Origin of the sequence: Candidatus Hamiltonella defensa 5AT (Acyrthosiphon pisum) (genome assembly GCF_000021705.1) — a bacterium.
In the GTDB taxonomy this organism is placed as follows: domain Bacteria; phylum Pseudomonadota; class Gammaproteobacteria; order Enterobacterales; family Enterobacteriaceae; genus Hamiltonella; species Hamiltonella defendens.
Genome location: NC_012751.1, coordinates 1,813,377 through 1,871,047, shown reverse-complemented (window position 1 = coordinate 1,871,047; position 57,671 = coordinate 1,813,377). Strand labels below are relative to the sequence as shown.

Genomic DNA, 57,671 nt, shown 5'->3' with positions numbered 1-57,671 from the left:
CTGTTGAAGAAAATGCGTTATGTTTCCTTCACAGGCGCGGGCGCAAACCAAAATATGAAAAAGCTCAAAAAAAGATTCCCAATCATGCCAGCTCGGTAAGGATAAAAAAGAATCTTCTCCCATGATAAAAGCCAAAGGTGTGCTATCACCATATGCCTGACGTATTTGATTGGCTGTATCCAAAGTATAAGAAGGGCTGTTTTTTCGCAACTCACGATCATCAAGGCTAAATAAGGGCTGATCTTGTATGGCTAGTGCTAACATGTCCCAGCGTTGCTGTACGGTCGCGATAGGCTGTGATCGATGAGGGGGAATATGATTCGGCAATAAATAAACTTTTTTTAAACCAGTTTGTCTGGCTAATTCAGAGACAGCGTTTAAGTGGCCTAAATGAATAGGATCAAAAGTACCGCCAAACCAAGCACAGAGAGGCGGACTTCCATGTTGATCTTTGGATTTAAGGCTCATCAAAAAAACATTCAGTAAAACTCTGAGGATAGAGGCTAAGCACAGGCTGCCCACATAACAACAAAGAAAGGGTCTCTAGTTCGGACCATATCGAAAGTGCATAATCCTGCTTTAAAGATATCTCTATTTGATAAAACAAATGCACCCCTTGTTTTAATACGTTCAGTGAAAGACGTTGCAGCGCCTGAGTAAAATAAGTACGACGGCTTTGCCAAACTTGATGCTGCTGAAACAAGGTTATTAGGGGCACTTCTGCCATGGCACGTTTTAAAGTCACCAATAACAACAGATCGGGCTGTAATATTCTCAGTAAAATAACAGGCTCATGTTCTTCTTGTTGCAATTTTTTTAAAATCAGTAAGGCGCGTTCCGTCTTTCCCTCCAGCAGGGCATTTGACCACTGGTATGGCGTAAAATGTGCAAAATTATTTAACAGAGGCTCAATTTTCGGCAAGCTGAGTTGCTCGTTGGGATAGACTAACGAAAGAAGGGTTAACAGCTGTGAAAGCGCCAGAATATTCCCTTCATAACATTCACAAAGCCGCTCAATACAAGGTAAATCTATATCAAAACATAAACTTTTACTTCGCGTTTTGATCCAGGCCGGCAGCCTTTGGTGATTGGGTTTTTCACAATTGATTTTGCACGCATAAGGCGCTAACGCCTTATACCAAGGGCTGTTTTCTTGTGCCTTGGTCAGCTTATGAAACCTCATCATCAGTAAAATATTTTGATGTAACAACTGAACTAATTGCCCCAATCTGTCTTTCATTGAAGCAGGTAACAGTTTGTGTGGAAAAATCACCAAAAGCGTTTGCCGAGAAGAAAAAAGGCTCAATTCCTGAAAAATACGAAAGATATTCTCCCATTCTGTATCCCCTTCTATCGTCACGGTAAAATGCTCTGTAAAATTCCTCCGAAGGGCCGCTTCACGAATATGATCCTGGCTTTCCTGTAGCAGCAAGGGCTCATCACCATAGAGCAAATAACAGGCACTCAAATTCATTTTTAGGTGTTCCTGTAATTGCTCAGCATCAATCAACTTCATTTCACTGTCACTTTAGGTTTAATATCTGTCAGAGGTTTTTTTGAATCTTTTAAAAGATCTTCATGAACTTTAGTGAATTGTCGAATTAATTTTTTTGCCGCTTGTTTCATCATTTCTTTAGTCAGAATTTCATTCTCGGCTTCTTTAGGTAACGTCATTAAAGGGTTATCTAGAAAAGAGCGAAATACCGTCACTTGTATCGGATAAATACCGCTACCTGGTATCAGTATTTCAGCTGATACGGTCAGTGAGAGCTGATTTTCAGCCTTAACCCCATCTTGAAAAACAGACACCGGATTTGTTCTTTGTGATGAGCCTGCGATCCTTAAAGTAGGGAGATCAGTGCGTTGGCTATCATCCAAAATGATCACCCGATTCAGGCGTAATTCTTGACGAATAAATTGGGTCAAAGGGCCATAGGGATCACTGCTATTCAGGATGATGGTTTTGAATTCTTTGGGTACCTCAGTGATTTCTCTCAAATGAAAACCACAGCCCATGGTGGTGAGTATCATCAATCCTATCGTCCCTGCAAAAAGAAGAGATACCAAAGAGTGTTTCTTTTTAATTTTATTTTTATTCATTGTTGACCACTAAATTTAAGAGTTTATTGGGAACGTAAATGACATGACACGGGGTGATGCCCTTGAGATGTTTTATGACAGTAGGCTCTTGCAATGCAGATTCATAAACCTCTTGCTGCGTTGAATTCATAGGAACTGTAATTTTAGCGCGCATTTTTCCATTTATCTGAATCACGACTAACGTTTCATCTTCTATCAAGGCGTTTTGATCGACCACAGGCCATAAGCTGTCGTCAATATTGAGCGGATGTGTCTCATCAGGAGATTGATGAAGATGTTGCCATAGAATAAACGAAATGTGCGGTGTAAAGGGGTACAGCATTTTTATCACCGAAATGCAGGCTTCTTGTATCAGAGCGCGATCTTGCTCTGTATTTGTGGGCGCTCGATAAAGTTGATTCATCAGCTCCATAATGGCCGCAATGGCCGTGTTAAATGTCTGACGACGTCCAATATCATCGGTTACCTTTGCAATGGTTTTATGCAAATTTCGTCTCAAATTTTTTTGGGTTGAATTTAAGTTCTCTTTTTTAAGAGGCTGAGTAGGGCCTTGAATAACATGATCAAAAACGAATCGCCAAAGACGTTTTAGAAAACGATAAGCCCCTTCCAAGCCCGATTCTTGCCATTCCAAAGTCATTTCAGGGGCAGACGCAAACATCATAAATAAACGGACAGTGTCAGCACCGTATTTCTCCACGATGGCTTGAGGATCAATACCGTTATTTTTAGATTTAGACATTTTACTCATGCCGGCATGAATGAGATCACGGCCCTGTGCATCAAACGCGTTCAAAAATTGGCCTTTGTTGTCGCGTTCTACAGTCACCTCCGTAGGAGAAACCCAAACACGTTCGCCATTCTGGGCGTTGTAATAAAAAGCGTCAGCTAAAACCATGCCTTGGCACAACAAACGTTTTGCAGGTTCTTTCGAATCCACCAACCCTTGGTCACGCATTAATTTATGGAAAAATCGAAAATAAAGCAGATGCATGATCGCATGTTCAATTCCACCCACATACTGATCGACCGGCAGCCAATAATTCGCGGCGGCTTTCTCGATCATGCCTTGATCGTATTTTGGACAAGCATAGCGCGCGTAATACCAGGAAGATTCGATAAAGGTATCAAAGGTATCTGTTTCACGTATCCCAAGCTGGCCAGCGACACTCGTTTTCGCCCAGTCTTGATCCGCTTTGAGTGGATTAATCATGTCTTTTATTAACGTTTTCTCTGGCAGAATGACTGGCAACTGATCTTCGGGTGTTCCGATAATACGCCCGTCTTCGAGTGTGATCATGGGAATGGGCGCGCCCCAGTAACGCTGTCGAGACACTCCCCAGTCACGCAAACGATAATTGACTTTTCTCTGACCTGTTCCTAAATCCACTAATTTATCGATAATCCGATCACAACTCTCTTGGTATGAAAGACCGTTAAATTCACCTGAATGACATAACCGGCCTTTTTCTATTAAAGGTTTTTTTTGTACGTCCGGTTCTGTACCATCTTCTAACAAAATGACCGCTTTTATCGGCAAATGATATTGAGTGGCAAATTCCCAATCCCGCTGATCGTGCCCTGGAACTCCCATGACTGCGCCAGTTCCGTATTCCATCAATACAAAATTGGCCACCCAAATAGGGATTTTTTTTCCCGTTAATGGATGCAGGGCAAAAAAACCAGTATCAATGCCTTTTTTTTCTATGGTCGCTGTCTCTGCTTCTGCCATCTTAATGTGACGGCATTCCTCAATAAACGTGGCTAAAGCTGGAACATTTTTGGCGATCTCAGCAGAGAAAAAATGATCTGGTGCTATGGCGATGAAAGCCACTCCCATCAAAGTATCTGGACGCGTGCTATAAACAGTCAAATCTGTTTTCTCATCATGATCGAGTGGGAATCGAATCTCTACACCTTCTGAACGCCCAATCCAATGGCGTTGCATCGTTTTGACCTGCTCAGGCCAGTGCTCTAATTCATCCAAATCATCTAATAGTTGATCTGCATAGGCGGTGATTTTAATAAACCATTGCGGTATTGATTTACGCTCTACTTTACTGTCACAACGCCAGCATCTCCCATCTATCACTTGCTCATTCGCTAACACAGTGAAATCTTGTGGACACCAATTGACATCAGAGGTTTTTTTGTACACCAACCCTTTTTCATAAAGTTGAGTGAAAAACCATTGTTCCCAACGATAATATTCGGGCTTGCAACTCGTGAGTTCGCGGCTCCAATCGTACGCAAAACCCAGAGATTGCAACTGTTTTTTCATATATTGAATATTGGCTTTCGTCCAATCAATAGGCGAAGTTTTATTTTTTATAGCGGCGCCCTCCGCGGGTAAACCAAAAGCGTCCCAACCCATGGGCTGCAGCACATTTTTCCCCAGCATTCTTTGGTAACGCGCAATCACATCTGTAATGGTATAGTTTCGTACATGCCCCATGTGTAACCGGCCAGAAGGATAAGGCCACATCGCGAGACAATAATACTTTTCTTTTTTGGGATCTTCTTTAACGGTAAAAGTCTGTGTTTGTTCCCAATGCCGCTGAACATGAGATTCAATATCTTGATGACGATAAATATCTTGCATAATCAATCAGTATTGTCCTAAATATAAAAATGAAAGATGAGGTGTCAGATTTATGCACTTTTTAGTATCACTTTTTCTTGAAAACTCGTATCACTCACGCCAAAAAGTAGGAGTAAACAAAACCAGCAAAGTAAATACCTCCAGGCGTCCAAATAACATGGTGAGCACTAATATCCACTTAGCTTCAGCATTGATGCCTGTAAAATTGTCCCGTAGGACACCCAAACCAGGCCCTAAGTTATTTAAAGTCGCGGTCACTGCAGAAAAAGCAGAAAATTCATCAACGCCGGTCGCAATAATCGCCAACATGCTACAAATAAAAACAGCCACATAAGCAGAAAAAAAACCCCATACTCCTTCCAATACCCTATCAGGTAATACCTTATTACCCAATTTGATGGTGTACACAGCATTAGGGTGAACCAATTTTTTTAATTCGCGCGATCCCTGCAGATATAATAGCAAAATACGAATCACTTTTAATCCACCACCTGTTGATCCCGCGCATCCACCAATAAAAGAACTACATAACAGTAACATGGGTAAAAATAATGGCCACTGAGCAATACTATGTGTACTAAAACCAGCGGTGGTGGCCATCGAAATCACTTGAAAAAAAGCCTGATTCAATGCGGTTAAACCCGTTTGATACACATTATGAATCCATAGTACGAAGGTGCAGAGTATAACGAGTATAAATTGAAGAAAAATGAATGTGCGAAATTCAGGATCATGGCAATAGACTTTGAGACTACGACCACTCAATAGCCCAAAATGCAGGCCGAAATTACAAGCAGAAATTAAAAGAAAAATAGCAATAATGGTATTAATAACAGGATTATCGAAATATCCAATGCTGGCATCATGCGTAGAGAATCCTCCAATCGCAATCGTAGAAAAGCTGTGGCAAATCGCATCAAATATCGACATCCCTGCACCCCAAAGACAAAAAGCACAGGCCATGGTTAATACAACGTAGATCAACCATAATGTTTTAGCGGTTTCAGCAATTCTAGGGCGCATTTTATTCTCTTTGAGTGGCCCTGGCATTTCGGCACGATATAGCTGCATGCCTCCTACTCCTAAAATAGGTAAAATGGCCACCGCCAGTACGATAATCCCCATGCCACCTAACCATTGCAACATTTGTCGATAAAACAATATCGCTTTTGGCAGGGTATCTAAGCCAACCAGAGTAGTCGCTCCTGTTGTCGTTAACCCAGAAAAGGATTCAAAAAAAGCATCTGTCACAGAAAGATTAGGGCGTTCCGAAAATAAAAAAGGTAATGCGCCCACGCTGCCTAACACCGTCCAAAAAAGCACGACAATCAAAAAACCTTCACGAGCTTTTAATTCACTTTTGTGCCTGCGGTTTGGAAACCAAAGAAAAAAACCGATGGTGAGGGCGACAAAAAAAGTTTGAGTGAAGGCTTTCCCTGCTCCATCACGATAAAACAAAGCGACCAGACCGGGAATAAACATGGTTCCAGAAAATAAAATGACCAGCAACCCAACAATGCGGGTTATCGCACGAAAATGCATTCCAGCAGCTTTCCTTATTTTAAAAGCGGATTGAGGTATTTGAACTTTTGAGAGGGGCATAAAATCAATACTGACTTAATTTTTTCGTTCAATGGCCCTATATCCAATGTCTTTTCGAAAAAAACACCCTTCCCATTGAAGCTTTTTTGTAAGTTGATATGCCCTTTCTCTTGCCTTAGAAATATCATTACCTAATGCTGTTAAACAAAGCACTCTTCCACCAGAGGTGACGATATGATGGTTTTCATTGAATCGAGTGCCTGAATGAAATATTTTTTCATCTGATCTTTCTTTATAAGGCAACCCCGAAATCATATGACCTTGTTGGTATTCTCCAGGGTAACCCTGCGAGGCCAACACGACACCTAATGCGCAGCGTTCATCCCAAATGACATTTTTTCCGTTCAGTTGCTTTTTTGTCGCGGCTAAACAAAGTTCTACTAAATCCGAGCGCATACGCAACATAATGGGTTGCGTTTCTGGATCTCCAAAACGGCAATTAAATTCAATGACTTTAGGTTCCTTATTTTTACAAACCATTAATCCGGCATAAAGAAAACCAGTATATTCATGCCCCTCAGCCGCCATACCTTTTACGGTGGGGAGAATAATTTTTTGCATGACTTTTTCATACATTTCATCAGTGATAACGGGTGCTGGCGAATAAGCGCCCATGCCACCTGTATTGGGGCCTTGATCGCCGTCATAAGCTTTTTTGTGATCCTGACTGGTTGCCATGGGCAACACATTTTCTCCGTCAACCATGACGATAAAGCTGGCTTCTTCACCTTCAAGAAATTCTTCAATCACAATCCGATGCCCGGCATCTCCAAAAGCATGACCAGATAGCATATCTTTGATGGTACTTTCCGCTTCTTTCTGAGACATCGCCACCACAACGCCTTTTCCCGCCGCTAATCCATCCGCTTTAATGACAATAGGGGTGCCTTTGGCTTGAACATAATGTAATGCTGCTTCTTGATCCGTAAAAGCTTGATGTTCTGCCGTCGGAATGTTGTGTCGGTTTAAAAAATTTTTAGTAAAAATCTTTGACCCTTCCAATTGAGCGGCGGCTTGAGTAGGGCCAAAAATCACTTGGCCCGCCGAACGAAAAGCGTCAACAATACCGATCACTAAAGGAGCCTCTGGCCCTACGATGGTTAAGCCGATGTGTTGAGTTTGAGCAAAATTTAATAATTCTGAAATATCACAGGTATCAATCAGCACATTTTCTAACATGGGCTCTAAAAAAGTGCCGGCATTGCCAGGAGCGACGTAAACTTTATTCACTAAAGGAGACTGAGCCGCTTTCCAACTGAGCGCATGTTCTCTGCCCCCATTGCCGACAATTAAGACGTTTATTTTCTTCATACAAAATTCCGTGAATATTTTTGAGTGTTATGGGTTGCTTTTTAGAATAAGGCTCAGATGCTTTTTATGTATTCAATCAAGTTAATGGCGAAAATGGCGCATATTTGTCAAAATCATCGCCAGATTTTTTTGATCAGCACGGGCGATAACGTGAGCATCGTTGATGGAACCACCAGGTTGGATGATACAGGTGACGCCTAAAGCTGCAGCTTCATCAACACTGTCAGGAAAAGGTAAAAAAGCATCAGAGGCCATAGAAGAGCCCTCTAGGGTTAACCCTGCATCCACTGCCTTCATACCTGCAATTTTAGCCGAATAAACACGGCTCATTTGTCCGGCGCCAATCCCAATCGTTCTATTTTTTGTTGCGTAAACGATGGCATTTGATTTGACATATTTGACTACTTTCCAAGCAAATAGAGCATCTTCTTGCTCTTTTTTTGTGGGTTGACGTGTTGAAACAATTTTTAAATCAGACGGCGCAATCATACCTAAATCATTTTCTTGTACCAGTAGCCCACCCTGAACGCTTTTAAAATGTAAACTGGGAAGGGGTTTATCTTGGATTTCAGCAATCAGAACACGAACGTTAGGTTTTTTTGCTAATGCAAATTTCGCCTCTTCTATGGCCGGTGCAATAATGACTTCGACAAATTGGCGATGAATAATGGCATCAACGGTATTGAGATCTAAAGTTCGATTAAAAGCGATAATACCGCCAAACGCTGAAAGGGAATCACTGGCATAGGCTTTTTCATAAGCTAAAAAAATAGAATCATCGTCTATGGCAACGGCACAAGGATTGGCGTGTTTTACGATAACACAAGCAGGTTTAGTAAATTCTTTCACACATTCAAGCGCCGTATCAGCATCATTGATATTGTTGTATGAAAGAGGTTTCCCCTGTAATTGCTGCGCATTTGAGATACCCCTTTTTATTGATTTTTTTTCTACATAAAAAGCAGCTTTTTGGTGATTATTTTCACCATAACGCATGTCTTGTTTCTTAATGTATTGAAGATGGAGATTATCTGGAAAAGAAAAATGTTTTTGGTTTTGAAAAAAGGGTTGAGAGGAATTTAATGAATCAAAATAATGGCTTATCATACTGTCATAGGAAGCGGTATGTTGAAATGCTTTAGTCGCTAAAGAAAAACGAGTTGAATGACTTAACGTTTTTTTATTTTTATTTAATTCATCTATGATCGATGAGTAATCAGAGAAATGAACAATCACCGCTACATCTTGATGATTTTTTGCAGCGGAGCGAATCATTGTTGGTCCGCCAATATCAATATTCTCAATCGCATGTTCTAAGGAGCAATCAGTTTCAGCAATAGCTTGGGAAAAGGGATATAAATTGACAACGACCATATCAATAGGCTCAATCCCATGCTCTTCTAGAATAGACTCATCTTGGCCACGTCGAGCCAAAATCCCTCCATGTATTTTGGGATGCAGCGTTTTAAGACGCCCTCCCATTATTTCTGGAAACCCGGTATAACTAGAAACGCGTTGAATTTTGATATCTTTTTTAGAAAGCAATTCTGCAGTGCCTCCAGTAGAAATCAATTGTATTCCAAGCGCAGACAATGCTGTGGCAAAATCAACGATACCCGTTTTATCAGACACACTGATTAGCGCGCGGCAAATTGGGCGTTGTATTAAAGAATTTAAAGACATGAATTTTATTCCTTGAGCGTATCACTAAAATTTGTTCACAAAATGATATACCGAATTAAAAAAAAAGGGGGCTCTAATCTTTTTATTAAATTAATTAGCATGATAGATGTGTATTGTAATGGAAGAAAGGGATGTAAAGGAGTTGACGGGAGAGAATAAGTGAGTAGAATGCGCGGTCATGTTGTGATTAGGAAGCAGCTCTTTAAAAATTTATCAGATAATGTGTGTGTGCACTGAAGTGAGAGGGAATGATATTAACGTTATGATGTTGAGCAAACAGAGATGTTTGTGAGACGAAGAGAATAAGAAGTAAGAATTGAAGAGTTTGATCATGGCTCAGATTGAACGCTGGTGGCAGGCCTAACACATGCAAGTCGAGCGGCATCGAGTGATCGCAGTTTACTGAGTTCATGTCGGCGAGCGGCGGACGGGTGAGTAAAGTCTGGGAATCTGGCCGAAGGAGGGGGATAACTGCTGGAAACGGCAGCTAATACCGCATGAAGTCGCGAGACCAAAGCGGGGGACCTTCGGGCCTCACGCCTTCGGATGAGCCCAGATGAGATTAGCTGGTAGGTAAGGTAAAGGCTTACCTAGGCGACGATCTCTAGCGGGTCTGAGAGGATAGCCCGCCACACTGGAACTGAGACACGGTCCAGACTCCTACGGGAGGCAGCAGTGGGGAATATTGCACAATGGGCGAAAGCCTGATGCAGCCATGCCACGTGTGTGAAGAAGGCCTTCGGGTTGTAAAGCACTTTCAGCGAGGAGGAAGCGATAAATGCGAATACCATTTATTTTTGACGTTACTCGCAGAAGAAGCACCGGCTAACTCCGTGCCAGCAGCCGCGGTAATACGGAGGGTGCGAGCGTTAATCGGAATAACTGGGCGTAAAGGGCATGTAGGCGGTGAGTTAAGTCAGATGTGAAATCCCCGAGCTCAACTTGGGAATGGCATTTGAAACTGGGTCGCTAGAGTTTTCTAGAGGGGGGTAGAATTCCAGGTGTAGCGGTGAAATGCGTAGATATCTGGAGGAATACCGGTGGCGAAGGCGGCCCCCTGGAGAAAGACTGACGCTGAGGTGCGAAAGCGTGGGGAGCAAACAGGATTAGATACCCTGGTAGTCCACGCTGTAAACGATGTCGATTTGGAGGTTGCGGTCTTGAACTGTGGCGTCCGGAGCTAACGCGTTAAATCGACCGCCTGGGGAGTACGGCCGCAAGGTTAAAACTCAAATGAATTGACGGGGGCCCGCACAAGCGGTGGAGCATGTGGTTTAATTCGATGCAACGCGAAGAACCTTACCTACTCTTGACATCCACGGAATTGTGCAGAGATGCGCAAGTGCCTTCGGGAACCGTGAGACAGGTGCTGCATGGCTGTCGTCAGCTCGTGTTGTGAAATGTTGGGTTAAGTCCCGCAACGAGCGCAACCCTCGTCCTTTGTTGCCAGCGCGTAGAGGCGGGAACTCAAAGGAGACTGCCGGTGATAAACCGTAGGAAGGTGGGGACGACGTCAAGTCATCATGGCCCTTACGAGTAGGGCTACACACGTGCTACAATGGCGTATACAAAGGGATGCGAACCTGCGAGGGAAAGCGGAACTCAGAAAGTACGTCGTAGTCCGGATTGGAGTCTGCAACTCGACTCCATGAAGTCGGAATCGCTAGTAATCGTAGATCAGAATGCTACGGTGAATACGTTCCCGGGCCTTGTACACACCGCCCGTCACACCATGGGAGTGGGTTGCAAAAGAAGTAGGTAGCTTAACCGCAAGGAGGGCGCTTACCACTTTGTGATTCATGACTGGGGTGAAGTCGTAACAAGGTAACCGTAGGGGAACCTGCGGTTGGATCACCTCCTTAACTATAAACTCTCACTATCAGTGTCCACTCACATTATCTGATAAATCATGAAAAAAGACGCTGTCCCCTTCGTCTAGAGGCCTAGGACACCGCCCTTTCACGGCGGTAACAGGGGTTCGAACCCCCTAGGGGACGCCACAGAGATGTGTTCAAAACTATCTTAAAAACAGCTTCAGTGTTTTCAAGAAATTGCTCTTTAAAAATAAGGGATAAGCAAGAGATTGTAAGTCAGAAACAATTTCGGGTTGTAAGGTTAAGTAATGAAGCGTACAGGGAGGATGCCTAGGCAGTCAGAGGCGAAGAAGGGCGTGTTAATCTGCGAAAAGCGACGGTAAGCTGATAAAAAGCGTGTTAGCCGTTGATACCCGAATGGGGCAACCCAGTGCAGAATATGCACTATCGTAATATGAATAAATAGTATTGCGAGGCAAACCAGGGGAATTGAAACATCTCAGTACCCTGAGGAAAAGAAATCAACCGAGATTCCCTAAGTAGCGGCGAGCGAAAGGGGAGGAGCCCGGAGTCACCATCTTTGCGCAATTAGGGGAATCGTTTGGGAAGACGAGCCATAGAGGGTGATGGCCCCGTACCTGAAAATTGCAGCAGAGTGAGCTCGAAGAGTAGGACGGGACACGTGATATCCTGTTTGAAGATGGGGGGACCATCCTCCAAGGCTAAATACTCCTGACTGACCGATAGTGAACCAGTACCGTGAGGGAAAGGCGAAAAGAACCCCGGGAGGGGAGTGAAATAGACCCTGAAACCCTGTACGTACAAGCAGTGGGAGCTTCGAAGCAATGAGAAGTGACTGCGTACCTTTTGTATAATGGGTCAGCGACTTATATTTTGTAGCAAGGTTAACCGAATAGGGGAGCCGAAGGGAAACCGAGTCTTAACTGGGCGATGAGTTGCAAGGTATAGACCCGAAACCTAGTGATCTAGCCATGTGCAGGTTGAAGATGTGTTAATCCACATTGGAGGACCGAACCGACTTATGTTGAAAAATGAGCGGATGACATGTGGCTGGGGGTGAAAGGCCAATCAAACTAGGAGATAGCTGGTTCTCCCCGAAAGCTATTTAGGTAGCGCCTCGTGGGTTTATCTTCGGGGGTAGAGCGCTGTTTTGGCTAGGGGGCCATCCCGGCTTACCAACCCAATGCAAACTGTGAATACCGAAGAATATGACCACGGGAGACACACGGCGGGTGCTAACGTCCGTCGTGGAGAGGGAAACAACCCAGACCGCCAGCTAAGGTCCCAAAGTCATGGTTAAGTGGGAAACGATGTGGGAAGGCTTAGACAGCCAGGATGTTGGCTTAGAAGCAGCCATCATTGAAAGAAAGCGTAATAGCTCACTGGTCGAGTCGGCCTGCGCGGAAGATGTAACGGGGCTAAACCATGCACCGAAGCTGCGGATGCGTGCAAACGCATGGTAGGGGAGCGTTCTGTAAGCCGAAGAAGACGCTCTGAGAAGAGTTTTGGAGGTATCAGAAGTGCGAATGCTGACATGAGTAACGATAAAGCGGGTGAAAAGCCCGCTCGCCGAAAGACTGAGGTTTCCTGTCCAACGTTCATCGGGGCAGGGTAAGTCGACCCCTAAGGCGAGGCTGAAAAGCGTAGTCGATGGGCAACAGGTTAAGATTCCTGTACTGAGTATTACTGCGAAGGGGGGACGAAGAGGGCTAGGCAATCCGGGGGCCGGTGGTCCCGGTTCAAGCGTGTAGGAGGATGAGCCAGGCAAATCCGGCGCATCTTGACTCTGAGGCGTGATGAGGATTGCCCTTATGGGGTAAGAAGTTGCTGATGCCGAACTTCCAGGAAAAGCCTCTAAGCAACAGGTAATAGTCAATCGTACCGAAAACCGACACAGGCAGTCAGGTAGAGAATACTAAGGCGCTTGAGAGAACTCGGGTGAAGGAACTAGGCAAAATGGTGCCGTAACTTCGGGAGAAGGCACGCTGGCGTTAGGTGAAAGGACATGCTTCTGGAGCTGAGGCCAGCCGCAGAGACCAGCTAGCTGCAACTGTTTATTAAAAACACAGCACTGTGCCAACACGTAAGTGGACGTATACGGTGTGACGCCTGCCCGGTGCCGGAAGGTTAATTGATGGTGTGAGTGTCAAAACAAAGCACTTGATAGAAGCCCCGGTAAACGGCGGCCGTAACTATAACGGTCCTAAGGTAGCGAAATTCCTTGTCGGGTAAGTTCCGACCTGCACGAATGGCGTAATGATGGCTAGGCTGTCTCCACCCGAGACTCAGTGAAATTGAACTTGCTGTGAAGATGCAGTGTTCCCGCGGCAAGACGGAAAGACCCCGTGAACCTTTACTATAGCTTGACACTGAATATGAAACCTTAATGTGTAGGATAGGTGGGAAGCGAAGAAGTGTAGACGCCAGTCTATGTGGAGCTGCTGTTGAAATACCACCCTTTGATGTTTGATATTCTAACTTGGTCCCGTTATCCGGGGTGAGGACAGTGTCTGGTGGGTAGTTTGACTGGGGCGGTCTCCTCCTAAAGAGTAACGGAGGAGTACGAAGGTCAGCTCATCACGGTCGGACATCGTGAGGTGAGTGCAAAGGCATAAGCTGGCTTGACTGCGAGAGTGACGGCTCGAGCAGGTACGAAAGTAGGTCTTAGTGATCCGGTGGTTCTGAATGGAAGGGCCATCGCTCAACGGATAAAAGGTACTCCGGGGATAACAGGCTGATACCGCCCAAGAGTTCATATCGACGGCGGTGTTTGGCACCTCGATGTCGGCTCATCACATCCTGGGGCTGAAGTAGGTCCCAAGGGTATGGCTGTTCGCCATTTAAAGTGGTACGCGAGCTGGGTTTAGAACGTCGTGAGACAGTTCGGTTCCTATCTGCCGTGGGCGTAGGAAGATTGAGGGGGGCTGCTCCTAGTACGAGAGGACCGGAGTGGACGCATCACTGGTGTACGGGTTGTCATGCCAATGGCATTGCCCGGTAGCTAAATGCGGGAGAGATAACCGCTGAAAGCATCTAAGCGGGAAACTTGCCCCAAGATGAGTCTTCCCCGCAAGAGATTGTGGTAAGGGACGTTAGAGACGATGACGTAGATAGGCTGGGAGTGTAAGTGCAGCGATGTATTCAGCGGACCAGTACTAATGACCCGAGAGGCTTAACCTTACAACACCGAAACTGTTTTAGAGCGCATGACTTGCTTATTCTGAAGAAAAAAAATATGGCTTGGCGGCCAAAGTGCGGTGGACCCACCTGAAACCATCCCGAACTCAGAAGTGAAACGCCGTTGCGCCGAGGGTAGTGTGGGGTTTCCCCATGTGAGACTAGGACACCGCCAGGCTCCTTACATAAGCAGCCAAAACATTTAAAGCCGGCCTTTCTGTTGACGACATACTTACTGAAAAGACATTTTTAGGGGTGTAGTTCAATTGGTAGAGCACCGGTCTCCAAAACCGGGTGTTGGGAGTTCAAATCTCCCCACCCCTGCCATGCTTAATATAAAAGTTCAAATTTCATCTCACCTCTTCAACTGTTTACAACACCTTTTACCCCTGATTGCCATTGAGGCTCCTGTTTTTCATACAATTAAAAACATCCAAAAAATACTTGAAATATCTTCCGACTTACTCATCTGACCTCAATAACATTGAGCACATATCTCCCCAAGCTAGAAAATGACAATGCAAATTTATGCCTAAATTATCCTGTTTTAAACCCTATGATATTCGTGGGCGCTTAGGTCAAAAACTCAATCAGCAGATCGCCTATCGGATTGGTCGGGCTTATGCCGAATTAACCCAAGCCAAAACCGTCGTCGTGGGTGGTGATGTGCATTTAAGCAGCGAAAGCCTGAAGTGAGCCCTCTCTCGCGGTTTATAAGAAGGGGGGCAATGTACTCGATATTGGTGTTTCTGGTACAGAAGAAGTCTATTTGCCATCTTTTCTCTTGGTATCGAGAGTGGTATTGAAGTCAATGCCAGCCACAATTCCATTGATTATAATGGGATGAAACTCGTGCAAAAAGGGGCTCGCCCTATCAGTGGCAATACAGGGCTCAAAAAGATCCAAGAATTGGCTGAATCAAATTTGTTCTCATCTCTTTCTCAAGGCAGCTATAAAAAGCCTCTCGACCATGACATTTCACTAATTTTCAATCGCGTTCCACAAGGCCTTAGAAAATCCCTGTCGCCGTTGCTTTCTATCAAAAAATCAGTGTAAAATTCAAATGCTTTAGGTTTGATTCCTGCAACTTTCTCCATTCATTTTCGTGACTGAAGAATCATGTTCAGTATTATCTTATCCTTAAGAGCTCTACGTAACATCAGTGATTAATAAACAATTAAAATGTCTATCGCCAGATGAATTTTTTGAAATTTATTTGTCTCTAGACGAACAATAAGAAGCATGTTAGATTCCACCAGCTGCGGTTCCATCATATCTATAAAAATCTGAGCGATTTATGTTATAAAAATCATTTATTAGCCCCTAAATGATATTAATGTTAACAGCATCAGATGAAATGTATAACTAGAGTTACATTTTTATTTGGATATTATTATCGGCCTGTTTTTTTCTTAACATCAGCACTTCCTTTCAAAACCCTAGCGAGGATTGTGTGTTTAAGTCTCTCTACGCCCAGCTAACGTAAGTGCACATAGAGTATATAAAAACGACCAGCGCGCTTCCCATAAAATACTGGCCACACAGAAAAATCGCATTCTTTATATTAGGTTTTAAAAGCAAGTCTAGTGACTAAAATGTGACCCGTTTGTTACATATCACATTTCGAACAGGCGGTTCACGCTGCTATACCATTCATGAACATACTTCAAAAATGACTTCACGCTATTAAGAACCCATCACTATGAATCTTACTGAATTAAAGAATACACCCGTTTCTGAGCTGATCACGCTAGGCGAAAATATGGGACTAGAAAACTTAGCTCGTATTCGTAAGCAAGACATGATTTTTTCCATTTTGAAGCAACACGCAAAAAGTGGGGAAGATATTTTTGGAGATGGGGTTTTAGAAATATTACAAGACGGCTTTGGTTTTCTCCGTTCTTCCGATAGTTCTTACCTTGCAGGCCCTGATGACATCTATGTTTCGCCCAGCCAAATACGCCGTTTTAATTTGCGGACTGGGGATACGGTTTCAGGGAAAATTCGCCCTCCTAAAGAAGGGGAGCGTTATTTTGCTTTATTGAAAGTGAATAAAGTCAATTACGACAAACCTGAAAATGCCCGCAATAAAATTTTATTTGAGAACCTAACGCCTCTACACGCAAATTCTCGTTTACTTATGGGGAGAGGTAACGGTTCAACAGAAGACTTGACTGCTCGAGTTTTGGATCTCGCCGCGCCTATTGGCTGTGGTCAACGAGGTCTCATTGTTGCCCCTCCCAAAGCGGGAAAAACTATGTTGCTTCAAAATATTGCAAGCAGTATTGCGTATAATCATCCTGATTGTGTGTTGATGGTGCTGTTGATTGATGAGCGTCCAGAAGAGGTGACAGAAATGCAACGCCTGGTCAAAGGGGAGGTCATCGCCTCTACTTTTGACGAACCTGCGGCGCGTCATGTGCAAGTTGCTGAAATGATGATAGAAAAAGCGAAACGTTTAGTTGAACATAAAAAAGATGTGATCATTTTACTTGACTCGATTACGCGTTTGGCTCGTGCATATAACACGGTCGTACCTTCTTCTGGAAAGGTATTAACAGGGGGTGTGGATGCCAACGCTTTACATCGTCCAAAACGATTCTTTGGAGCAGCTCGGAATGTGGAAGAAGGAGGCAGTCTTACCATTATTGCTACGGCATTAGTTGAGACCGGTTCTAAGATGGATGAAGTGATCTATGAAGAATTTAAAGGTACCGGGAATATGGAACTACATCTTTCTCGTAAAATTTCTGAAAAACGGGTCTTCCCTGCGATTGATTACAACCGATCTGGTACGCGAAAAGAAGAGCTGCTAACGACTTCTGAAGAACTACAAAAAATGTGGATTTTACGTAAAATTATCCATCCTATGGGTGAGATAGATGCTATGGAGTTTCTGATTAATAAGCTGGCGATGACAAAAACTAATGACGAATTTTTTGATATGATGAGACGTTCATAACATTTAAATTTTTTTCAAAAATTCATTAAAGTCACAAAGTAAAAAATCAGCTTATTTCTTATAGAGAGCGGTAAAAGTGAATTTATTTGTGTTCAGTGCACATCTTCTCAGCATCTTCTTTTTTTCTTTAGTTTGCCTGTTAGCTGCTCGAAAAGTGGCTAAATATATCGGGCTTGTGGATGAGCCGGATCATCGTAAACATCATCAAGGCGCGATCCCATTGGTAGGGGGAATCTCCGTTTATGCTGGTATTTGTTTTGCCTTACTTACTGCCGATCAATTTATCCCTCATGCGGGAGTTTATTTAGCTTGCGCTGGTTTGCTAGTATTTGTTGGGGTATTAGATGATCGCTTTAATATTAGTGTCAAAATAAGATTGTTCATACAATTTTTAGTCAGCGTTTTTATCATGTGTTTTGCAGGGCTTCATTTAAATAACTTGGGATTTATCTTCGGTTTTAGAGAATTAGGATTAGGTCCCTTTAGTTATATCATTACCTTGCTTTCTGTATGTGCTGCGATCAACGCTTTTAATATGATAGATGGAATAGATGGTTTATTAGGTGGATTATCCTGTGTTTCTTTTTTAGCAATAGGATTTTTGCTGTATCAAAAAAGTGAAATGGCATTAGCACTATGGTGTTTTTCCATAATTGTAGCTATCACCCCTTATGTTTTATTAAATTTAGGGTTACTGGGTGAAAAATACAAAATTTTTATGGGGGATGCTGGAAGTACCTTGATTGGATTTACCATAATATGGTTGCTTTTACAGACGACTCAGGGGAGTGGGCATCCAATTCGTCCTGTCACGGTATTATGGACCACTGCCGTTCCTTTAATAGACATGATTGCGATTACGTATCGCCGTTTACGCAAAGGAATGAACCCTCTTTTCCCTGATCGCCAACATTTACATCATTTGATGATGCGCTCTGGTTTCACCTCTCAACAAACCTTAACACTAATCATTTTTTTTGCTGCTCTATGCGCACTGATTGGGATCATAGGTGAGTTTTTTATACCTGAATGGATTATGTTTGCATTATTTTTATGCATGTTTTTTGTATATGGTTATAGTGTCAAAAATGCTTGGCGATTATCTCGTCTCATCAAACGCATCAATAAAGCATCTAAAATAAAAAAATAAACGAAAACCCCTATAATCTCAAGGGTTTGATTTTCAGAATTCAATTTACGTCTTTCTATCATTAAGAAAATTTTTTATTTTATTTTTTTCAGCTGCTTTAATGAGCTTCTCAAAATCGTTTGTATTTTTTTTGAAATGATCATCTACTTCTTTGTAAAGAAAGAAAATTTTTACAGCTTTCTCATCACCGTTTTTTACGGCAACATAAACAGCAGACTCTCCAGATCGATTTTTTGGGTTCAAATCAAACTGCTGTTCACACCCCTCAAGCAACCAGTCATCTAGATTTGTAGAATTTGTATTCGCTTCGTTTTTTCTTTGTTCTAGAACAGCATGCAAAACTAAAGGAAAAAGCGATTTTAACATTTGTTTATCGTTCTCGTTTTTAGCCATATTCCAAAGACTGTTAATTTGATTATTATCCATATTTATCGTTTTACTGCTGTTTTCTTTTTTATATTCTTTAAGAAATAACTTTATATTTTGTAAATTTTGGGATTTCAAAATTTGATCAAAATCGAATGTTCCTTTATTTTTATTCTCTATTTTTGTTAAAGAAAAAAGTCGCTGAAATAAAGAAACAACTCGATTCTTTATACCTTGCCATCCGTAAAATTTATTTTTTTCTGGTGTTGTTTTTGTTTTTGTTTTTGTTGTTAGTTCTGTTGATGGTTCTATTACTGCTTCTGTTAATGGCTCTATTTCTGTTTTTTCTGCTTCTGGCGATTTTATGGCTTTTTGGTTTCCTGATATTGTGATCTGTTTTAAATTTGATTGCGTTTCTGATGTTGATGGTACTTCTGATTTTTCTGTATTTTTAAATACTAATTCAAAAAGCATTTGACTCATTGGAATAAACCATGGTTGTTTTTGAAGTGAGGCACTCAACAATAGGTCAAATTTTAATATTAGTGATACCTCTTGTTTTTGTGGTACTTCTTTTTTTATTTGTAATACCCTTGTTTGAGAAGAGTTTTTGTTACATTTTTTTGGTCTGTGTAATTTTTCCCGGGGGAGTCTACGATATAATACCGGAGTATCCTTTTCCTTTTTTTTATTTTCTGTTTCTGTGTTAGGATCTATTTTCTCGTTCGATGATGTCTTTTTTTGTAAAATTTTATTATCAACCAAATTTCTAACCCTCAACACATTTTTACTGACAAAATCTGAAACATCGCTTTTATAAGTATTAACTTTTGAGTAATAATTACTAATATCATTAAATTTCATTTTTAAACCTTAATTTATTTTAAAAAGTTTGCTTTAAATTTAGTATCGTAATATTTTTTGATACAAAAGTGATTTTTTAAATCACAATTGATTTAAAATTGTAAAAATTTATTTTAATTTTAAATGAATAAATAAACTGTCATAAAAAGCTCAAAATTTGTTTTTTTTTGCCGCATTAAGAAGAAAAGATAAAACGAAAGTATTATTATTTTTTTAAGCCCACAGAAAATAACTATTATTTCGGTTCCCTTGCTTAATTAAAGGCATTATTCTCAGAACTCAACGATGCTCAGGCGAGTGAACAACCAAAATCCCCTTTTCTCCCCATTATCTTTTTTAAAAAGTACTTTAAGAATATAGTGGAATATCTTACTATAAGCTCAGTTTTAATACAGGCCAACGGCGACCTGTACTCATGTACGGCAAGATAAATTGTTCAAACTGATCAAGAGTCAAATTCGTTGGAGCTATTGATAGTACGGAGTTTTTATCATGGATTGAGTCCGTGCGACGTGAAAGTTGCACCACAGAAGTCCCTTGAAAAAGGGTAAGGTTGATCCGAAACCTTATTGCCACTTACTCGGTGCAAGAGGAGCAATTCTCTTGTGCTAAGCGAGAATGAAAGCCTAACTAAAGTATTAAGCTGAATAAGAAATAGGGGCTAGGCAAAATTGAAATGGGCTGAATAAAGTGAATCTCCGTGATTAAAATGTCGTCAGCAACGAAAACACGAAATCAGATGTGACGTGTTAAGGGGAAATTTAACGACAGTTAGAAACGGGTAAAGAAGAGTGTTCGTTCTTTACGACGGATCCCGTTCCCCGGCATAGAGGAGGCAGCCCACTCAATGTATCTTCATGGTGTGAAACACGGTAACCCCATTAATCTTTTAGTGTTGATGTAAATACTAAGAGACAGTGGGCATAAGACGTTCCAAAAAGCGAAGGCAATCAGCCGAAAGGCAACTGGAAATCATAACAGGATTGATAGAGGTAATTACTTTACTCTGAAAAGAGGCTGACGTGGAACGGGTGACTTACCCATATAATCCTTTACCAAGGTTATGAATTGATTTAGAAGAGTTAGATGCCTATGGCAAACGTAATAAATCAAAACTATGAACAACAACTGGAATGGCATGCTATTAACTGGCGTGTTGTGACAGCCATGATTAATAATCTAAGGCAAAGAATATATAGGGCTTCAGCAACAGGTGACTTAAAGAAAGTCAGAAATCTGCAAAAACTCATGATGAAATCAAGAGCTAACCATCTTCTGGCTATCAGGAAAGTCACTCAGGTCAATCGGGGAAAACACACGGCTGGAGTAGATAATCAGGTAATTAATGACCATAAAGGACGAGAACATCTTTATAAGTTATTAAGCCAAACAACTTCAGAAAAGGTTTATCCAGTAAAACGAGTTTACATAGCAAAAAAGAATGGAAAAAAACGCCCTCTTGGGATCCCAACCATTCTCGACCGCTGTAGACAAGCGATAGTTAAATCGGCGCTGGAACCTTATTGGGAAGCAAAATTTGAACCAGTCAGCTACGGATTTAGACCGGGGCGAAGTGCCCATGACGCAATACAAAAAATTTTCTGTATTGCCAGAGCACGAGGGACACGGCACTGGGTACTAGATGCAGATATTAAAGGCGCATTTGACAACATTGACCATAATTTTCTCATAAAAAAAATCGGGGGATTCCCCGAAAGAAACATGATTAAACAATGGTTACAAGCCGGTGTGCTGGAACATGGCAACTATATACCCAATGTTGCAGGTACTCCGCAAGGCGGGATTATCAGTCCACTACTGGCCAATATTGCACTCCACGGAATGGAGACCTTACTGGGTATTCAATACTGGAAAAACGGCACGCCAAAACAAGGGCAACCTTATGCAGTAGTTCGTTATGCGGATGATTTTGTCGTATTCGGTAAATCCCGTGAAGAGTGCGAAACTGCCAAAATAAAGTTGCAAATTTGGTTAGCTCAGAGAGGGTTAGCTCTTTCTGAAGAAAAAACCAGTATCAAACACTTGAAGGAAGGATTCGACTTCCTGGGATTTAATATACGACATTATGACAATCGCCACAGAAAACGGGGATATATATTGTTAACGAAGCCCTCAAAGGAGTCGATGAAAAGGTACAAACAGCAAATGAGAATGACCTGGAAAGGTATTATCGGTATGCCGACACAAGAAGGAATAAGACAACTGAATGCCAAGATAATAGGATGGTGTAATTACTATCGTATTGATTAGGTAAGCAGGCCGCAAGTGCCCACTCCCTCAAGAACCGTACGTGCGAGTTACCCCGCATACGGCTCACGCAACTTACTCACTTCAACATTTTTCCTTTTTTGCTATGTAATTGTCTGTGGCAATTAGCATGTAACAATCTTAGATTAGCCAGCTTGTTGTCACCCCCTTCAGCTTTAGGCTGAATATGATGAACATGCAATTGTTCACCATTGTCCAACTCTTGATCACAGAGAGGACAATAACCTTTCTGTCGCTTATAGAGGTTAACTTTGACACCGTAAATAAAAGGCTGTTTACGTGCCTGCCTATTACGCCAATAGTCACGCAATTCCGGATTGTCGGGGGAAGCATTTTTTGGAACTAGCCAATGACGCTGTATTTTTGTCCATGCATGCTTCCAAAGAAATCCACCGGTTGATTTATCCATAAATACTGAATAGTCTTCTCTACCTGGTATCTTGCCTAAGTAGTGTTTTCTTCGCCACCACCAGTGTTTATTGGGATGACGTCGATACAAATATCTACGTTGGCGGATCCACATCCATTGGTCTAATGCACTGAATGTTCTTTTTGAAGCACCAATACGATAGTAATTACACCATCCTATTATCTTGGCATTCAGTTGTCTTATTCCTTCTTGTGTCGGCATACCGATAATACCTTTCCAGGTCATTCTCATTTGCTGTTTGTACCTTTTCATCGACTCCTTTGAGGGCTTCGTTAACAATATATATCCCCGTTTTCTGTGGCGATTGTCATAATGTCGTATATTAAATCCCAGGAAGTCGAATCCTTCCTTCAAGTGTTTGATACTGGTTTTTTCTTCAGAAAGAGCTAACCCTCTCTGAGCTAACCAAATTTGCAACTTTATTTTGGCAGTTTCGCACTCTTCACGGGATTTACCGAATACGACAAAATCATCCGCATAACGAACTACTGCATAAGGTTGCCCTTGTTTTGGCGTGCCGTTTTTCCAGTATTGAATACCCAGTAAGGTCTCCATTCCGTGGAGTGCAATATTGGCCAGTAGTGGACTGATAATCCCGCCTTGCGGAGTACCTGCAACATTGGGTATATAGTTGCCATGTTCCAGCACACCGGCTTGTAACCATTGTTTAATCATGTTTCTTTCGGGGAATCCCCCGATTTTTTTTATGAGAAAATTATGGTCAATGTTGTCAAATGCGCCTTTAATATCTGCATCTAGTACCCAGTGCCGTGTCCCTCGTGCTCTGGCAATACAGAAAATTTTTTGTATTGCGTCATGGGCACTTCGCCCCGGTCTAAATCCGTAGCTGACTGGTTCAAATTTTGCTTCCCAATAAGGTTCCAGCGCCGATTTAACTATCGCTTGTCTACAGCGGTCGAGAATGGTTGGGATCCCAAGAGGGCGTTTTTTTCCATTCTTTTTTGCTATGTAAACTCGTTTTACTGGATAAACCTTTTCTGAAGTTGTTTGGCTTAATAACTTATAAAGATGTTCTCGTCCTTTATGGTCATTAATTACCTGATTATCTACTCCAGCCGTGTGTTTTCCCCGATTGACCTGAGTGACTTTCCTGATAGCCAGAAGATGGTTAGCTCTTGATTTCATCATGAGTTTTTGCAGATTTCTGACTTTCTTTAAGTCACCTGTTGCTGAAGCCCTATATATTCTTTGCCTTAGATTATTAATCATGGCTGTCACAACACGCCAGTTAATAGCATGCCATTCCAGTTGTTGTTCATAGTTTTGATTTATTACGTTTGCCATAGGCATCTAACTCTTCTAAATCAATTCATAACCTTGGTAAAGGATTATATGGGTAAGTCACCCGTTCCACGTCAGCCTCTTTTCAGAGTAAAGTAATTACCTCTATCAATCCTGTTATGATTTCCAGTTGCCTTTCGGCTGATTGCCTTCGCTTTTTGGAACGTCTTATGCCCACTGTCTCTTAGTATTTACATCAACACTAAAAGATTAATGGGGTTACCGTGTTTCACACCATGAAGATACATTGAGTGGGCTGCCTCCTCTATGCCGGGGAACGGGATCCGTCGTAAAGAACGAACACTCTTCTTTACCCGTTTCTAACTGTCGTTAAACTTCCCCATAACACGTCACATCTGATTTCGTGTTTTACTTGCTTACGACATTTTAATAACGGAGATTCACTTTATTCAACCCATTTCAGTTTTGCCTTGCCCCTATTTCTTATTCAGCTTAATACTTTAGTTAGGCTTTCATTCTCGCTTAGCACAAGAGAATTACTCCTCTTGCACCGAGTAAGTGGCAATAAGGTTTCGGATCAACCTTACCCTTTTTCAAGGGACTTCTGTGGTGCAACTTTCACGTCGCACGTGCTTCAAAAAGAACATTCAGTGCATTAGACCAATGGATGTGGATCCGCCAACGTAGATATTTGTATCGACGTCATCCCAATAAACACTGGTGGTGGCGAAGAAAACACTACTTAGGCAAGATACCAGGTAGAGAAGACTATTCAGTATTTATGGATAAATCAACCGGTGGATTTCTTTGGAAGCATGCATGGACAAAAATACAGCGTCATTGGCTAGTTCCAAAAAATGCTTCCCCCGACAATCCGGAATTGCGTGACTATTGGCGTAATAGGCAGGCACGTAAACAGCCTTTTATTTACGGTGTCAAAGTTAACCTCTATAAGCGACAGAAAGGTTATTGTCCTCTCTGTGATCAAGAGTTGGACAATGGTGAACAATTGCATGTTCATCATATTCAGCCTAAAGCTGAAGGGGGTGACAACAAGCTGGCTAATCTAAGATTGTTACATGCTAATTGCCACAGACAATTACATAGCAAAAAAAGGAAAAATGTTGAAGTGAGTAAGTTGCGTGAGCCGTATGCGGGGTAACTCGCACGTACGGTTCTTGAGGGAGTGGGCACTTGCGGCCTGCTTACCTAATCAAAGGCCGACTTCATCTTTTCCTTCGTTTCTGTGCTCTGCGTTTTTTGGTGATTTCTATTTATCCATGTATTTTCATCTAATATTATTAAAGCGTCACCCGTACTCATAGGGATAAACGGCGTAATCGGTTCATCATAGTATATTTTACCGGGATGTCGTGCTTCCAGATTCTCCCTTTTTATATCCGCCGCTCGCTTTAATTTTAATGTTTTTTCATCTAATATTTTTTTTCTTTTTTTTTCTAATATATTTATTATCGATTCTGTATTTTTGATTTCGGTTTCGCTTGTTGTAGTTTTTAATGGATTTTTAAGATCAGCCAGATCTTTTTGTAAAAGTTTAATACGATTATCAATCAAGCGAATCTGTTTTTGTTGAACTACATTAAACTTCTTAAGTAAAAAATTAAATTTTAAGTCGCTGATGTTATTGGCATTAATTATTTTATTTGCAATATTAGATTTCTGGGTTTTTAGAAATTTATAGTGAATTTTTAATTCTTCTTGAGTTGTGAGTTTTTCAGTATTGGAAAACATTTTATTTATTCTAGGCATAATGCACTCTTACTTTGATTGAAATAAATTTTGTAATTTGATTTAACATCAATCAAATCTGATCTTCAAATAGAAAGAATTTAAAGTTAATAAATTCAGATATTGTATTTCTTTTAATAAAAAAAAGGTCAAGTAATCTTTCTTTAATCAATTTTTTGTAAATAAATTACTTCAAATCTTAAGTGCACTTTTTTATATATGCCTTTTTACTGTTACTGACTTATCCGTCATGGAGGAAAAAGCATGAAATTTATAGGGATTTAAGGAGAAGGTAAATGGGGTCTAAACCATCAAAATAGTCGCCCCCATCTTGGGTGAACCCTGGGTACAGCATCATGCTGGAAGAGAGTGTAAAAAAGGGGGAGGAGGGAGAAAATCAAAGATTGAAAAAAGCACTGAATTTCCTGATTTTGAGCAAAATCACAAGTCATAATAAAATTTAACTCATTGTTAAATCACATTTAAAATATCGTATTTTACGCCGCAGGTCATGATAACGCAAGTCTTCTATTCCTAAAGCGTTACGCACACGCTGAAAACCAGCGGTGACAGAGCGGGGATGATAGGGAAAAATCAATTCGCTGGTTTTGGGCTGGCGCTGCACTATAGCCCAGGCTTCTCCGAGCAGTGGTACCAGCATGTGATTACCCGATTTTTTGCTCGGGTCTTTTCTGTCTCTCACCAGTACCGCTTTTTGTTTCTCGTCCACATCCTCCCACCTGATTTTGCGCACCTCACCCACCCGCATGCAACTTAGTATTGAGAAGTTCAGAATATCAACGAAGGGGATTTTAGCGGCAACGTGAGCGCTTCGTGCTTCCAGTCTTTCCAGCAATCTATCCAATTCGTCACTTACCGGGCGGCGGCTACGGCGTTTGGATTTTCCTGTCAGCCCCATCTGGAGCAGGAGTGGCCTTGCATCGGTTGCGGGGTGGGTTATGTAGTCGATACCGTAGACAGGTTTGGCAGAAGCTAAAACAGAAGATAGGTAACTCACATCGTGGTTAGCTGTGGATGGACCGGCACCAGCACCGTTTCTCTGGCGGCAATGCTCGATAACATGGCTGGTTGAAAGGTCTGTCAGTAAAGTATCAGCTATATCGCAATCCAGCAGCATATTGAGCACATAACGCTTTGTGCGGCCAGCTTTGCCGCCAGGATTTGGATCGTTGATATAACGTTTTAACAGGTTACCAACAGTCATTTTGCCTATGTCGTTGCTATTGGGTACACCATTTTCTTCCAGTTCGGCTACGCGTTTTGCACCCCAGGTTTTGGCTTGAGCCAATTTGCCAAAGGTTCGCGTTTCGCGGTGTAGATGTTTGCCACCTTCTTTCACGCCAGCAGTTCAGCGGTACCTTAGAGTACCGTCAGCACGCGGACGTTTTACCATGTTATAGTAAGCCATACTTCTGCCAATTCCTGTATCCCGTATCCCCTATCCCGGTACACCATTGATCTGGTGTACCCTATGGTGTACTGATAAAGCAAAAATACGACATAAAAAATGCACGAAAATAAAGAATCCCATAACCCGCGACAGAACAGCGAAAACAGTGGCATAGCTCCAAAATATTTCTCCCACCGATTTTGCGTTGCGCCCATGCTCGATTGGACCGATCGACATTGCCGGTATTTTCATCGTTTATTAACAAAAAACGCCTTTCTATATACAGAAATGGTGACTACAGGCGCACTCATTTATGGTCAAGCAGACTACCTTGACTATAGTGAAGAAGAACAACCTGTTGCATTACAGCTGGGGGGGCATAATCCGTTTGAATTAGCTCAGTGCGCACAATTAGGCGAACAAAGAGGTTATCAGGAAATTAATTTAAATTTGGGATGCCCCTCTCCTCGGGTCAAAAAAGGCGCCTTCGGAGCCGCTTTGATGCAAGATATTGAACAAGTTTGTGTTTGTTTGAAAGCGATGTGTGACGTGGTTTCAATTCCCGTGACCATCAAAATCCGTATTGGTGTAGATGAGCAGGATAGCTATGAATTTTTGTCTCAATTTATAGAAAAGATTTCCCGTGAAATTGATACTGTGATTATTCATGCTCGAAAAGCCTGGCTTTCTGGATTGAGTCCAAAAGAAAATCGAGAAATACCTCCATTAGACTATCCTCGGGTTTATCAGTTAAAAAAAGATTTTCCAAAGTTAAATATTGTGATCAATGGGGGGATCTCTACACTAGAAGAAGCGAAACAACATCTGCAATATGTAGAAGGTGTGATGATTGGCCGAGCCGCTTATCAAAACCCAACCCTTTTAACTCAGGTTGACTCTGAGCTTTTTAATGCACAAGACCCTCTAATCGATATTACCGCTTCAATCAAAGCATTTTATCCCTATATTGAACAAGAATTATCTCGTGGCACTTTTCTGAAACATCTGATTCGACCTATGTTAGGCTTATTTCAAGGCTGTGCAGGTGCCCGACAATGGCGTCGTTATCTCAGCGAAAATGCTTATCAATCAGGAGCAGATGTTTCTGTGATTGACAGAGCGTTATCTTTTGTAGCACCTCATGCTTAGAGCTCTTTCAAAAACGACCTGGAGTGTAACTCCAGGGCCTGTGTATCCCGTCTGAATCTGATCAAAGCACCATAATACCCATTAAAAATGAACCCATTGCCCAGAAAGCATCGGATTTTCAGAGGCAAAATCAGGAACAAAACGATCAGTGCCTTGAGCCTCAGGGTCTTGAGGAATGACAGCGGAAATACTCTGAATAAGTTGCTCAATGTTCATACTATGTTCACCGAGCATGACTTTCGCAATGGACTCACTCACGTCTTGCAGAATAATTTCATCTTGCTTTTCACGGTTGGCTTTTTTCGATATGAACAGATGAAGATCTTTTCCCTCGTTTTTCCATTGATACTGGATGTTCTCTAACGTCACCTGATTTAATGTTAATGTATTCTCTCCTTCTTTATCCTGAATGATGGCTTTCACCTGATCGTCAGCAGGGAATTCCGCGTCACCATCGCGATAGGTGTAATCATAAAAATCATCCCCTTTCCCTCCATTTGCGTGATCGATACCACGACCTAATTGAAACATGTCATCACCATCATGTCCGTGGAGTTCATTCTTGCCCTGCTCTCCATCCAGGGTTTTACCGGTAAGGCTGTGATTGATCAGAGCGTCATCGCCTAAACCGCCTTTGATGTGTCTTGCTGCCCTGCTTTTATCCACGACTACGTCATCTCCTGCCTGAGCAAAAAACAGGTGCGGTAAATTTTCTGCATCTGTGATAAGGATCACATCACTACTTTCTGAGGGGATGACTTTTGCTTTAGGTTGCCCGATATAAGGCTCATCAAAATCATCAACATCTATATCGTACACGCCATTTGAGGCATCTCTGATTTTGATGTGGCGATACTTTTCTCCCTTCATAAAATCGATCAAAACAATCTCTAACGCTTTCTGTGAATCGTACTCCAGCCTGGAGCGTAGAATAATGTCATCGCCTTTTCGAATGGGTTGAGTCATCTGATCAATGTTCATGGGAAGAATGATTTCATCTATTTCTGGCTTTGATTGATCGTCTTGATTGTCGATCACTACTGTTCTGGGTATTTTTCGATCATCGAGGCCTATTTCATACACGTCTTGTCCCGGGTTTCCTATTAAAAAGTCTGCTCCTCTGTAACTGAAAAAAATATTCGCTTCTTCATTACCTTCCATTTTATCGTTAAAAGGTGTGTCACTCAGAATCAGATTTTGTTCCTTGGTGAGGACAATTTCGTTCTCTCCTACTTTGATGATATCTGGGCTTTGGCCTGAACCAGTCTTAAAAAGGATATTGACTTGATCAGGCGGTGTTTTTTCAAAATAGTCTTGATGATTGAGATCATGTAAATAGTGATATTGCACATTAAATATCCCTTCAAATTCTTCTTTTTGTTCCAGTTTATCAGGCCACTGTGGGGTCATCAACGCGCCATCCTGAGTATAAAAAATCGCATTTTTATCTAAAATGAGCGCCGCAGACTCTTGAGAGTCCTAGCGATATAACGATCTCAGGATTAACGTGGTGTAAGTGGTGTTGGCATTTTTAAGCAGTATGTTCAGATCGTACTCGTTTCCTCTTTCATCAAGACGGATCGATTCGATATCTCGCAATGTATAATGCAGATAAATATCACTACATTCATTGCTTTCTTCTACTATGATCACTTTCGCATCTTTTGGTTGAGAATGATTTAAAATGTTAAAGGTGTCTCGTCCTTTAGATCCTGTCGCCTGACCAGATTCTAAATTAAAAATATCTGCAAAATGACCGCCTTGATATTGCTTGTTTCCTGTCCCCGGGAAAAAATGATTTTTTTTATTGAGATATCCTGTTGCCTTATCATTTCCTCCACCCAAATCAAAGACGGCGCTACTGTCTTCTTTCGGCTTTAAAAACGCCGAGAACGAAGCACATAATTCTGATCTACCGAGAAGCACATAATTCTGATCTACCGATAGGCTGGTCTTTAATAAAATGGATATCATCAGATAGCTGAATCACCTTGGTCCTGTTTTTTATGGTTTTTGTTAAAGTTTTATTGACTGGGTCAATCAAGGCCGGCTGATGAGAGGCTTGATCATAATCAACGCTATATATCGCATCAAATTTCAGGTGAAATGGTATGTTTCCCTGCTCCAGAGGGGTCTTTATAAAAGCAGGAAAACGAGGTGCCAATAATAACCCGTCGTCTGTAATGAGGGTAAACCTGTTGCTCAAAACAAGTAACGCTTCGTTTTTGGTATCTAAACGGTAGACATCTTTTATTTTTATAACAGTTTCGCTGTTATTTTGATTATCCATTGAAAGCACAAGATAAAACGAATCCCCCTCTCGTAATAATTCCATTTTTTTGAGCTCGTTGAAATCGTAATTCAGCATTATGTAACTGAACTCTCCGGGTTGATCGATGATATCCACCGTAAATCTATCGACTACGTCCGGATTGATATACGGTCTTTTAAGGACGCTGCGAACAATACAATACGTATCCGTTCCAATTCCTCCCATCGCAAGGCCGTTCTGTAGCGTTAAAATGTCATCGCCTGCGTGTGCACTGATACTCCCCAGCTGATTTTTAGGAAGAATTAACACATCATTTTGATCTGAACCATTAAGGTCATTAGAATGAGCAGGTTCAGTGATCAATGGCCAATTCGGGAAAGACGCTCTTTCGAGCTGCTCAACAAGAGAAGAATTTTCTGATAATTCATTGGCATTAACCACATCATCTGACTCAGTGAATCGAACGAAATCGTAATAACAATAGGGGCTCTCATTTTCCTGGTAATGCGTGACGAGAGTGCCCTTCCCTGGATTTGGCTTCATTTCATTGATCATTTTTGTATAAATATGTTTTCTTTCTTCTACTTCTTCAGGATGAAAATAACCCGGTAGATTAGAATGGTCATAAATATTTTGCTTTCCGTTAAAAAAACTTTCAAAAGAAGGAGGCACCCTTCCTTTGGTGTGGTTGTTCGTGAAGTAGGTGAGCTCTATATAATGCTTCTCTTGTAAAATGAAATCCGATGTCACATAAAAATAGTCACTGGCATGGATATTTTGCAGTAAATTGAATGTTTTATGGGCCTTTTCAGCTACTTGTATATCAAATTTTTCTTTTAATATTTCTCTCGTTTTCTTTTCAGTGAGCCTGTTTTGTGTTTCAGGTGTTGGATGATTCATTAAAGAGATATAAAGACCCTCTCTTACTTTTTCGGCAGTGCTTAACCTGATTTCTTTTGAGATCAGATTCACCATACTGATAGAAGAATACACCTTGGCTGCCAGAGCCATTGAGATGGACAATCCTAATGTCCACGCGCTTAACAGCATGCCTGCAACACTCATTTTTGGCATAAAAACAGCGCCCAAAGTGCTGATGGCTACGACTACACCGCTGGCCAACTGAATAGACTGAAATCCTCCCTGTACCATCAAGTCCGTTTTTTTATCCGCATTTTTTTCAGTAGAAGCCTGATTAAAACAGTCATAGGTGAAATAAATATCAAATACCACGCCAATAAAATTTAAGGTATTTACCGCAAAAGCGCCTACAATCAACCCTCTCATTTTTGAGGCTTGGGCCGACATTTGAATGCCTTTTGGGACAGCATTCCCCTGTAATTTTATTTTTGTGGCTGCACTCATTAACGTTCTGGAAATATTCGAGCCTTTTTGCATCTCCTTCATTCGATGATAAAAAGTGTATTGCATCCCATCCACCACGAAATTAACCGTCAGATTGATGGCTTGCATATTTTGATATTTGGTCAGTTGAGATTCTTCTTGGCTCTTCTCCTTCTTTTTGCCGAAAAGAACAAAATATTTTATATAGTCGATCATAAAGTCTATTGTTGAGCCTATTTTCATGACTTTGAAAGTCGTGCCCATACGCTGATCAATTTGTCTGAGCTTCTCTTGTTTTATTTTTTGCGACGCATTCCTGGATACCGTGTTGGGCTTTGTCTTTTTTACGGGAGAGCCTGTTGTCTCAGGTTTGCTGGTGGTTGGTTCTGGATTGACTGAAGAGGAAAGCGGATGCTTGATTTCTGCTGAAACGGTAATAGGAAGACTCTTTGGTTTATCAACGACTTGTTGAGGATCGGATGATAATGAAAGTGCGTGAAACGCTCTGAGCGCGATTTGTAATTCAGACGCGGTATCAGAGACCTCTGTCAATGCGGGCTGGAGTGGTAATATTGAAATATGATAGCGATTATTTTCTTTTCTAAAGCCATAATATTCACCGATGGTTGGAGCATTCTGATTTAACGGGTTGATTTTTTGATTGAAATACTTTTCTAAAACCTGTCCGAGTATTCGAGAGGCCGCCGGGTTTTTATTCACACTGATTTTTAATTCACCGATGTTGGGGTCATACAGGGTGTAATGCCATTGCTTTACTGAATCTTTAACACTCACCATTAATGAGCCGCCTGTTTTTGAATATAAGAGGTAATCACCTGGCTCTATTAAGGATGTAAAAGAATAATCTAAAGCAGGGCGGTTCACATTTGCCTGTGTTAACTTTAAGTGATGGAAACGAAGATCAAACTCCTCTAAGCCTCTCAGGCCAGATGAGTCAATCAGGCCTCTATGTCTTTGCTGTTGAAGTGCCGCCCTGGCCTTTAAAAGAGTAAAAAATTTTAACCGCGCGTTTTCACCCATTTGGCTCGCATGATAATAAGCCCATATCAGTGCTCTTGCGTTTAATTGTGCACCTGGAATTTCTGGAATATAAAAATTTTGTGGAAGCATTTTGAATGAACCGCCATATATCGCACTCCATTCTCGTAACGCCAGGCTGACATTCCGTTGCACTTCAAACCTGCGTTCCAGAGCATCCAATGCCTGAGAACCTTTAAAAGAAAAGGGGAAATCTATTCCCTCTAAGCTCAAAATATGAGCGCCAAAGCGGTTTAAAATTTCAGGATCAGTGATATGTAAAAGTAATTTTTTGGTGTCTAAAGTGCCTTTCATGCTCTGAAAGAAACTGGTCAAATCTTTCCATTGATTGGCATTGAGATGATTAAAACTCAGTTGCTTTGACTTCAGTGCTTCTAACAGTGCAAAAACGCGAAGGCCTTTTTCTATCAATGGCTCAGTGACTTCATTAGGGATGCGGGCAGAAATACCCTGTTCACGGAGCGACAAAATCAATACACTGTTAAATTCTTCTGTATTGTCTATATTGTCACTGACAACGCTGATGTTTGCAGGATTAGGTTGATGATTAAGCTGTAACTCTTCTTGTAGACTTGAAGTCAGAGCGGTGATGACTTCTGCTAAATTTGTGGCGGAATATCCGCCGACAAATTGGCCTTTTCTTTCTCCCACTATCCACCAGTTTAATGATCGGTTTAAAATGGTTTTATCACCAAACGCTTCGTATTCTCCTTCTCTTGTGAGATTAATAAGAAGTAGATTTCCTGTGCATTCATTGGCGATTTTTTGCGCGATTTCAGTGGATTTCCATTGATAATCCAATTTTAAAATCACATGCCCTACAAGAGCATTCTCAGCTGTCTCTGGACCTGGCCTGAAATGGGGTGCCCGCCCTGCAAGAATATTCATTTCCATTTCTTGAATAAGGGTGTCGATATTTACGGTTGACCAAAGTTGGTCAGCGATTGTTTTTTTAAATTTTGAGGTACTCTGAGGTTCTGTGGGAGGCTTTTGAAAGTAACCAATGGTTTCTTCTTTTTCTGTACCTGCTTTTTCTTGATGAGTGACACGATACACCACTTTCGCATATGTCGCCCGTTTGGGCATTTGAGCATGCGATACTAAAACATTACTTTGTAAAATGGAGTGTGATTTTAAATGCCGAATTTGCTCAGAAGTCAGTTTTGTGAGAATTTTAACTGTGGCTTCTATTTCTTGCCTACCATCATCGATGGTCTTCGTCTCTAAATTATCTAGCCTCGCTTCAAGTGGAGAAATGATGATTTTATCGGTAAAATTAATTTTAAAATTTGCCCCAAGAGCCAATGGAGCAATATCGGCGCTGGTCTGCTGTAGATGATCATGAGGAATAAAAAGATTTTTTTTATAAAAAACCTGATAAATGATTTCGTTATCGAAACCCGGTAACTTAAATTTACTGTCACCAAAACCATACCGGTCTAATATTTGCATTTCTCGGGGATTAAGACCTGAGATCTTAAGTTGAAATCCAATCATTTTACGATCAGTAGATTGATAGTTACTCTCATCATAAATAGGATCAACTCGCGCATAGCTCCTCATATTCCTTAAAATAACAGGCACTTTTCTACCAATATCATCCATATTTAATGGCCTGTTTATTATCAAAGATTTTTGGCCAGGTTCTTTCAGACCCACTATTTTTAATTCACAAGGCGGGGTATTGAGCATTTTATTGAATACATCATGGACAATTTCAATGCTTTTTTCGTCAATAAAAGAGGTTAGATCCGCTGTTGAAATATCTTTTGTAGTAATCGCATCAATATAAGGAGAAATAAATTCATTTAAATTATTTTGAATACTTGAAAAAATCTGTTTTTTAAAAAAAAACATTTTATCTAAAAATTCTTGACTGATGAGTTGATTTATAGAAATATTATTTTTTTTATCAAACTTTTAAACGCTAATTGAGTTAAAGAATTTAATTTGGAATTTTCAAAAATCGTTTTTAAAAAAAAGTGTAATGTCTGTTGATCGTAATTTTTATGATTAAATAAAATATTAACAATTTTTGCTCTAAAATATGTTTTGAATATTTTTAACTCGTTATCTGGTGTGAGTTTTAAATCTTTATGTATCATATTAATTAAATGATTATCAGGTCGATGGGGTTCCCAAAAATTTAATGTAGTACCATCATTAAATTCATATATTGCACGGCCAATTATTTTTTCTCCCTCTTTTGTAGTGATTGGGATCAATGTTTGTAAGTTGTCTTTTTTATTATAATCAAATTGTTTTTTTATTTTAAATCTGACGATAGGATTTGTTTCTTCTTCAATAGAGAAAGATTCAATAAAAGATTCTTTAAATATTCCTTTTTTTTTAACCTTAACTTCTTTAACTTCTTTAACTTCTTTAACTTCTTTAACTTCTTTAACTTCTTTAACTTCTTTAACTTCTTTAACTTCTTTAACTTCTTTAACTTCTTTAACTTCTTTAACTTCTTTAACTTCTTTAACTTCTTTTCTGGTGGTTCCGTCTGATTTTTGTGTTTCTAAAATAGAAATATGACTCGATTCTTCTTTAAATAAAACGGGATACTCATGATTTTTTACAAAAATAGAAAATGGCGTATTTTTGGATATCACAAAATTTGGAATAACAATATCTGTTTTTTTTATTCCTGAAATTTCTAATTCAAAAATAAATGGATTCACTTTATTTTCTTGAGTTTTTTTTATCTTTTTGACGCGTGCAAATATTTTTTTGCCGTCAGGCAATGGTAATTCAATCATTTTATTCACATCAAAATCAAAAAAACATCGGCTCACCTTTTTCCACGTTATTTTTCCAGCTTGACCTATAACGTTTCGTCGTGAATACATATCGCTTAATTGATGAAGTTGAATGGCGCCTTTTTCATAAAGCCGGGGTTTAAAAATTTGAACAGGCCGATCTTCTTTTAATATTTCCCAAAACATGTTCCGTAAAATAAGTTTAAGTTTTTCTTTAAAATCAATTTGAGGATATTGCTTCATTTGTTGGGCAATTTTGTTGATATCCTGTTCGTTGATTTGAGAAAAAATCAAATCTTTGAAGATGATGCCAATACTTCGCCCGCCTTCTGTATAATTAGAAAAATATTCCTTTTGGACTTCTCGTATATTCATCAGCGCGTGGGCATCTTTCTCGATTTCCTGATCCCAGTTATTCCAAATAGAAAAATCAAAAGATCTGGTGATTTCGTTTATTTTTGATCCTCTTTCCATCAGAAATCGATAAAGTTCGGATTTATCCCATATTTTTTCTGGAAACCTGGCAAACGATTCAATAGAGTTTTCGATTTTTTCATTGAATTTTGATGTCATCCCTTCAATTCGGAAGGATTCTGGCTGAGAAGCGCTTTTTTTAATAAAGTTTTTTTTGAAAATCTTTTTTAATCTATCCATGAGTTCTGTCCTTGTAATATAAGTTATCCTGATATTCTTTTTTTAATAAATATGACTAGTCATAATGATTATATTTATGATTTATAAAATCAGTTAATAAAGCACATTAATATAGTATAAAAATCATTTTTTAATAATAAATATAAAAACTTGTTTTTTATTCATTAAAAATGAAATATATTAAAAATTATTCATAATAAAATAACCGCTTCTGTAGATCGCCTTAAATTAAAAAATGACAAAATCTGAAAAATTGAATGAGTTTTGAACAATCGCCTCAAAAAAAGTAAAGGGTTGTACTTTTTTACAGAATAAATTTGCTATCTAAAATTGACTCCAAAAGATGTAATCATTACAATCGCCGCCCTCAGTGTATCAATTTTTTCGTGCTTCATCTGTCATTATTTTAAGCTCAGGTAAATATTTTCATGAAACGCACCTTCCAACCCTCTGTTTTAAAACGCAATCGTAGTCATGGTTTTCGTGCTCGGATGGCCAATAAAAATGGTCGTCAAGTTTTGGCTCGTCGTCGCGCAAAAGGCCGTACTCGTCTCACCGTTTCTCACTGATTATACATACAGCATTGGTTGTTCAGTTTAGTTTTCCAAGAGAGTTACGTTTATTAACTCCTCATTCTTTTGGTTTTGTCTTTGAAAAACCTCAGCGAGCCAGTACTGAACAAATCACAGTGCTTGCTCGTATCAATGATCTAAAGCATCCACGTATTGGCTTCGCTATTTCAAAAAAAAACGTGAAACACGCACATCACCGAAATAGGATTAAACGGCTGACTCGAGAAAGTTTTCGTTTACATCAGCATTTTTTGTTGCCCATGGATTTTATCATTTTGGCTAAAAAAGGAGTGGATAAGCTCGATAACCAGGTTTTGAATGCAGTTTTGGAAAGATTATGGCGTCGTTACTCTCATTAAGTTCAAAAATTTTAATTAAGTTGATGCTGTATTTGATAAAAGCTTATCAATTGATCTCCCGCTTTTTTTTACCTCCTTCTTGTCGCTTTTATCCTTCCTGCTCTGATTACGCCATTGAGTCGCTGCGCCGATTTGGAGTGATAAAAGGCAGCTGGCTTACTGCCAAACGTATCATAAGATGTCACCCTCTACATTCAGCAGGAAACGACCCTGTGCCACCGAAACATCACGATCACAGAGAATATTAAAGATGGATTCACAACGTAATCTTCTACTTATCGCTTTTTTTTTCGTCTCTTTTATGATCTGGCAAACCTGGCAAGTCGATCATAATCCGCTGAAAGCGGTTGAAAATGGTACTGCCCTTGTGACTAATAATAATGGAACAGAGACTTCAACCCTGGTGCCGCTCTCCAATACTCAAGGGCAAAAAATCACTGTCACAACAGATGTGTTGTCATTGACCATCGATACACAAGGGGGAGATATTCAACAAGCAAACCTTCTTGCATATCCAGATACTTTAGGCTCAAAGAAAAGCTTTCAGTTGCTCGAAAGTACACCAGATTTTGTTTATGAAGCTCAAAGTGGACTCACTGGGAAAAATGGCCCAGATAATCCTCTCAATGGCCATCGCCCTGTTTATTCCGTAAAACAGCCTCATTTTGTATTGCCTGAAGGTCAAAATGAATTGCAGATCCCTCTGACTTTTACGGATAAAAACGGCTTGGTATTGACCAAAACTTTTATCCTCAAACGTAATGATTATGCGATTCGTGTGCTTTATCGGATAAACAATGCTTCCAGTACTCCCTTGGAGTTCAATTTTTTTGGTCAATTAAAACAAAGTACTCAGCTTCCTAAACATCGTGATACCGCTAGCAGTAATTTTGCTTTACATACGTATCGAGGCGCCGCTTACTCTTCTAAAGAAGATAAATATAAAAAGTACAGCTTTAGTGATATTGAAGATGCAAATTTAAATATCACGACTCAGGGGGGATGGGTTGCCATGCTACAGCAATACTTTGCGACAGCCTGGATCCCTAACGCCGGTGAAACTCATGATTTTTATTCTCGTCACCTAGGCCATGGTTTGGTCGCCTCGGGTTTTAAAAGCCTTCCTGTCCTGGTCAATCCTGGCGAGCAAAAGGAATTATCAGCGACCTTATGGGTGGGCCCCGAGCTACAGGATAAGATGGCGGTGATTGCACCTCATCTTGACTTGACTGTAGATTATGGCTGGCTCTGGTTTATCTCACAGCCGTTGTTTAAATTATTGAAATTTATCCATGGTTTTGTCGGTAATTGGGGGCTTTCTATCATCCTGATTACCTTTATTGTCAGAGGGATCATGTATCCCTTAACCAAAGCACAATATACTTCCATGGCCAAGATGCGGATGTTACAGCCTAAGCTGACAGAGATGCGCGAACGCATAGGGGATGACAGACAACGCATGAGTCAAGAGATGATGGCATTGTATAAATCTGAAAAGGTGAATCCACTCGGTGGGTGTTTGCCTTTGATCATTCAAATGCCGATCTTTTTGGCGCTGTATTACATGTTGATGGGTTCTGTTGAGCTCCGTCACGCGCCCTTTATCCTATGGATTCACGATTTATCTGCTCAGGATCCCTACTATATTTTACCAATACTGATGGGGCTGACCATGTATTTTATTCAAAAAATGTCCCCAAGTACCATCACAGATCCCATGCAAAAAAAGATCATGAACTTTATGCCCGTGATCTTCACTGTGTTCTTTTTATGGTTCCCTTCAGGATTAGTGCTTTACTATATCGTGAGTAATCTGGTTACCATTATACAGCAGCAATTAATTTATCGTGGTTTGGAAAGTCGAGGCTTACATAACCGTGATAAAAAGAAATAATTTAAAATAAATACTTTATTGAGCGGTCCAATAGACAACCTTATTTTTTAGAACAAGCTCAATCTGCTTTTGATGTATCAATGATACACAAGAGATTCTAAACCGAGGTTCGCATGAGTCACACTGACACCATCGTAGCCCAAGCCACCCCTATCGGACGTGGTGGTATAGGGATTTTGCGTATTTCAGGGTGTGCCACAAAAACAGTCGCGAAAGAGATACTGGGTAAATTGCCTCGTGCGCGTTACGCCGAGTATCTTGCATTTAAGGATCCCGAAGGGAATATTTTAGATCAAGGTATTGCGTTATATTTCCCTGCGCCCCATTCATTTACAGGTGAAGATGTTTTAGAGCTACAAGGGCATGGGGGCCCTATTATTCTGGACTTATTACTCAAAGCGATTTTAAATCTGCCTGATGTTTGTGTTCGTATTGCTCGTCCGGGGGAGTTCTCTGAAAGGGCCTTTTTGAATGATAAATTAGACTTGGTTCAAGCGGAAGCTGTTGCGGATCTCATTGATGCCAGTACCGAGCAAGCTGCCCGTTGCGCTCTACATTCTCTCAAAGGCACTTTTTCTTTACGTATTAATCAATTGATAGAATCGCTCACTTATTTAAGAGTCTATATTGAAGCTTCAATGGATTTTTCTGATGAAGAAATTGATTTTTTATCTGATGGCAAGATTGAAACTCAATTAGATAGGGTGATTCATGATTTAGATAAAGTGCGCTCGGAAGCTCGCCAAGGTCAGCTGTTACGTGAGGGAATGAAAATAGTGATAGCGGGCCGTCCAAACGTAGGTAAATCCAGTTTATTGAATGCGCTCACAGGCAGGGAAACGGCTATCGTGACTCAGATACCAGGCACAACCCGTGATGTATTGCGAGAACAGATTCAGATTAATGGCATGCCTTTGCATATCATTGATACAGCGGGGCTTAGAGAAACGGAAGATCCAGTTGAAAAAATAGGTATTGAACGAGCCTGGAATGAAATTGAGCAAGCAGACAGAATATTATTCATTGTTGACGGAAGCACAAGCTCAGAAAAAACAATCTATCCACTTTGGCCAGAATGGGAGGCACGTTTATCCAGATCTCGTTTGCCTATCACTCTGATACGCAATAAGTCGGATATCACAGGTGAAGATGTTGCATTGACTGAAACCGAGGAAGGCACATTCATCTCTCTTTCTGCTCGAACAGGCGAAGGGATTGATCTTTTGCGGGAACATCTGCAACAAACAATGGGTTTTTCAGGCAATATGGAGGGAGGATTTTTAGCGCGCCGGAGGCACTTAGAGGCACTAGAAAATGCGGCACAGTATCTTTTATCCGCTAGACAAAAATGGTCATCGGGAAATTTTTTGAGCGAACTCTTAGCCGAAGAATTGCGTTTGGCACAACAGGTTCTGAGTGAAATAACAGGTCAGGTCAGTTCTAACGATTTATTAGGAATAATTTTTTCCAGCTTTTGTATTGGGAAGTAAAAATAATCATTTAGGCCGGTCTATTACTTTGGGTCAGTACCTTGATATTAGCAATAGAGCCTATGAACTTATGGGTAAACCGCAAGAGCGAAGCCAAAAAGTTTTTAAAGGGCTAAGGTATTCGGCTTGGCATAATACAGCGTTGTTACAGTGGTCGCTTCGTGCAGGTATTACTAAACACATCACTTTTCATTCAGGGCGTCATACTTTTGCCGTTTTACAGCTTGCTGACCTGCCAGCCATGCCAAAACCCGAGCTTCAATCGCTGAGTAATCAGACACCATCAACCGCTTACCTTGCGCGTAAGCAAGAACTCAATGCCTCCATAGAATCGTTGTAAATCATTTCCAATAATTGAGCATTTTGATATTGAAACAACTCAATGCACACGTCCGTATTTTTGAATGAGGGCCTGGGGAGGTTTTGTGGCTGGAAATGGCGACCACTCCATCTCCCTGTGGAGGCTCCGTGGTACATTAACAGGCCATGTGCCCTGTGATCGTTCATGACCAGTGCTTTTAGGGCTGCATATTTGGCTGTGCTGGTTTTGCCCAGTTGTTGGCGTATCTCAATCAAACGTCTGTCGGTATCGGGGAGTGTGTCATCTTTCAGTACTTCCCCCAGGATCGCCTTATCAAACTGCATCAAGGGGTAGCCCAGATCGTGGCTAATGTAGTCCATCAATCGATGGCGTTGGCTGACATTAGTGAGATGGCGATGGGTTATCTGGGTGATTTCTTCATTGCGCCATTCGGTTAAGCCACCTTTTTGAACTCCTCTTCAACAGAGGACCTCAGTGCAGGTCGCTTATCTGATTCCGGTGCCAGAATTGGCTTACCTTGTGGATGGATGGCCAGTTCATCCAGTAGCGGGTGCTTTTTGCCCAGTAATTTTTCTGCCTGGGCAGGGCTGACTAACTTTTGGGTGAATATTTCGGCCACTTTCAGGTGGGTCTTGCGTAAGCTTTGTTCTGCCTGTGCCTCATCACGCCACTTTCGAATACTTCGGCCTGTCACCAATTTGTAGCCAGGGATATCTCGCCCCTGCTCAAGTTCCTGCAATGCCGTGGCTTCTACTGACTTGATCCAGTCAGCCATCATGTTCAATTGAGGCAGGAGCGCGGCAATGTCTCTGTTATTTAACAGAGTGATATCTTTGAGAGCGATGGGGGTGACAACGTTCTGGAATTCTTGAGCCGCCACTTGCAAGCTGCGCGCTGCCAGTGCCCGGCAACGCGCCTTTGCACGACAGAATTTGCACGCTTTCGGGTCTGGCCTGAAATCCGCATGGGGTGCTAATGCCAGTGCCGCCCGTTTTTTGGCTTGTTCACCAAAAACCAGCAGCTCATCACGGCTTATCTCGTGTTCGCTGATGTGATCTAAACGAGGCTGAACCATCGCCAGCTTGAAGGTGGTGATGTGATCGAAGATGAATTCATATTCATTCAGGGCACCTAAGGCATAGAGCAGGGCTTGCGGGTTGTTTTCTGCCTCTACCCTGACGCCCTTGCCCATCACTGCCGAAGCAGATGGGGTAAGCTGGATACAGCGCAATTGGCGCCCCCTCAGCATGTTGACTTTCCTGGGTCTGTTGGTGGCTGATACGTTCGGTTTGACTCAATTCAGATTGGCACAGGAAGCATAGACATTACTTCAAATTGGCTTGGGAGGGTATGTCGTGGGTCGTAGTGCTGAAAAAGTCATTCCTAAAGTCACTGAACTCATGCGTAAGGACTAGATAGTGTCGTCATGAAATATTGAGCCATAGGGCAAGGCAGCGTATTTGTACTGCAGCGAGAAAAGAGGCGGTATTCTTTGCATAACGAGTAGCAATCCCCCGCCAGCGCTTGAGATGCAGAAAAGAATTCTCCACGAGATGTCGATGTTTGTAGAGGGCTTTATCATATTCACGTTGAATTTTCCGATTCTTTTTAGGGGGAATCACCCCTTGCATATGAGCCTCTGTAGCCTGTCTGAGAATTTGATTGCTATCATAGCCCTTATCAGCCAGCAAATTTTCTGCTTTGATGCCTTCAATCAAGTTTTCAGCCTGTATACAATCTGCTGTGGTACCTGATGTAATAAAAACTCTGACCGGCATACCATGCGCATCCACGGCCAAATGGTTCTTGCTGTTGAGCCCCCTTTTGTGCTCCCCATATTCTGATGACCTCCTTTTGCCCCTGACGCGTGAGGGTGAACTTGACTGTGCGTGACGTCGATCATCAGCCATTCAAAATCCGGCTCCACAATCAGTGCTTCCAAGAGAGACTCCCATAGCCCTTTGTCACGCCAGCGGCAAAACCGGCGATGCGTATTTTTCCAACCATCGTAATCCGGCGGTCAATCACGCCAAGGGGCACCAGTTCTCAATATCCAGAAAACAGCATTAATAAACTGCCGGTTATCTCGGGCTATTCCTCCCCAAGACCCTTTTCTTCCTGGTAGATGAGGCTCCAGCAGACTCCAAACATGATCCGATATATCGTGACGGCGATGGGCTAGATTCATTTTGATTAGGTAAGCAGGCCGCAAGTGCCCACTCCCTCAAGAACCGTACGTGCGAGTTACCCCGCATACGGCTCACGCAACTTACTCACTTCAACATTTTTCCTTTTTTGCTATGTAATTGTCTGTGGCAATTAGCATGTAACAATCTTAGATTAGCCAGCTTGTTGTCACCCCCTTCAGCTTTAGGCTGAATATGATGAACATGCAATTGTTCACCATTGTCCAACTCTTGATCACAGAGAGGACAATAACCTTTCTGTCGCTTATAGAGGTTAACTTTGACACCGTAAATAAAAGGCTGTTTACGTGCCTGCCTATTACGCCAATAGTCACGCAATTCCGGATTGTCGGGGGAAGCATTTTTTGGAACTAGCCAATGACGCTGTATTTTTGTCCATGCATGCTTCCAAAGAAATCCACCGGTTGATTTATCCATAAATACTGAATAGTCTTCTCTACCTGGTATCTTGCCTAAGTAGTGTTTTCTTCGCCACCACCAGTGTTTATTGGGATGACGTCGATACAAATATCTACGTTGGCGGATCCACATCCATTGGTCTAATGCACTGAATGTTCTTTTTGAAGCACGTGCGACGTGAAAGTTGCACCACAGAAGTCCCTTGAAAAAGGGTAAGGTTGATCCGAAACCTTATTGCCACTTACTCGGTGCAAGAGGAGTAATTCTCTTGTGCTAAGCGAGAATGAAAGCCTAACTAAAGTATTAAGCTGAATAAGAAATAGGGGCAAGGCAAAACTGAAATGGGTTGAATAAAGTGAATCTCCGTTATTAAAATGTCGTAAGCAAGTAAAACACGAAATCAGATGTGACGTGTTATGGGGAAGTTTAACGACAGTTAGAAACGGGTAAAGAAGAGTGTTCGTTCTTTACGACGGATCCCGTTCCCCGGCATAGAGGAGGCAGCCCACTCAATGTATCTTCATGGTGTGAAACACGGTAACCCCATTAATCTTTTAGTGTTGATGTAAATACTAAGAGACAGTGGGCATAAGACGTTCCAAAAAGCGAAGGCAATCAGCCGAAAGGCAACTGGAAATCATAACAGGATTGATAGAGGTAATTACTTTACTCTGAAAAGAGGCTGACGTGGAACGGGTGACTTACCCATATAATCCTTTACCAAGGTTATGAATTGATTTAGAAGAGTTAGATGCCTATGGCAAACGTAATAAATCAAAACTATGAACAACAACTGGAATGGCATGCTATTAACTGGCGTGTTGTGACAGCCATGATTAATAATCTAAGGCAAAGAATATATAGGGCTTCAGCAACAGGTGACTTAAAGAAAGTCAGAAATCTGCAAAAACTCATGATGAAATCAAGAGCTAACCATCTTCTGGCTATCAGGAAAGTCACTCAGGTCAATCGGGGAAAACACACGGCTGGAGTAGATAATCAGGTAATTAATGACCATAAAGGACGAGAACATCTTTATAAGTTATTAAGCCAAACAACTTCAGAAAAGGTTTATCCAGTAAAACGAGTTTACATAGCAAAAAAGAATGGAAAAAAACGCCCTCTTGGGATCCCAACCATTCTCGACCGCTGTAGACAAGCGATAGTTAAATCGGCGCTGGAACCTTATTGGGAAGCAAAATTTGAACCAGTCAGCTACGGATTTAGACCGGGGCGAAGTGCCCATGACGCAATACAAAAAATTTTCTGTATTGCCAGAGCACGAGGGACACGGCACTGGGTACTAGATGCAGATATTAAAGGCGCATTTGACAACATTGACCATAATTTTCTCATAAAAAAAATCGGGGGATTCCCCGAAAGAAACATGATTAAACAATGGTTACAAGCCGGTGTGCTGGAACATGGCAACTATATACCCAATGTTGCAGGTACTCCGCAAGGCGGGATTATCAGTCCACTACTGGCCAATATTGCACTCCACGGAATGGAGACCTTACTGGGTATTCAATACTGGAAAAACGGCACGCCAAAACAAGGGCAACCTTATGCAGTAGTTCGTTATGCGGATGATTTTGTCGTATTCGGTAAATCCCGTGAAGAGTGCGAAACTGCCAAAATAAAGTTGCAAATTTGGTTAGCTCAGAGAGGGTTAGCTCTTTCTGAAGAAAAAACCAGTATCAAACACTTGAAGGAAGGATTCGACTTCCTGGGATTTAATATACGACATTATGACAATCGCCACAGAAAACGGGGATATATATTGTTAACGAAGCCCTCAAAGGAGTCGATGAAAAGGTACAAACAGCAAATGAGAATGACCTGGAAAGGTATTATCGGTATGCCGACACAAGAAGGAATAAGACAACTGAATGCCAAGATAATAGGATGGTGTAATTACTATCGTATTGGTGCTTCAAAAAGAACATTCAGTGCATTAGACCAATGGATGTGGATCCGCCAACGTAGATATTTGTATCGACGTCATCCCAATAAACACTGGTGGTGGCGAAGAAAACACTACTTAGGCAAGATACCAGGTAGAGAAGACTATTCAGTATTTATGGATAAATCAACCGGTGGATTTCTTTGGAAGCATGCATGGACAAAAATACAGCGTCATTGGCTAGTTCCAAAAAATGCTTCCCCCGACAATCCGGAATTGCGTGACTATTGGCGTAATAGGCAGGCACGTAAACAGCCTTTTATTTACGGTGTCAAAGTTAACCTCTATAAGCGACAGAAAGGTTATTGTCCTCTCTGTGATCAAGAGTTGGACAATGGTGAACAATTGCATGTTCATCATATTCAGCCTAAAGCTGAAGGGGGTGACAACAAGCTGGCTAATCTAAGATTGTTACATGCTAATTGCCACAGACAATTACATAGCAAAAAAGGAAAAATGTTGAAGTGAGTAAGTTGCGTGAGCCGTATGCGGGGTAACTCGCACGTACGGTTCTTGAGGGAGTGGGCACTTGCGGCCTGCTTACCTAATCAATACGATAGTAATTACACCATCCTATTATCTTGGCATTCAGTTGTCTTATTCCTTCTTGTGTCGGCATACCGATAATACCTTTCCAGGTCATTCTCATTTGCTGTTTGTACCTTTTCATCGACTCCTTTGAGGGCTTCGTTAACAATATATATCCCCGTTTTCTGTGGCGATTGTCATAATGTCGTATATTAAATCCCAGGAAGTCGAATCCTTCCTTCAAGTGTTTGATACTGGTTTTTTCTTCAGAAAGAGCTAACCCTCTCTGAGCTAACCAAATTTGCAACTTTATTTTGGCAGTTTCGCACTCTTCACGGGATTTACCGAATACGACAAAATCATCCGCATAACGAACTACTGCATAAGGTTGCCCTTGTTTTGGCGTGCCGTTTTTCCAGTATTGAATACCCAGTAAGGTCTCCATTCCGTGGAGTGCAATATTGGCCAGTAGTGGACTGATAATCCCGCCTTGCGGAGTACCTGCAACATTGGGTATATAGTTGCCATGTTCCAGCACACCGGCTTGTAACCATTGTTTAATCATGTTTCTTTCGGGGAATCCCCCGATTTTTTTTATGAGAAAATTATGGTCAATGTTGTCAAATGCGCCTTTAATATCTGCATCTAGTACCCAGTGCCGTGTCCCTCGTGCTCTGGCAATACAGAAAATTTTTTGTATTGCGTCATGGGCACTTCGCCCCGGTCTAAATCCGTAGCTGACTGGTTCAAATTTTGCTTCCCAATAAGGTTCCAGCGCCGATTTAACTATCGCTTGTCTACAGCGGTCGAGAATGGTTGGGATCCCAAGAGGGCGTTTTTTTCCATTCTTTTTTGCTATGTAAACTCGTTTTACTGGATAAACCTTTTCTGAAGTTGTTTGGCTTAATAACTTATAAAGATGTTCTCGTCCTTTATGGTCATTAATTACCTGATTATCTACTCCAGCCGTGTGTTTTCCCCGATTGACCTGAGTGACTTTCCTGATAGCCAGAAGATGGTTAGCTCTTGATTTCATCATGAGTTTTTGCAGATTTCTGACTTTCTTTAAGTCACCTGTTGCTGAAGCCCTATATATTCTTTGCCTTAGATTATTAATCATGGCTGTCACAACACGCCAGTTAATAGCATGCCATTCCAGTTGTTGTTCATAGTTTTGATTTATTACGTTTGCCATAGGCATCTAACTCTTCTAAATCAATTCATAACCTTGGTAAAGGATTATATGGGTAAGTCACCCGTTCCACGTCAGCCTCTTTTCAGAGTAAAGTAATTACCTCTATCAATCCTGTTATGATTTCCAGTTGCCTTTCGGCTGATTGCCTTCGCTTTTTGGAACGTCTTATGCCCACTGTCTCTTAGTATTTACATCAACACTAAAAGATTAATGGGGTTACCGTGTTTCACACCATGAAGATACATTGAGTGGGCTGCCTCCTCTATGCCGGGGAACGGGATCCGTCGTAAAGAACGAACACTCTTCTTTACCCGTTTCTAACTGTCGTTAAACTTCCCCATAACACGTCACATCTGATTTCGTGTTTTACTTGCTTACGACATTTTAATAACGGAGATTCACTTTATTCAACCCATTTCAGTTTTGCCTTGCCCCTATTTCTTATTCAGCTTAATACTTTAGTTAGGCTTTCATTCTCGCTTAGCACAAGAGAATTACTCCTCTTGCACCGAGTAAGTGGCAATAAGGTTTCGGATCAACCTTACCCTTTTTCAAGGGACTTCTGTGGTGCAACTTTCACGTCGCACACATTCTCTCAACAAGGATTTTTATTCCCTTAATCATAACTGATTTTTTATTACGTGACGACACTATCTAGGTCATGATTGAAAAAGCCACCGTGGCAGCGACTTATACTGCGTCTGCTGTGACCACCATGGCGTGATTAACCATTAATGAGTGGGTCGCTTTAGGCGGCTTCCTGTGGTTTCTCGGGTCAATACCAACAAGAACCGGTCCCTGCTGAAGGTGGCATGATTAAAAAGACGTGAGTCCATCGTTATAAAACGCCACCGGCTAACCCTATCCGTATCCTCATCCTTGAAAAGGAAGATGTGACCGCATTAGCGACAAATTTAGAAAAGCTGCTACCATTAGGTCTTGAAAGTCTCGGCAGCAGAGGTAAGAACAAAGCTGGGGCTCTCAGAGCCGGCGAAAGAGGCGGATTTATTGGGCGTCTCTATAACCACCGCGCTCAAGCATCAGCAACAAACCGCGCACAGGGCTGTGCCTGTTCAAACAGGACTATCAACAGAAGTCAACTGGATGATATTGAGGTTTTAGCAGAGGAAGTGAGTATACTCAATGTTGTTCCGAACATTTTGAAGAGAGATAATGTGGTTATTTGGGTATAATAGAGGTCTTTCATTTTCTTTTTTGTGTAGGAGGAAACTGCCCCGATGGCGGGTGAAATTCCCCCGCCTTGGTCCCTCACTGTGTCGGCGCCGTCTCCTTGTGCAAAATAATACGTAATCGCCCCGGCCTAATTCCACCAGCCTGTCTTGGCTTGGGCCCCCTGTCACGCTGTTATCGCCTGATGCGAGAGAAATCGCATCGTTTCCTTTCCCCCTATGATCTCATACCCACCAGAACTGAGGTCAACAAAAGTATCATCGCCCTTCCCTAAATCATAGTTATCTACAGATCATGTAGGGTTAAGAACCGCCATCGCGAAATGAGCAAGTTCTTCAGGGGTCTATTCTGCTAATAAAGTCAAGGTATTGAGTAAGATGGATAGTCCTGCGAGCAGAGCTGGAGCGCTTTCTATTCGTCCTCGTTTTTGTTGTCGTCCGGATAATCGACAAATTAACTGACGGGCGGCTACATTGTCGTCGTCTTCAGAGCGTTGTCGTCTCCATACCAGTACACATGCCATACTGGCTATCAATAACCTGCGTAGCACAGCTCCAGCACTAAGCTGACGCCATTTTTCTACGTCATGTCCAGCCCCTTTGAGCAGCTTCAAAAAGGAGTCGATACTCCAGCGCCAGTAATACCAGCGAGCGACTTCTGCGCTGATGCTCTCGCGGCTTACGTTTGTGAGCAGCGTCCAGCGTCCGATAAAATTACCGTCAGTATCGGTAAGGCGAACCGCAACCAGTCTGAGCGTCAGAGCTACGCCTGGCTGTACTTTCACTCGCCGGCCCGTGTTCTTGTCTTTCCGCTTCGGTTTTGCGGTTCGCGTGATGATGACAGATGTTTCGCCGATCTCCATATTGGCTTTTTTCCCTTTCCAGCGAATTTATCCGCATGCGATAAACGGAGAGCAGTTTTCCGGTACTGATGGTCTCCAGACGATGTTGATCTGAAAAATGGATGGGTTTCATTCTCTGGCGATCAAGCTCCGTCATCTTTAGCCATAGGTTCAGGTGTTCTATTTTTGGATGTTGCCGGGCGGCGCCCTTGGGACGCCAGGAAGGATAAGACTGTGATGGAGACGATATCCCCCTGCTGGGCAGGGTCTGTGGCACCGGCTTGGGCGAAAAATCATAGAGGCGGCTAAATCCGCCTCTGGCGAAGTTGAGGGCGGCTGATGTAAGCGTAAAGAGGACTCACCCTCCTTTTCAATTTCTTTATGGGTTAATGCGCGGCCCTTCTCTGTTTCTGCTGGTGAGCTCACCCGCTCTCTGCTCAGTGAAGGGGTTTCTTCGTCCGCGAGATTCTTTAACTTCCTCCTCTTTTTAAGGGGTAATCTTTTACTCTCATTGTCGTCATGGGTGTCTGTTGAAATATCTCGACTGATACTTGTCTGTGGGTCCTTTCCAGAGATGGCTAATGTCGATTCGGATGTGTTTTGTGCATGGGGCATGGGGCATTCTCCTCGTGGGATACTGTGTTACATCCATAACCGATGCGGCGCAGTCCTAAGATGTTGAAGTTCAGTCAAAGCGGGCTGAATGACCTTAATCTACAGCTACAGATTTGTACTTAAATGCAACATCATTGACTTTGTGCCGGATTTTTAAACATTCAAGTTTAAGCATCTATTAAAATAACTCATTACCCTAGGTGAGGACCGGACGTGGTGGGTATTTTGACAGCGCTGGTGAGCGATCGACAAAAATTGACCCCTTTCGACTTTAAACCAGTGAGTTGAGCATCTGGCACGGATCAGTCAACTACCATAGTTCTATCGTATTAAAAAAATTCACCCTGATGACCCCCAAAATTTGGCTGACGTTATTGGTAATAAGAGATTCAGTTGACCTGATTCAGACCCGCTTTACTCAGATATTCATGATGTTCATTTTCAATACGCTCAATGTCTGAAACGGGCACGTAATAATCCACATCTTGGTCGAAACTTTTTGCAATCCAGGTGGCACCCATCCCTATCACCCCCACTATCGCCAGCCACCAGATATGCCAAATCATGGCAAAACCAAAAATGACACTAAAAGCGGCAATAATGATCCCTGTTGCACTATTTTTAGACATATGTATTTCTGCATATTTTTCTGGACGTGGATAAGCTTCTCCCTTCTCTTTCATGTCAAAAAACGCATCACGACTTTTGATTTCTGGCACCACCGCAAAATTGTAAAAAGCCGAAGGAGAGGAGGTCGCCCATTCCAGGGTACGCCCTCCCCACGGATCTCCTGTTAAATCCCGATTTTTTTCACGATCACGGATACTGACGACAATTTGGATCAACTGGCAGAGAATACCAAAGGCAATCAGAACAGCACCTCCTGCGGCTACCATCAACAGAGGATGAAATTGGGGATTAATATTTTGGCTCAGACGACGGGTCATCCCCATCAAGCCCAACACGTATAGGGGCATAAAGGCGACGAAGAAACCGATCAGCCAAAACCAAAATGCCCTGATGCCCCATTTTTCATTTAAGGTAAATCCAAACGCCTTGGGAAACCAATACGTGAGGCCGGCAAAACAGCCAAACACGACGCCTCCAATAATCACATTATGAAAGTGCGCAATCAAAAAGAGGCTATTGTGCAACACAAAATTCGCTGCCGGCACCGCCAGTAATACCCCAGTCATTCCGCCCACAGAAAAAGTGACGATAAAACCCAGGGTCCATAACATCGCTGAGTTAAAATGAATACGTCCTTGGTACATAGTAAAGAGCCAATTGAAAATTTTCACCCCGGTAGGGATAGAAATAATCATGGTCGCAATCCCGAAGAAGGCGTTGACATTCGCCCCAGAGCCCATGGTAAAAAAATGGTGGAGCCAAACAATAAAGGCTAAAAAAGTAATGACAATCGTTGCCCACACCAGGGAGGTATACTCGAATAACCGTTTCCTTGAAAAGGTGGCCGTGACTTCAGAAAAAATACCAAACACAGGCAGCACGAGGATATACACTTCAGGGTGACCCCAGGCCCAGACTAAATTGATGTACATCATCATGTTACCGCCCAGTTCATTTGTAAAGAAATGGGTGCCCAGGTAGCGATCTAGTGTCAGTAAGGCGATGGTGACAGTTAAAATAGGGAAGGCAATAATGATCAAGATGTTTGAGCAGAATGAAGTCCAGGTAAAGACAGGCATTTTCATCATTGACATGCCAGGCGCGCGCATTTTCAGGATGGTCGTAAAAAGATTAATGCCCGTAAGCAAAGTCCCCATCCCAGAAATCTGCAAGCTCCATATCCAATAGTCTACCCCCACGTCAGGGCTGTATTCTTTACCGGATAAAGGCGGATAAGCCAGCCAGCCTGTTTGAGCAAACTCGCCGATGCCTAAAGACAGGTTAATTAAAACCACTCCCGCCACAAAAAGCCAAAAACTTAGAGAATTGAGGAAGGGGAAAGCCATGTCTCGGGCGCCGATCTGTAAGGGCACCACCAGATTCATTAAACCAATCACTAAAGGCATCGCCACAAAAAAAATCATGATCACGCCATGAGCAGTAAAAATCTGATCATAATGATGAGCGGTCAGAAAACCCGCTTCGCCTGCAGAAGAGAGTGCCTGCTGGCTACGCATCAGAATGGCATCGGCGAATCCCCGTAACAACATGACCATGGCGACGATAATATACATGATGCCAATTTTTTTATGATCCACAGAAGTCAGCCATTCCCTCCATAACCATGTCCATCGACCAAAATACGTTATCGCCGACAACAGCGACAGACCCAACACCATAATGACGGCCAAGGTCACCATGATGATAGGTTCATGGATAGGGATCGCGTCAAAGGTGAGTTTCCCGAGCATTTTTTAATCCTCCACTGAGGCAGAGCCTCATGGGTTTAAGAAATTCATCACCGAATCAGAGGGCATGGGGTCAATCCTGATAGGGATCGTCCAAACCAGAAATCCAGTTTTTTTGTAATGAGTCCAGTTTAGGCAATAAGTGGCCTTGGCAATTAACACCACACCCAGGAAGGTCAATATGAACATTTTTTGAGGTCTCCTAAAGTTTTCTCAATCCTTATCATTCGTTGGGTCTCCATCAAAAAAGCATCACAGGCACTCGGTATGATCGCAGCAATAAAGGCAGATAAAATGCTCAAAAATTTTATCCATCTCTTTCACTATCATGTCCCACACCCTCAATGGCAAAAAAAGCCTATCCCCATTTAATTTGCCCAAGAATTATATCTTTTTCATTCGCATTTTGAATCATTTTTTTTAAATCATAGTTATGATATATGAAAACACTACAGAACTCATAAAAATAGTCTAGAGTGAACCCTTTTACTTGTGACTACAGATTAAATATGATTAAAATCAATGATTTATTTATTATTCAATATCATCATCTTTGAATGATTTCACTATGAGAGTGTGACTATGAATTTTGAACAAGGCATGTGGGTGATTGGCGCGGGTAAAATGGGCTCTGCTCTGGCCAAAAAAGGTCGACAAGCGAAGATGGGGGTTAAGCTGATTTCACAACCTGATTATGATATGACGCAAAAAGAAGAAGTGGAGCGGTTTTTTGATTCAGTCAATCAGTTACCTTCGGTTATCGTCAATACCATTGGCATGCTCCATGATGCTGAGCATACCCCTGAAAAATCCCTGGCGGCTTTTAAAGCCGACTGGTTTTATGAAAGCTTGCGTGTGAATGCGTTGCCGGTCATCTGGATGGCTCAGTGCCTGTCAAAAAAACTCAGCAAACACAATGAATTCATTTTTATCATCCTCTCTGCGCGAGTGTCCAGCCTTTCAGATAATCACTTGGGGGGTTGGTATAGCTATCGCGCCAGCAAGTGCGCGCTCAATATGTTCATTAAAAATATCAGTATTGAATGGTCTTGGCGTTTTCCTAAAACCGCCATTTGTGGCTATCATCCTGGTACCGTTGAGACACCCTTAAGCGAACCCTTTAAAAAGAAGGTTAACCCTGAAAAATTATTTTCACCTGAAAAAGCCGCCGGTGACTTATTGATTCAGATTCAAAAAACGACGCCCGCCATGAGCGGGGATTTATTTGATTGGCAGGGTGAACGTATCGAGTTTTAGTGATTATCTCTGGGGCGGTGTTAGGTGACTCATCGGGTCGGCTGTCGTGATGAATTTTCGGCAGTTTTATGGCTCAATAATGGCATGATAATATTTTATATAAAAACTGCTCGGTTCTTTAAAGTCAGATAAAAATAACTTCTTTTTTACTTTTGGGATCAATGAGCTCGTTCAAACTATTTTTTCAGTAAAAAAAGGGAGTTATTTATTTTAAATTCTCTTTTTTTAAATCTTAAAACAGGATTAATTTGAAACACTGAAACACATCATCATCGATGATTTCCGACGAATGATCCCGGAAGAATAAAGGGGCTTCTCGTTCATGGACATCAATAGCCAATCCCCCGCGCTGCTGTGATTTCAAAGCCGTGATGATAGCAGAGGTATCGACTATCTCTCCCCCGGGATGTGTTCAGCAGCATCGCGCCTCGTTTCATATGAGCGAGTGTTTTTTCGTTGATGAGATGATGTGTAGACTTTATTAACGGACAGTGCAAGGAAACAATGTCGGCTTGACTGAGCAGCGTATCAAGTTCGACATAATGACCTGTCTCTCGGAATGCAGAAGTTGGGGCAGGATCATACCCCAGCAGATGGCAGCCAAAACCTTTTAGAATACGCGCCGTCATCAGACCAATTTTTCCAGTACCGATAATGCCCACGGTTTTACCCTGCACCGTTTTACCCAGCAAACCGTCAAGGGCGAAATTGCCTTCACGCACGCGACGGTCAGTACGATGGATATGCCTCGTCAATGTCATGATGAGGGCGATTGTGTGCTCTGCCACAGATCCCGGTGAATATTCTGGGACACGGGCGACAAACAGGCCCAATTTTTTAGCCGCCTGTAAATCGATATTATCGAAACCCGCACAGCGGAGTAAGACTGCACGAACACCTGATTCCGACAGTTGCTTTAATATCGATCCATCCAGTTGATCATTGACGAAAATGCAGGCAGCGTCGCTTCCCTGAGCTAAATTGACTGACGTTTTTGTTAAAGAGGCTTTGCAATAAATCAGCATGAAGCCCTGTGTTGTAAACTGCTGCCGGTTAATTTTATCAAAAAATTGTCGATCATGGTTTTGTGCACTGAATATTATCATCCACATTGTTTTAACGGTTGATCGTTTTTCATCATAGAGTCCCATCTTTGTTGCTTGAATCCAGAGTGTAACGAATCTATTGATTAAACTCTTAATTGATTGAGTCATCCATTTGGATTTTGACTCACATGGGTCATTTTCATGCACATCATTGCTGTCATGGGCTTAAATGACAAATTCGGCTATTTAAAAAATCCGCAACCCGTTCAGGGTTAAAAACTCTTATTTGAAATAAAAGTGACATAATATTTTTTATTAAGTGAAATTAAGCGTAGAGTGTGTATTGTCGTTTGAATTTAACATTTTTTACTCGTTGAAAGTTGAAATTGGTGTTTTTTAATGGTTAAGTATCGATGATTTATGTCTCTATTTCATAGCGCATCAAAAAGCCAGCATGACACTTTTATCTACAGTGAGGATTGATACGATGGACAATTTTTTTATGAAAGCATTAAAAACAACGCCATTAATTTTACTGATTATAGGGGGCATTAACTGGCTTCTGGTGGGATTATTTCGTTTTGATATTGTTGCGGCTCTCTTTGGGCACGAATCTGTGTTTTCACGCATCATTTATGTCATTGTCGGCATATGTGCGCTCTATTGTTTTACCCTGTTGCCGAAGATACAGGAGTTGTCAAAAAATCACTAAAATAAACGTTTTTCCAATGAGGATTTTACCAAAAAAATTCCACCCCCTCTCTTAGCCACTTTTTCGGAACATGCCGATCGAGTCCGGTTGCGTGGCAGTATTCTATCAACCCCTCCAGTGAATTGACTTTAATTTTGTCATAAATTCCTTGTAATCTGTTCTCGACAGTTCTATGAGATAAGCACAATTTTGTCGCGATGTCTTTGAGGGAAAGCTTTTGAAAAGCGTAAAATATGATATCCAGTTCTTTTTCTGTAAAAATATCGACAGGAGGATCCAATGTAAGAACGGAGGGCTTTAAATGACTAAAAAAATCATTGATAGAGATGAAACTGAACTTTTTAGCATAAAAAAAAGTCCCTAAAACCCGTCCTTCATCATCATATATTGGAAATTTCGGGGCATAATAGGGTTCAAGTTTGGCCTCTCGACCATAATATGATGTGCAAATGACCTCTGCACCCTCATTAGCTTCTGCTTTCCTGTCATGCGCCCTAAACTCATCTGCCAATTCAGACCAGGGGCAAGGGAATTCTTCGTCTGAGCGACCTTCAAAATCAAAACCCCGCGGAATATTTAAAAAATCCATCGACGCTTGATTAATATAAACCATTCTAGATTGATTATCTCTTATCCCCCAAGGCATCTTTGAATGCTCCATCATGGCTACCATCGATATTTTTCCAAGAAAATCCCTCGTTAATTTTTTTGATTCAGGGTTTTGATGTTCGTTCATTCTCTTTTCTCCAGCCAAGAATTTGATGGGGTTATCGTACCGGGTTCTTCATCTGATAGAACTGTATGAACTTTAATATTAGCAGACTCTACCCCATCAGCAAGAAGGGGTTTAGCGGTTTAGCGGTTTAGCGGTTTCTCTGGGGGACTCTTCTTTCTCGGCCTTGTTCCAGGCCTTGCTGCAAACCTTCATTAATGCCTTCTTGCTTTACCTTTCTGAATGCCTGATCCCTTTAGCTTCGAGTTGTTCTGCAACAGTCATCCTTTCCATGCCACGCTTAAATTAAAAAAGAAGGATTCATTGGATGAATTCTTTAATCAAAAATCATAAATAAGTATTTTTTACTCTTTTTTTGCTATAGTTAAAAAACAAGTCCCCCTTCAAGCACTGCGTTAAGGAGAAATATCATGTCACTGTCTATTCAAGGTCAAAATAATGGCTTATACCAGAAAGCGCTTCACGAGAAAAATATTGAACACCCAATTAAAAATCTGTTAAAAAAAAACACGTCCGATATGGGCATATGGGAAACCATTAAAGGCTTTTTTTGTCGAACCAGGAAAACTCAAGTTCTCGAAAAAGTCCATGAGTTAACGCATCACCATTATGAATGATGAACTTAACTCACACTGAATCAGCAGTAAAAAAAGAGATGGCTTTTTATCCACTCAAGCAAATGACGCATCCTGTTTATCAGGAAACTTTAAAGCGTTTGTGACACCCAGAAAAAACGGAACATAGGCTTTTTCTTTTTTGATTCAAGATGCTATGTGCTATAAATGAGGATACGTTTGTCTACGGAAATACTGAAAAAGAGTTTTCTGATATAAAAGAAAGAGAATTAACTAATGTGATAGTGACCTTTTAGACAAAAATACTTCTATCAATCATGCTTTAAATAAAGTGAAATATGATGATAAGCAACATCAATTAGAAGGGGTTTCTCTGGCGAATCAAAAAAAAACCTTGCTACATTTATTGGATGACAAGGTAAAACAAAAAATGGCGGGTTATCAGAGCCTCGCGCAAAAATCGATTTTATTACAAATGAAATGTTTTGATGATTATCATAGGCCACTTTGTTGGCTACATTCTGATGGATGGTATCGATATTACAAGCACAACAGGAACAGAAAATGATTTACCTACGATTGCTGCAAATTTAACAGTTCGAATGAACGAACATTTTCAGATCCTAAATTCTGCATTTTCAAGTTAATTAAGTATAACTTACTACAGAAATGAGGTTGGCAGATAGCTCGCTTCTAAATAAATAGGTGAAAATTTATAGTAGTATAAAAAGCCTTTACTTTATTAGAAGTATAAAGATAGGGACAATTTTATTGGAATCGGTTTTTATAACCCAGACGTTGACATGGGATAGCTACGACCTATATAAAAAGAGGTTTTTGAGCCACTCAAATAACTTTAAAAAATGGTTTTTAGTTTATTTATTATCATGCTTTGGATTTTTCAATTGGTGCAAAGCAATTGCATTTCCTTCACTGTCTTTAATAACAAACATCCTACAAACGTGCATATCAAAAACGGATTTAACAACTTGAGTATGAGTGAATTTTGATATGAGTTTATCTAAATTTTGAACTTCAAAAACAACGGTGCTATGTGGGTAATTAGCTGTCATTACAGGATTCGTTGAAATAGCTAAACATCCTCCCTCTGGAAAATTATATTCAGCATAGCCATATTCTTCATGAACTGCGTATTCTATAAAACCGAGTTTTCTATAAAATTCGCGCGCCCGCGCAAAATTTTTAACACGATAGGAGGTATATGCTATTTTTTTTAATTGACCTGCTTTATTGAAAGTAATGACCTCTTTTTTTATGGTTTTTGACTCATGTAATACAATATCATTGTCTTCAGAATCTTTAATTAAAGCTAAATAAAATGCCGGGGTTTCTATGC

General features: G+C 41.4%; 44 protein-coding genes, 2 tRNA genes, 3 rRNA genes and 2 pseudogenes (2 of these 51 cut by a window edge). 23 read left to right on the top strand and 28 right to left on the bottom strand.

Annotated elements, in window-relative coordinates; genetic code table 11:
• The 7 genes from nadD to purH all read right to left on the bottom strand — a co-directional run.
• Positions 1 to 468, bottom strand: the 5' portion of a protein-coding gene (gene nadD, locus HDEF_RS09175; RefSeq protein WP_015874366.1) for a nicotinate-nucleotide adenylyltransferase. Its footprint begins 216 nt before the window's first position; the window shows 468 of its 684 coding nt (coding positions 1-468); its start codon is at positions 466 to 468; its stop codon lies beyond the left edge, outside the window.
• On the bottom strand, positions 458 to 1,516 hold the full coding sequence (gene holA, locus HDEF_RS09170; protein ID WP_015874365.1) for a DNA polymerase III subunit delta: 1,059 nt from the start codon (positions 1,514 to 1,516) through the stop codon (positions 458 to 460). Before holA ends, nadD begins: the two co-directional genes overlap by 11 nt.
• Complete coding sequence (lptE, locus tag HDEF_RS09165) at positions 1,513 to 2,100, bottom strand: LPS assembly lipoprotein LptE (RefSeq protein ID WP_015874364.1); 588 nt, start codon at positions 2,098 to 2,100, stop codon at positions 1,513 to 1,515. Before lptE ends, holA begins: the two co-directional genes overlap by 4 nt.
• A complete protein-coding gene (gene leuS / locus HDEF_RS09160) occupies positions 2,093 to 4,702 on the bottom strand; it encodes a leucine--tRNA ligase (protein WP_015874363.1) in 2,610 nt (869 codons plus the stop codon). Before leuS ends, lptE begins: the two co-directional genes overlap by 8 nt.
• Before the next feature lie 90 nt (positions 4,703 to 4,792).
• Positions 4,793 to 6,244 (bottom strand): Trk system potassium transporter TrkH, encoded by a 1,452-nt coding sequence (trkH, locus tag HDEF_RS09155; RefSeq protein ID WP_015874362.1) that lies wholly within the window; start codon positions 6,242 to 6,244, stop codon positions 4,793 to 4,795.
• Positions 6,245 to 6,319: 75 nt separating this feature from the next.
• Entirely contained in the window at positions 6,320 to 7,606 is a 1,287-nt protein-coding gene (gene purD / locus HDEF_RS09150; protein ID WP_044612586.1) for a phosphoribosylamine--glycine ligase, read from the bottom strand.
• 90 nt (positions 7,607 to 7,696) lie between these two features.
• Positions 7,697 to 9,298 (bottom strand): bifunctional phosphoribosylaminoimidazolecarboxamide formyltransferase/IMP cyclohydrolase, encoded by a 1,602-nt coding sequence (purH, locus tag HDEF_RS09145; protein ID WP_015874360.1) that lies wholly within the window; start codon positions 9,296 to 9,298, stop codon positions 7,697 to 7,699.
• A 313-nt stretch (positions 9,299 to 9,611) separates the two neighbouring features.
• Between purH and HDEF_RS09140 the strand changes: the two genes are divergently transcribed.
• The 8 genes and pseudogenes from HDEF_RS09140 (at position 9,612) to wecA (ending at position 18,422) form a co-directional block, all read left to right on the top strand.
• Positions 9,612 to 11,160 (top strand): 16S ribosomal RNA (locus HDEF_RS09140).
• A gap of 62 nt (positions 11,161 to 11,222) precedes the next feature.
• Positions 11,223 to 11,298: transfer RNA gene (locus tag HDEF_RS09135), tRNA-Glu, on the top strand.
• A gap of 113 nt (positions 11,299 to 11,411) precedes the next feature.
• A 23S ribosomal RNA gene (locus HDEF_RS09130) occupies positions 11,412 to 14,313 on the top strand.
• 59 nt (positions 14,314 to 14,372) lie between these two features.
• A 5S ribosomal RNA gene (gene rrf, locus HDEF_RS09125) occupies positions 14,373 to 14,488 on the top strand.
• Together the 16S, 23S and 5S rRNA genes with 2 tRNA genes alongside form the textbook arrangement of a ribosomal RNA operon.
• A 73-nt stretch (positions 14,489 to 14,561) precedes the next feature.
• Positions 14,562 to 14,637, top strand: a tRNA-Trp gene (locus HDEF_RS09120).
• A 201-nt stretch (positions 14,638 to 14,838) separates the two neighbouring features.
• Positions 14,839 to 15,366, top strand: a pseudogene (locus tag HDEF_RS11775) (hypothetical protein).
• A gap of 646 nt (positions 15,367 to 16,012) precedes the next feature.
• Positions 16,013 to 17,272 carry a transcription termination factor Rho gene (rho, locus tag HDEF_RS09110; RefSeq protein ID WP_015874358.1) on the top strand — a complete coding sequence of 420 codons (1,260 nt, stop codon included), beginning with the start codon at positions 16,013 to 16,015 and terminating at the stop codon, positions 17,270 to 17,272.
• Positions 17,273 to 17,348: 76 nt separating this feature from the next.
• Positions 17,349 to 18,422 (top strand): UDP-N-acetylglucosamine--undecaprenyl-phosphate N-acetylglucosaminephosphotransferase, encoded by a 1,074-nt coding sequence (wecA, locus tag HDEF_RS09105; protein WP_015874357.1) that lies wholly within the window; start codon positions 17,349 to 17,351, stop codon positions 18,420 to 18,422.
• Between the two features lie 45 nt (positions 18,423 to 18,467).
• Here wecA and HDEF_RS12635 read toward each other — a convergent pair whose 3' ends face one another.
• Positions 18,468 to 19,652 carry a hypothetical protein gene (locus HDEF_RS12635; RefSeq protein ID WP_015874356.1) on the bottom strand — a complete coding sequence of 395 codons (1,185 nt, stop codon included), beginning with the start codon at positions 19,650 to 19,652 and terminating at the stop codon, positions 18,468 to 18,470.
• 1,086 nt (positions 19,653 to 20,738) lie between these two features.
• Between HDEF_RS12635 and ltrA (HDEF_RS09095) the strand changes: the two genes are divergently transcribed.
• A complete protein-coding gene (gene ltrA, locus HDEF_RS09095) occupies positions 20,739 to 21,923 on the top strand; it encodes a group II intron reverse transcriptase/maturase (RefSeq protein WP_015874338.1) in 1,185 nt (394 codons plus the stop codon).
• A 76-nt stretch (positions 21,924 to 21,999) separates the two neighbouring features.
• On the opposite strand, the gene ltrA (HDEF_RS09090) is transcribed toward ltrA (HDEF_RS09095), so the two are convergent.
• Positions 22,000 to 23,682, bottom strand: coding sequence for a group II intron reverse transcriptase/maturase (ltrA, locus tag HDEF_RS09090; RefSeq protein WP_012738021.1), 1,683 nt, complete (start codon positions 23,680 to 23,682; stop codon positions 22,000 to 22,002).
• Between the two features lie 619 nt (positions 23,683 to 24,301).
• On the opposite strand from ltrA (HDEF_RS09090), the gene HDEF_RS09085 reads away from it, so the two are divergent.
• Complete coding sequence (locus HDEF_RS09085) at positions 24,302 to 24,796, top strand: HNH endonuclease (RefSeq protein ID WP_015874355.1); 495 nt, start codon at positions 24,302 to 24,304, stop codon at positions 24,794 to 24,796.
• A gap of 47 nt (positions 24,797 to 24,843) precedes the next feature.
• On the opposite strand, the gene HDEF_RS12765 is transcribed toward HDEF_RS09085, so the two are convergent.
• On the bottom strand, positions 24,844 to 25,404 hold the full coding sequence (locus HDEF_RS12765; protein ID WP_015874354.1) for a hypothetical protein: 561 nt from the start codon (positions 25,402 to 25,404) through the stop codon (positions 24,844 to 24,846).
• Positions 25,405 to 25,879: 475 nt separating this feature from the next.
• Positions 25,880 to 26,743, bottom strand: a pseudogene (locus tag HDEF_RS09075) (tyrosine-type recombinase/integrase); the annotation flags it as partial.
• 168 nt (positions 26,744 to 26,911) lie between these two features.
• Between HDEF_RS09075 and dusA the strand changes: the two are divergent.
• Positions 26,912 to 27,943 (top strand): tRNA dihydrouridine(20/20a) synthase DusA, encoded by a 1,032-nt coding sequence (gene dusA, locus HDEF_RS09070; protein ID WP_015874352.1) that lies wholly within the window; start codon positions 26,912 to 26,914, stop codon positions 27,941 to 27,943.
• Positions 27,944 to 28,024: 81 nt separating this feature from the next.
• On the opposite strand, the gene HDEF_RS09065 is transcribed toward dusA, so the two are convergent.
• The 4 genes from HDEF_RS09065 to HDEF_RS12760 all read right to left on the bottom strand — a co-directional run bounded on the left by HDEF_RS09065 (position 28,025) and on the right by HDEF_RS12760 (position 36,034).
• A complete protein-coding gene (locus tag HDEF_RS09065; protein ID WP_015874351.1) occupies positions 28,025 to 29,353 on the bottom strand; it encodes an RTX-family protein-25 in 1,329 nt (442 codons plus the stop codon).
• A gap of 69 nt (positions 29,354 to 29,422) precedes the next feature.
• Positions 29,423 to 29,869 carry a hypothetical protein gene (locus HDEF_RS09060; RefSeq protein WP_015874350.1) on the bottom strand — a complete coding sequence of 149 codons (447 nt, stop codon included), beginning with the start codon at positions 29,867 to 29,869 and terminating at the stop codon, positions 29,423 to 29,425.
• Complete coding sequence (locus tag HDEF_RS09055) at positions 29,856 to 34,475, bottom strand: hypothetical protein (RefSeq protein ID WP_015874349.1); 4,620 nt, start codon at positions 34,473 to 34,475, stop codon at positions 29,856 to 29,858. The genes HDEF_RS09060 and HDEF_RS09055 overlap by 14 nt, the downstream gene beginning before the upstream one ends.
• A gap of 32 nt (positions 34,476 to 34,507) precedes the next feature.
• Entirely contained in the window at positions 34,508 to 36,034 is a 1,527-nt protein-coding gene (locus HDEF_RS12760; RefSeq protein ID WP_015874348.1) for a hypothetical protein, read from the bottom strand.
• 428 nt (positions 36,035 to 36,462) lie between these two features.
• On the opposite strand from HDEF_RS12760, the gene rpmH reads away from it, so the two are divergent.
• The 6 genes from rpmH (at position 36,463) to HDEF_RS12865 (ending at position 40,689) form a co-directional block, all read left to right on the top strand.
• Complete coding sequence (gene rpmH, locus HDEF_RS09045; protein WP_015874346.1) at positions 36,463 to 36,603, top strand: 50S ribosomal protein L34; 141 nt, start codon at positions 36,463 to 36,465, stop codon at positions 36,601 to 36,603.
• 14 nt (positions 36,604 to 36,617) lie between these two features.
• On the top strand, positions 36,618 to 36,965 hold the full coding sequence (rnpA, locus tag HDEF_RS09040; protein WP_015874345.1) for a ribonuclease P protein component: 348 nt from the start codon (positions 36,618 to 36,620) through the stop codon (positions 36,963 to 36,965).
• Positions 36,944 to 37,213, top strand: coding sequence for a membrane protein insertion efficiency factor YidD (yidD, locus tag HDEF_RS09035; RefSeq protein WP_044612389.1), 270 nt, complete (start codon positions 36,944 to 36,946; stop codon positions 37,211 to 37,213). The genes rnpA and yidD overlap by 22 nt, the downstream gene beginning before the upstream one ends.
• Before the next feature lie 2 nt (positions 37,214 to 37,215).
• The gene (gene yidC, locus HDEF_RS09030; RefSeq protein ID WP_015874343.1) at positions 37,216 to 38,859 is read left to right on the top strand and encodes a membrane protein insertase YidC; all 1,644 of its coding nucleotides are present in this window, start codon (positions 37,216 to 37,218) and stop codon (positions 38,857 to 38,859) included.
• Between the two features lie 113 nt (positions 38,860 to 38,972).
• Entirely contained in the window at positions 38,973 to 40,349 is a 1,377-nt protein-coding gene (gene mnmE / locus HDEF_RS09025) for a tRNA uridine-5-carboxymethylaminomethyl(34) synthesis GTPase MnmE (protein WP_015874342.1), read from the top strand.
• Positions 40,339 to 40,689, top strand: a complete 351-nt coding sequence (locus HDEF_RS12865; RefSeq protein WP_015874341.1) for a site-specific integrase — start codon at positions 40,339 to 40,341, stop codon at positions 40,687 to 40,689. The genes mnmE and HDEF_RS12865 overlap by 11 nt, the downstream gene beginning before the upstream one ends.
• Here HDEF_RS12865 and HDEF_RS09020 read toward each other — a convergent pair.
• From HDEF_RS09020 to HDEF_RS09005, 5 genes are all read right to left on the bottom strand, one after another.
• Positions 40,641 to 40,994: a DNA polymerase family A protein gene (locus HDEF_RS09020; RefSeq protein ID WP_044612388.1), complete on the bottom strand. Its 354-nt coding sequence runs from the start codon at positions 40,992 to 40,994 to the stop codon at positions 40,641 to 40,643. The genes HDEF_RS12865 and HDEF_RS09020 overlap by 49 nt on opposite strands.
• A gap of 110 nt (positions 40,995 to 41,104) precedes the next feature.
• Positions 41,105 to 41,920, bottom strand: a complete 816-nt coding sequence (locus HDEF_RS09015; protein ID WP_015874339.1) for a DUF2800 domain-containing protein — start codon at positions 41,918 to 41,920, stop codon at positions 41,105 to 41,107.
• A 175-nt stretch (positions 41,921 to 42,095) separates the two neighbouring features.
• On the bottom strand, positions 42,096 to 42,581 hold the full coding sequence (locus HDEF_RS13405; protein ID WP_234809398.1) for an IS5 family transposase: 486 nt from the start codon (positions 42,579 to 42,581) through the stop codon (positions 42,096 to 42,098).
• Positions 42,582 to 42,691: 110 nt separating this feature from the next.
• The gene (locus HDEF_RS13400) at positions 42,692 to 42,859 is read right to left on the bottom strand and encodes a transposase (protein WP_234810980.1); all 168 of its coding nucleotides are present in this window, start codon (positions 42,857 to 42,859) and stop codon (positions 42,692 to 42,694) included.
• Between the two features lie 85 nt (positions 42,860 to 42,944).
• The gene (locus HDEF_RS09005) at positions 42,945 to 43,409 is read right to left on the bottom strand and encodes an HNH endonuclease (protein WP_015873489.1); all 465 of its coding nucleotides are present in this window, start codon (positions 43,407 to 43,409) and stop codon (positions 42,945 to 42,947) included.
• A gap of 619 nt (positions 43,410 to 44,028) precedes the next feature.
• Here HDEF_RS09005 and ltrA (HDEF_RS09000) point away from each other — a divergent pair.
• Positions 44,029 to 45,711, top strand: coding sequence for a group II intron reverse transcriptase/maturase (gene ltrA, locus HDEF_RS09000; RefSeq protein ID WP_012738021.1), 1,683 nt, complete (start codon positions 44,029 to 44,031; stop codon positions 45,709 to 45,711).
• A 76-nt stretch (positions 45,712 to 45,787) separates the two neighbouring features.
• Here the strand turns inward: ltrA (HDEF_RS09000) and ltrA (HDEF_RS08995) are convergent, their stop codons facing one another.
• Positions 45,788 to 46,972: a group II intron reverse transcriptase/maturase gene (gene ltrA, locus HDEF_RS08995; RefSeq protein ID WP_015874338.1), complete on the bottom strand. Its 1,185-nt coding sequence runs from the start codon at positions 46,970 to 46,972 to the stop codon at positions 45,788 to 45,790.
• A 933-nt stretch (positions 46,973 to 47,905) separates the two neighbouring features.
• Between ltrA (HDEF_RS08995) and HDEF_RS12265 the strand changes: the two genes are divergently transcribed.
• Positions 47,906 to 48,088 carry a hypothetical protein gene (locus HDEF_RS12265; protein ID WP_148207020.1) on the top strand — a complete coding sequence of 61 codons (183 nt, stop codon included), beginning with the start codon at positions 47,906 to 47,908 and terminating at the stop codon, positions 48,086 to 48,088.
• Positions 48,089 to 48,500: 412 nt separating this feature from the next.
• Here HDEF_RS12265 and HDEF_RS08985 read toward each other — a convergent pair whose 3' ends face one another.
• The 4 genes from HDEF_RS08985 to HDEF_RS12630 all read right to left on the bottom strand — a co-directional run bounded on the left by HDEF_RS08985 (position 48,501) and on the right by HDEF_RS12630 (position 52,180).
• Positions 48,501 to 49,019 (bottom strand): hypothetical protein, encoded by a 519-nt coding sequence (locus HDEF_RS08985; protein ID WP_015874336.1) that lies wholly within the window; start codon positions 49,017 to 49,019, stop codon positions 48,501 to 48,503.
• A gap of 159 nt (positions 49,020 to 49,178) precedes the next feature.
• Positions 49,179 to 49,613 (bottom strand): hypothetical protein, encoded by a 435-nt coding sequence (locus HDEF_RS08980; RefSeq protein WP_015874335.1) that lies wholly within the window; start codon positions 49,611 to 49,613, stop codon positions 49,179 to 49,181.
• Positions 49,614 to 50,002: 389 nt separating this feature from the next.
• A complete protein-coding gene (cyoB, locus tag HDEF_RS08975) occupies positions 50,003 to 51,994 on the bottom strand; it encodes a cytochrome o ubiquinol oxidase subunit I (protein WP_015874334.1) in 1,992 nt (663 codons plus the stop codon).
• Positions 51,995 to 52,021: 27 nt separating this feature from the next.
• On the bottom strand, positions 52,022 to 52,180 hold the full coding sequence (locus HDEF_RS12630; protein ID WP_171770483.1) for a hypothetical protein: 159 nt from the start codon (positions 52,178 to 52,180) through the stop codon (positions 52,022 to 52,024).
• A 393-nt stretch (positions 52,181 to 52,573) separates the two neighbouring features.
• On the opposite strand from HDEF_RS12630, the gene HDEF_RS08965 reads away from it, so the two are divergent.
• On the top strand, positions 52,574 to 53,248 hold the full coding sequence (locus tag HDEF_RS08965) for an SDR family NAD(P)-dependent oxidoreductase (protein WP_015874333.1): 675 nt from the start codon (positions 52,574 to 52,576) through the stop codon (positions 53,246 to 53,248).
• Positions 53,249 to 53,577: 329 nt separating this feature from the next.
• Here HDEF_RS08965 and HDEF_RS08960 read toward each other — a convergent pair whose 3' ends face one another.
• Complete coding sequence (locus tag HDEF_RS08960) at positions 53,578 to 54,462, bottom strand: NAD(P)-dependent oxidoreductase (RefSeq protein WP_202820379.1); 885 nt, start codon at positions 54,460 to 54,462, stop codon at positions 53,578 to 53,580.
• A 319-nt stretch (positions 54,463 to 54,781) separates the two neighbouring features.
• Here HDEF_RS08960 and HDEF_RS08955 point away from each other — a divergent pair, with 319 nt between their 5' ends.
• Complete coding sequence (locus HDEF_RS08955) at positions 54,782 to 55,006, top strand: DUF378 domain-containing protein (protein ID WP_238526170.1); 225 nt, start codon at positions 54,782 to 54,784, stop codon at positions 55,004 to 55,006.
• A gap of 25 nt (positions 55,007 to 55,031) precedes the next feature.
• Here HDEF_RS08955 and HDEF_RS08950 read toward each other — a convergent pair whose 3' ends face one another.
• Positions 55,032 to 55,742 carry a helix-turn-helix transcriptional regulator gene (locus HDEF_RS08950; protein ID WP_015874329.1) on the bottom strand — a complete coding sequence of 237 codons (711 nt, stop codon included), beginning with the start codon at positions 55,740 to 55,742 and terminating at the stop codon, positions 55,032 to 55,034.
• Positions 55,743 to 56,149: 407 nt separating this feature from the next.
• Between HDEF_RS08950 and HDEF_RS08945 the strand changes: the two genes are divergently transcribed.
• Together HDEF_RS08945 and HDEF_RS13395 are read left to right on the top strand one after the other, a co-directional pair.
• Complete coding sequence (locus HDEF_RS08945) at positions 56,150 to 56,356, top strand: hypothetical protein (RefSeq protein WP_044612386.1); 207 nt, start codon at positions 56,150 to 56,152, stop codon at positions 56,354 to 56,356.
• Between the two features lie 289 nt (positions 56,357 to 56,645).
• The gene (locus tag HDEF_RS13395; RefSeq protein ID WP_015874328.1) at positions 56,646 to 56,882 is read left to right on the top strand and encodes a hypothetical protein; all 237 of its coding nucleotides are present in this window, start codon (positions 56,646 to 56,648) and stop codon (positions 56,880 to 56,882) included.
• Between the two features lie 307 nt (positions 56,883 to 57,189).
• Here HDEF_RS13395 and HDEF_RS11025 read toward each other — a convergent pair whose 3' ends face one another.
• Positions 57,190 to 57,671, bottom strand: the 3' portion of a protein-coding gene (locus HDEF_RS11025; RefSeq protein ID WP_048901590.1) for a VOC family protein. The gene runs 208 nt beyond the window's last position; only the last 482 of its 690 coding nucleotides appear in the window; its start codon lies beyond the right edge, outside the window; the stop codon is at positions 57,190 to 57,192.

Bases quoted from the DNA above. Each gene is read 5' to 3' on its own strand.
- holA (WP_015874365.1), bottom strand. From the start codon at position 1,516: ATGAAGTTGATTGATGCTGAGCAATTACAGGAACACCTAAAAATGAAT.
- lptE (WP_015874364.1), bottom strand. From the start codon at position 2,100: ATGAATAAAAATAAAATTAAAAAGAAACACTCTTTGGTATCTCTTCTT.
- leuS (WP_015874363.1), bottom strand. From the start codon at position 4,702: ATGCAAGATATTTATCGTCATCAAGATATTGAATCTCATGTTCAGCGG.
- trkH (WP_015874362.1), bottom strand. From the start codon at position 6,244: ATGCATTTTCGTGCGATAACCCGCATTGTTGGGTTGCTGGTCATTTTA.
- purH (WP_015874360.1), bottom strand. From the start codon at position 9,298: ATGTCTTTAAATTCTTTAATACAACGCCCAATTTGCCGCGCGCTAATC.
- rho (WP_015874358.1), top strand. From the start codon at position 16,013: ATGAATCTTACTGAATTAAAGAATACACCCGTTTCTGAGCTGATCACG.
- HDEF_RS12635 (WP_015874356.1), bottom strand. From the start codon at position 19,652: ATGAAATTTAATGATATTAGTAATTATTACTCAAAAGTTAATACTTAT.
- ltrA (WP_015874338.1), top strand. From the start codon at position 20,739: ATGCCTATGGCAAACGTAATAAATCAAAACTATGAACAACAACTGGAA.
- ltrA (WP_012738021.1), bottom strand. From the start codon at position 23,682: ATGCCTATGGCAAACGTAATAAATCAAAACTATGAACAACAACTGGAA.
- HDEF_RS09085 (WP_015874355.1), top strand. From the start codon at position 24,302: ATGTGGATCCGCCAACGTAGATATTTGTATCGACGTCATCCCAATAAA.
- HDEF_RS12765 (WP_015874354.1), bottom strand. From the start codon at position 25,404: ATGCCTAGAATAAATAAAATGTTTTCCAATACTGAAAAACTCACAACT.
- dusA (WP_015874352.1), top strand. From the start codon at position 26,912: ATGCACGAAAATAAAGAATCCCATAACCCGCGACAGAACAGCGAAAAC.
- HDEF_RS09065 (WP_015874351.1), bottom strand. From the start codon at position 29,353: ATGACCCCACAGTGGCCTGATAAACTGGAACAAAAAGAAGAATTTGAA.
- HDEF_RS09055 (WP_015874349.1), bottom strand. From the start codon at position 34,475: ATGTTTTTTTTTAAAAAACAGATTTTTTCAAGTATTCAAAATAATTTA.
- HDEF_RS12760 (WP_015874348.1), bottom strand. From the start codon at position 36,034: ATGGATAGATTAAAAAAGATTTTCAAAAAAAACTTTATTAAAAAAAGC.
- rpmH (WP_015874346.1), top strand. From the start codon at position 36,463: ATGAAACGCACCTTCCAACCCTCTGTTTTAAAACGCAATCGTAGTCAT.
- yidD (WP_044612389.1), top strand. From the start codon at position 36,944: ATGGCGTCGTTACTCTCATTAAGTTCAAAAATTTTAATTAAGTTGATG.
- yidC (WP_015874343.1), top strand. From the start codon at position 37,216: ATGGATTCACAACGTAATCTTCTACTTATCGCTTTTTTTTTCGTCTCT.
- mnmE (WP_015874342.1), top strand. From the start codon at position 38,973: ATGAGTCACACTGACACCATCGTAGCCCAAGCCACCCCTATCGGACGT.
- HDEF_RS09020 (WP_044612388.1), bottom strand. From the start codon at position 40,994: ATGCAGTTTGATAAGGCGATCCTGGGGGAAGTACTGAAAGATGACACA.
- HDEF_RS09015 (WP_015874339.1), bottom strand. From the start codon at position 41,920: ATGCTGAGGGGGCGCCAATTGCGCTGTATCCAGCTTACCCCATCTGCT.
- HDEF_RS13405 (WP_234809398.1), bottom strand. From the start codon at position 42,581: ATGGCTGATGATCGACGTCACGCACAGTCAAGTTCACCCTCACGCGTC.
- HDEF_RS13400 (WP_234810980.1), bottom strand. From the start codon at position 42,859: ATGAATCTAGCCCATCGCCGTCACGATATATCGGATCATGTTTGGAGT.
- HDEF_RS09005 (WP_015873489.1), bottom strand. From the start codon at position 43,409: ATGTGGATCCGCCAACGTAGATATTTGTATCGACGTCATCCCAATAAA.
- ltrA (WP_012738021.1), top strand. From the start codon at position 44,029: ATGCCTATGGCAAACGTAATAAATCAAAACTATGAACAACAACTGGAA.
- ltrA (WP_015874338.1), bottom strand. From the start codon at position 46,972: ATGCCTATGGCAAACGTAATAAATCAAAACTATGAACAACAACTGGAA.
- HDEF_RS08985 (WP_015874336.1), bottom strand. From the start codon at position 49,019: ATGGAGATCGGCGAAACATCTGTCATCATCACGCGAACCGCAAAACCG.
- HDEF_RS08980 (WP_015874335.1), bottom strand. From the start codon at position 49,613: ATGCCCCATGCACAAAACACATCCGAATCGACATTAGCCATCTCTGGA.
- cyoB (WP_015874334.1), bottom strand. From the start codon at position 51,994: ATGCTCGGGAAACTCACCTTTGACGCGATCCCTATCCATGAACCTATC.
- HDEF_RS12630 (WP_171770483.1), bottom strand. From the start codon at position 52,180: ATGTTCATATTGACCTTCCTGGGTGTGGTGTTAATTGCCAAGGCCACT.
- HDEF_RS08965 (WP_015874333.1), top strand. From the start codon at position 52,574: ATGAATTTTGAACAAGGCATGTGGGTGATTGGCGCGGGTAAAATGGGC.
- HDEF_RS08960 (WP_202820379.1), bottom strand. From the start codon at position 54,462: ATGACTCAATCAATTAAGAGTTTAATCAATAGATTCGTTACACTCTGG.
- HDEF_RS08955 (WP_238526170.1), top strand. From the start codon at position 54,782: ATGGACAATTTTTTTATGAAAGCATTAAAAACAACGCCATTAATTTTA.
- HDEF_RS08950 (WP_015874329.1), bottom strand. From the start codon at position 55,742: ATGAACGAACATCAAAACCCTGAATCAAAAAAATTAACGAGGGATTTT.
- HDEF_RS08945 (WP_044612386.1), top strand. From the start codon at position 56,150: ATGTCACTGTCTATTCAAGGTCAAAATAATGGCTTATACCAGAAAGCG.